Genomic DNA, 56,664 nt, shown 5'->3' with positions numbered 1-56,664 from the left:
GCGTTCAGGCAAAAATATCAGCGTTCAGGCAAAAGAATCAGCGTTCAAGCAAAATTATCAGCGCTCAGACAAAAGAATCAGCGTTCATTCTTTACGACCTATTCTCGGTTCGTTACGAGTATGGGAGTTAAATCAGATCTTGCACGAAATTCGTGATCCAATGCACGAAAAAAGTGGCTCAATGCACGAAAATCAGAGTTCTATGCACGTAACTCACTCCTGATACGGGCCCACGCACGAAATCCGTGATCCAATGCACGAAAAAAGTGATTCAATGCACAAAAACCAGAGTTCTATGCACGAACCCACTCCTGATCCGGGCACACGCACGAAATTCGTGATCTGCTGTGCAACTCACATCTACTCTTTCGTAAGAAGACACAAAAAAAGCATGCTTTTATACATGCCTCAAAAAATTGTTAGTTTAATCAGAATAGCGTATTCCATGTCTTCGGACCGATGATTCCATCTGCCGTCAGCCCGTGACGTTTTTGATAGGCTTTAACAGCTGCCTCTGTCTTCGGGCCGAAGATCCCATCGGCAGTAATCGAAAGAGCGCGTTGAATTCGCTCCACATTTTTCCCTTTGCTGCCTTGTTTGATCATTGATCCTGGATATGGAACCACCACCGTTCCGGATGATGCATTTGATTGTTTTTCGGTAGCCTTTTTCTCAATAGCCTTGGACAACGCCGAACGTGTCTTTGAACCGACGATCCCGTCAACAGTAATTTTATAATTAGTTTGAAGTATTCGAACTGCTTTATCAGTCGCCGCCCCAAAAATGCCATCTGCACCTGCCTTACCAACACTATAACCTGCTTTGATTAAATCCTGCTGCAGCTTCGTCACTGCTGATCCTTTATCACCTTTTTTAAGTAATTGATCTAGTTGTGATCCTCCTGCTGGTTTTGCCGCGACAGGTTTGGACGCTTGATTTGGCACGTTCTCTATATTAATCTCCTTGCCGAGTATACCTTCAGCAATCGCTTTGCCAATGGCATCTGTTTTTCCGGCAACAATTTCCGCATCCGCCTTTGTATCCACAAATCCGCATTCAACAAGAATAGCATGCGACTTAGTATTCCGAAGTACGTAAAGGCTGCTGTTCTTCTTGATCCCGCGACTGCGCAACCCTGTGACCGCGCATACGTTAGTTAAAACACGAGCCGCAATCGCATCGGTTTTGTTGTCGTATTGATACACTTCAATGCCGGTTCCGCCGCCTGCATTGAGATGAATAGCTACCGCTAAAGTGAGCCCACTATGCGCATTCACCTTCTGTACGATCGCAGCTAGATTTTCGTTCTGCGTTTTCCCTTGATCATCCGTGTCGTCATACACAGTCTGACCTGCCGCGCGTAAATACTTGATCGTCGCGTCTTTAATCTGGCGATCCACCACTTCTTCCTTGATGTATCCCCGTGCTCCTGGAACGAATGCATTATGTCCCGCATGAATACTGTACTTCGCCATGATTCGACAACTCCTTTTCTATATTTCTATGTCCGTCCTTCTATTTTGAAAAAGACAGTTCACTAGATAGATAGAAAAGACACGTACGCCTGGTGAGGTTCTGGAAAATATCATTTGGAACGCGTAAAAAAACCACCCACGAGACAAAAGTCTCACGAATGGCTTTTTCATTCGATCGTTTACTAATCACGAACTCAATCAAGCAAAAATTCGAGCAATTGCTTCATAATCTGAATCATTTAGCTGAACGCTCTCACTCTGCACATTCACAAGCAATTGCTCCGGCGTACGTGCGCCTGGAATTACCGGCCCAATCAACGGATTTTTCATGTACCAAGCAAGAACTAGCTGAGCCACTGTTGCTTCGTATTTTGCAGCGATTGGCTTCAGCTGTTCAACTTTTGCAACATTTGCTTTTAGCTGATCCGGTTTATAGAGATCAATGGTTAAGCGATGATCCCCTTCTTCAAAATGCGGCAGGTTGTCCGGAGCATAACGTCCAGTCAGAAGAGCGGCAGCGAACGGCTCATACGGAACAAATGAGATGTGCTGTTCATTTAAATAGGGTACCAATTCCTTAACCGCATCCTGTTGAAGCAGATTGTATTGATTCTCCACCAAGTCGACATAACCATCCGCGTCTGCCTCTTTCACCTGATCCAAACTAAAGTTAGATACGCCGATTGCACGAAGCTTTCCCGCTTCTCTTAGCCGTTGCAGTGCGCCGACTGCTTCAGCTTTCGGTGTGTCCTGATCGGGAAAATGAATATAAAAGATGTCCAAATAATCGGTATGCAGACGTTGCAGGCTTTCGTCCACGGATTTAGTCAAGAAATCCGGGGTATTGTTCAACGTCACCTTTCCATCGGCAGTCACCTGTTGTGCACCCTTCGTCGCCAAAACCACCTTGTGACGATCATTCTTTTGCAGCACTTCGCCGATCAGCTCTTCAGAATGGCCGAGGCCGTACATAAATGCTGTATCAATCATTTCAACGTCATGATCTATCGCCGTCTGGACAACCTTTTTTCCGGTTTCATCATCTAGATTCGGAAACAAATTGTACCCGCCGATCTTGTTGGTTCCAAGGCCAAGAGGATTAACGTTTAATTCTGTTCGTCCGATTTGAATCTTTTCCATCAAATCACCAGCTTCACTAAAGGTTACTTTTATCATAAAAAAGAAGTGATAACGTTGTCAAAAGGTATGCCTGTCAGCCAAAGAAAGAATAAAGACCGCCTTTCCTTTTTTATTCCATATTAGAATTCCATAATTAAGTAGTTTTCACTGATACCATAATAAATACTTGAAAAAAATATCGTTTTGTCGTAAACTACAAATCAATCAAATAATTAACTACAATTCTTATCTAGAGAAGTCGAGGGACTGGCCCGATGACGCTTCAGCAACCGTCGTTTCACGACAAGGTGCTAATCCCAGCTGACACAATCATGTGCGGAGGGATAAGAAGAGACTCGAACATGCAGCCTTCTTCTTCCTGAAGAGGGCTTTTTTCATTAAAACGGATTGAGTCACGCACAAATCTGCCGCGGTCATCTAAAATCTATTAAGCAGATAAATGACGGCAAAAGCCGGCGGTTGTACGAGAAGAAATAGAGTTGAGGAGGAAACAGAAATGACAGTAACCCTAGCAAAAAAAGCGCCATTCAGATCTGATCAAGTAGGAAGTCTCTTACGCCCGGCTGAATTGAAAAAAGCTCGTGAACAGTTTGACGCCGGTGAGATTGACAAAGCAGCTCTGACTCAAGTTGAAGACGAAGAGATAAAGAAAATTGTTGAGAAGCAAATCAAGTCGGGATTAAAGGCTGTTACTGACGGAGAATTCCGTCGAAGCTGGTGGCATTTGGATTTTCTTGCCGAACTAAACGGTGTTGAATCCTATTCACAAAATGAAAGTTACAAATTTAAAGGTGCAAAGACCCGCGATACGAATGTACGATTCATTGACAGGGTATCTTATAATCCTGATCATTCATTTTTTGATGCTTTTAAATTCATGCAGAGCATCGTTCCGGAAGGCATTCTTGTAAAACAGACAATCCCTAGCCCTACCCTTTATTTCCGTGATCATCGCAGCGATCAAGCGGTCAACTTTTATCCGACTCGTGAAGACTTCTTGGATGATTTGGCAGCTGCGTATCACAAAACCATCCGGCATTTCTATGATCTAGGCTGTCGCTACCTTCAACTCGACGACACGACCTGGGCGTTCCTGATCAACCAGATTATCTTCACAAGGTCAGCCGAAGAAAAGGAAAAATACGAGCAACTCGCAAAAGACAGCGTGACGGTCATTAACAAAGCATTAAACGACCTGCCTGAAGATTTGACGATAACGACACATATTTGCCGTGGGAATTTCCAATCCACGTTCCTATTTTCCGGCGGTTACGGACCGGTAGCAAAATACCTTGCCCAGCTTAATCTTGACGGCTATTTTCTGGAATATGACAATGAACGATCCGGCGATTTTGCTCCGCTCGGTGAGATTTTTACGGAAGGTTCAGACAAAAAAGTTGTCTTAGGACTTGTGACATCCAAATTTCCAGAACTTGAATCTGAAGACGCATTGCAAAAAAGAATCGAAGAAGCAGCAAACTATGTCCCATTGAAGAATCTTTGCCTGTCAACCCAATGCGGATTCGCTTCAACTGAAGAAGGCAATAAACTTACTGAAGCACAGCAGTGGGCAAAACTAGGGTTAGTAGTTGATGTTGCGAAAAAAGTTTGGGAGGAATAAAGGCCTCCTCACTTAAAAAGGAAAAGCTCAGCCGTATAGGGACTAAGCTTTTCCTTTTTAATTTTTCAAATTCACCCCAAATGCATCCGCTCTTTAAATTCCTTAATATTGCTTCTGCTGACAGGAATTTCTGCCTTAAGGTCATGCAATCGGACGACATAGGTTTGATTAAACCACGGAACAATCTCTCGAATTTTAGACAGATTGACTGTGTACGAACGATGACAGCGAAAGAAAAGCTTTTGCGGCAGCATCGCTTGAAATTCAGATAAGCTCATTGGCATCGTATACTTTGCATCGTTGGTATAGACGAGCGTCACCTTCTCGCTGGCTTCTGCATAGTAAATGTCATCAACTTTTTTAACAATAATTTTTTCGTTATTTCGTAGATTGATGCGTTGCGTCCTGCTTGTGGTGTCATTATGAACGTCAGTCGTTTCATCAGACCGTTCCGAAATTCCGTGATCACGTAAAAAGGTCGCCTCAAGCTTTGCGAGCATCGGCGCAATCCGCTTTTCATCATAGGGTTTTAAAATATAATCGAAAGCCTCCAGTTCGAAAGCTTTTGCCGCATGCTCCTTATAAGCCGTAGTAAAAATAATATACGGCTTCCGCTTGAACTTGCTGATGTTGCTAGCCAGAAGTATACCGTCAAGCGATGGAATATTGATATCCAAAAAAATCGCATCAGTCTCGTTTTCTTGTAAAAATTTCAACACATCAAGGCCATCTTCGAAGCAGTTTGTAATCTCAATTGAGCTATAGGTGTGAATTAAGAATTCAAGTTCCTCACGTGCTAACTGTTCATCTTCAACGATAATTGCTTTCATCAATCCACCTTCTTTATGTCGAAGTAAACGTCGGTACCAGGTGACAGATGATGAATGATCAGACCGTTCCCATAAATTAATTTTACGCGCTGATGAACATTTAGCAAACCGATTTTCTTTGCCGGCATTTGATCTTGGTACAAGCGATCAATCGTTCCCTGATCAATGCCCGGCCCATTATCCCTCACATGAATGCGAACACAATGGCTCAATGCCTCGACGCTTATTGTGACCTTGCCCTGCCCGCCTGCTTTCAGCGCGCCATGCTTGATCGCATTTTCAACGAGCGGCTGCACCAGAAGGCTGGGAATTTTTAAATCAACCGGATCCAGATCATAGTCCACTTCCAACCGGTGGCCAAATCTCGCAAGCTCAATTTCGACATAGTCCTTTACTTGCTGAATGGCCTCATCCATATCGATCAGTTCATCCGTTCGCTCGATATTCGACCGCATATATCCGGATAAATGGATAATCAGTTCCCGTGCCTTCCCCGGATCTCTGCGCGTCAGAGAGGCAATCGTGTTCAGTGCGTTAAAGAGAAAATGCGGATTGATCTTTGACTGAAGTGCCCGCAGTTCCGCCTTGCTCGCCGCTTCCTTTATTTGTTCCATTCGGGAGATTTCCAATAAGGTAGAAATCATCTGTGACAGCCCGATCGCCAGCGTCTGCTGGGAGTAGGTCATTTTCGTCGCTTTGCGGTAGTAGGTCTTGAGCGTTCCTGTAACTTCATCCTTTTCCTTTAACGGAATAATGAGTACCGATTGAATTTGCGGCAGATGATGCTCCGATGAATGGTTGGAGAACGTAATATTGCCTTGGCTGATCACCTTTTTCGTCAAATCGCTGACGATATTTTTGCCGACCGTGTAGCGTTCCTCACCAAAACCAACGTATGCGAGAACGGTCTCTTTATCCGTCATCGCCACAGCATCCGCATGAATTTCTTCTCTAATGATGCTGCAGATTTTTGCCAGGGAATCCTTATTAACCGAACGAAAATAAGGAAGTGTTTTATTGGCGATATCCAGAGAAAGCTTCGCCTGCATCGCGGCAATTTTTTCCTTTTCTCCTTCGACACTCATGACAAGCAGGACGATAAAACCGATGTTGACCTCGCCTAAAATCATGGGCAGGGCAATTTGCGAAACAATACTCCAGCCGAGTTGAAACGAATCGGCCATCAAAAGGATGAGCACCATCGTTAACAGCTCGCAGAACATCCCGCCGGCAATTCCGTATATCCAGCGCTGCGATTTTTTTACCTTTTTATGAATCCATACCGAAACCACTCCGGCAAACGAACTTGTAATAAAACATGGAAGTGCCGATACTCCACCGATATCAATCAGATAGCGATGTGTACCGGAAACGATACCGGTAATCATGCCGACCGCCGGGCCAAATAAAATCCCGCTCGATACAATCGTTGCGATACGGACATTCACAAGTGATCCTTCCACATGAATTCCTGAATAGGTACTTAGAATAGCAAACAGGCAAAAAATTGCCGTCAAGATCGCAAGCTCGGATGCCGAGTGCTTTTCGCGTTGCAAGATCTCTTTAAAACGCGGAATTCGTGTAATTAAAAAGAGAAACACAATCAGCAATGCCGCCCGTTCAAATAATTGAAACAGCATCGTCACAAACGATGTCATGATAATCTTCATCTGCTTTCATTTCATAATGGCAACGATTTCATTTTTAGTGTACCAAACTTTTCAAACCCTGTGTTGAACCACTTTTCGAAACAGCAAAAAGTTCTGCTCAAACACCGTCTGTTGTCCGATGCTTGAACAGAAGCCTTCGCAAATCTCACGAGCCATCTATTTATAGTAATCGCTCATTTTTCATCCTCTAGTCCCATTATCTTCTCTCTTCCTGCACTTTGCGGCCTGCAAACAAAGGCGCGCGTTTCGTGCCCGGGACGTGAAGCAGCAAGGCGACAACCGATGCAACAGCGCATATTAGCGCAATAAAGTTGAATGTTGGCGCGAATCCGCCAAGAAATCCGGAGATGAACGATACGCTTAACCCGCCAATACCAAAGCCCTGATAAATAATCCCATAATTTCGGCTCTGATTTTTCAATCCGAAGAATTCGGAAACAATGGTTGGGAAGATTGTGATATTCCCGCCAAAGCAGAAGGCCACACTTGAGACACAGATGAAGAACAAGGCAAAGTTCAATCTCAATTCACTGAGCACAAGTGCCGCAGCCGCTGTAATGAATAGTGATACGGCGATGACTTTCAACCGCTCAAAATGATCCGACGCAGTTCCAAGCACGATACGTCCCGTTGTGTTGAAAATTGCGACCAGTGCCACCGCATTAGCAGCCGTAGCCATATCCAAGCCGGCAAGACTGACACCGATATTTGCCACACTGCCGATCAAATACAAGCCGCTCATGCAAGCTGTGAATAGCACAAAGAACAAGAGGTACGCTTCCTTCGTGTGCAGCATTTGCTTCAAAGAGTAATCATTTTGGACTTTTATACCTCCTGTTTTCGGTTTCGCCGCGACTTTCGCTTCTTTAATTAAGAACGCGCCCGCGATAAGCAACAGCATAATGATGATGCCCCAATAGAGGAACGCTTGCACAACACCGACAGAGTCGATAAAAAAGCCAAGTACGTACTTGAACAGCAGACTTCCCGTTCCATATGCGCCTACTGCGATTCCTGAAATCAGACCTTTTTTCTCAGGGAAATACTGAATCGCATTCGAGAGTGTTGTCATATAGCCGATACCGTTTGACGCGCCCACAAGAATTCCAGCGAAAATATAAAGCATCCACAGCGATGAAGAAATCGATGTGATCATCAATCCCGCGCCCATGCCCACACCGCTAAGAATGAGCAGACCACGAATACCTAATTTCTTCTGAATACTGCTCGCGGATAAAGTCGAGAAGGACAGGGCAAAACTCATGATCGAAAAAGTCGTCGCCACCGCGCCCACGCTCCAACCATACGCATCGGCAAGCGGTTGATTAAACAAACTCCATGTATAAATGGTACCTAAACCAATCATTGCAATAACCGTTCCAATCAGCACAGACAGACGGGATTGTTTTGAGCTCTTCATTACATTTGCTGTCATTTTAATGACCTCTTTTCGCTCCAATTAGTTATAGAAAATGTTTAGATTAGCTTTTCTAAAGGATTATTTCCTTTCCACACACTAATTGTAGCAACAAAAAGGCTTGTGAAAGCGTTAACAGAATGAGATGACGGATATCCGGAGTGAATGACTAGAATCGAGGAACGACTTTCTTGAGGCATGAAAAAATGCATTTTATCGATGAGTCCAGAATAGATGAGACACTGATTTTAACGTTACTTGAGATAAATCATTTGCAATCTCAAACGCAAAAAGTCTGCCCTCATTTTGTCCTTAAACATCTCAAAAGTGATTAAAGGCATTTAGAAAAACCGGGCAAAGTTCGGTCCTTACTTCCGCAGGATACTTTGGCTTTCGCGTTGCCTACAGGACGTACTTCCGCAGGATGTGGTGGCTTTCGCGTTGCGTGCAGGACATATGCGTAATTAGCGAAAGCTCCTTACATACGAAAGTTCCCTTGCTTCAAATACGGTTTTGAATCATCAAGCTTGTCTTGAACAGATATTTCTATTTCACACTGGTAGGAAAGTCTAAGAAAACATTTAAAGGAAACGAGTGTAAGCGGTCCGAAAAAACGCCGCGTCCTGCGGCTCACCGGACACTAGGCCGTCCATGGCCGTCGCAACTAAGTCTTCACCTTCGCCAGAGGCTTGGCGAAGCCAAGTTTTCTAACACTGATAAAAAAGTATAAAAAAATTAAAGATTCAAGGAAACGAGTGTAAGCGCAACTAAGTCTTCACCTTCGCCAGAGGCTTGGCGAAGCCAAGTTTTCTAATAAATCATTTGGGTTCCTTAATTAAGTAACAAGTGAAATAAGCGGAGATTTTCCGGTTATATGCACCATGACGCTTGTTTCACAGGTAAATAAGGGTAATTTTTCCGCTTATGCACAGAAAAAACCTCCATTTTCACGTTTTTCGATTCGATAAGCGGAACTTCTCCGTCTATTTAAGCAATTTTTTCTTTAATTTTCTAATTAAGCGGAATTTTTCCGCCTATTTCTCAGATTGGGCGCTTACCTGATCGCCAAATCGAATCTTATGACCTTATCGTCGTACCTGCAAGGCAAAACACTATACTTTCTTGTAAAAAAAAAAAAATCCCTCTGTAAAGGGATCTTTTATCTCCATCCGACTTATCGGATTATGCTTATGGAGACGGTGGGAGTCGAACCCACGTCCAGAAGCATCGTGATTTAAGTTTCTACGAGCGTAGTCGGCATATTAGCATTTCGCCCCAGCGTCGGCCCACCGACAGGCTTTCGCGAGGCTATCCCGATTGTTCTCTTCCTTGGCCCTCAGGATGCGGGCGTCCGGCGTATCCCACTAGAGTGAGTCCCTGATCCTACCACATGGGCGATGGAGGGAGGGACCGCAAAAGCTACTTAGGCAGCTAAAGCGAGGTTGTTATTCGTTTTGCCAGTTATGGCTTTGGCGTTTTAACGAGGCCGACCCCCTCGGCTCGCCGCTTAAACCCGACCTACCCCTGTCGAATCCGTAACGTCCCCGTTTAAAAAACAACGGGACTTGCGGTGAATCATCCATAACTGTAACTGTGATTAACACAGTAAGGTCATTATAGCAAAACAACAGACGCATTTCAACTTACATTTTCTGGTGATCACGAAAAGCGCGTGCCATTTCACGCTGTGCGGTCTGCTTTTTCAACGATTCACGTTTGTCGTACATTTTCTTGCCTCGTCCAAGGCCGACAAGTACCTTTGCGAATCCGTTCTTGATATAGATCTTCAGCGGAATCAGAGCATAGCCTGTTTTGTCCGCAAGCGGCCCAAGCTTATTGATTTCTTTCTGATGCATCAGCAACTTGCGCGTGCGAAGCGGATCATGATTGTACCGATTGCCTTGCTCATATTGACTAATATGCATATTGTAAACGAATGCTTCTCCGTTCTCCACACGAGCGAAGGCGTCCTGAATATTGACTTTTCCGCGGCGAATGGCCTTGATCTCTGTGCCTTGCAGCACAATTCCCGCTTCCACCGTTTCTTCAATAAAATATTCGTGACTCGCTTTTTTATTTTGCGCGAGCACGCGGCTCTCACCTTTTCCCATACCTAACACCTGCCAGACGTTCATTCATTATCTCATTATAGGTCATATGGACCTCGCCGAGCAAGCGCTTTACCCAACTGACACGCGATTCCTTTACTTTCGTGTTCGTTTTTTTGATAAAAAATCGAGCAGAAAGACGATGACAGCAAAGACAACTGAGGTGAGCAGCATATCCAATAGTGACTTGTTTGAGTTCGTCTTAATTTGCGCATACCAGAACCATTGAATGACGAAACACGCAACAAACAGTCCGGCATAATAGAGAAGCTTTTTCATGGATTCACACCCTTTTCACCATCAGGATAACCTAGTTCTTCGTAAATGGCGTGGGCGACGCCGTCCTCTTCACAACGAGTGGTCACACGATCACAAATCGCCTTGATTTCATCGTCCGCATTGCCCATAGCGACGGATACACCAGCAACCTCAAACATTGAAATATCATTGTAATTGTCGCCAATCGCCATAACTTGACTGATCGGAATGCCTAAATGATTCGCCAAATGATCAAGTGCATTCCCTTTTGAGACATTCTGAGGCATGATCTCGAAGTTGCCCGTTCCACTCGAAACAATACTGTACTTATGCTTCGCTTCATAGATATCGCGCGCCTTCTTCAGCTTCACATCATCATAGGAGAAGATAATAATCTTGGAGAATTCAGTACTTCGTTTTTCAAACATGCCCCAGTCTTCCACAAAACGATAGAAATCATCGCGTGTCGCGCCTTGAAATCCAACGGAACGGTCTTCATGAATCCCAAGCTGTTTCAGTTCCTCACGAAGCCATTCAGTGCCTTGATCAGGCACATAGATGTGGTGCTCCGAATAGACACCGATATAATACTTCTGTTCGACAAGCTCATTTATAATTTGGAGCGCTTCAGCGCGGTCGAGAAAATCCGCACCGAGCAGCCGACCGTCTGAGGTATGAATCGTCGCGCCATTGGTTCCAATCAGATGCGTTTCCATATCAACTTCATTCATTTTGCTCTCAATGTCGAAGAATGCGCGTCCTGATGCGATTGCCAGTGTCACACCTTTGGAGCGAGCATAGCGCAGCGCTTTCAAATTTCCCCAACCAATGTCTCGATGCTTGTTCAACAGCGTTCCGTCCATATCCATTGCGATTAACTTAATCATGAGATCCTCCTACTTTTCATTGATGTCCGCGACGTGCAAAGTCGACAAATCGAAATTTATCAGCACGATGTCTTGATTCTGTGTATTGAAAGAGTTCGGCACTTTCCAAGTAAACCAAGCTGCGCACGACCACCACATGGGAATCCTCGTGCATCGTCAAATAACGATTGTCCTCATCAGTCGCGCGCTCAACAGTAATTTCCTTTTTGGCAAATCCGATCTTCAGTCCGAGATCATTCTCAATATAATCATACAGAGAACGCTCGCAAATGTCTGCTGTCAGCATCGGAACAATGCTTTGGATCAGGTAATCTCGATCTAAAATGACTGCTTCGCCATTGACCGAACGCGACCGGATCACGTTCCAAACCGTTTGATCATTTTGGAGATTCATCAACATTTTCAGGTGATTATCAGGTTTGAGCAAAACAAGCTGGTGAACCTCGGTCTTCCAGTGATCTTTCGAATGACTGGCCAGTTCTCGAAAACTGGTTAGCCCTGATATCGGAAAGGTCTGGCGACTGACATCCAGTACGATTGAACCTTTGCCTTGAATCTTCTGAATGTAGCCGTTACGTGACAGCATGGCCAACGCCTTCCGGATTGTTTCCCGTGATGCACGGTACTGCGCACTGAGTTCATTCTCCGTCGGAAGGAGCGATCCGGATTCAATCCGCTGTTTGTGTATCTTTTCACTGAGGTCGTTATAAATTGAGACAAATTTACTCTTTCCCATTGTGATCGTTCTCCTCCAAAAACAGAACGTCTGTCCAAAGCCATCAATAATTCTTTAATCTGTAATTGATTAACTTGTTCAGATAGTAAAAATAAAAGGGCAGCCCTCCGCCCTCTTATCTGTATTTCCACTATTAGTATAACAAAATGTTGATTTGAAAACCCTCACAAAACAGGCAAATTCATGAACTTACTCATTGATTGATCAAATGATAGGCTACCGACTCATACGGACGAAGCTGCAGATTCTGCACGTGCCCCGGTGAGTCTGCATAATTACTAATTAACAAGTCACTTTGATCATGCACTATTTCTTCAGGCACAGAGAAGGATACAGATTGGTCGGTAAAATTGCTTACAACAAGCAATTGTTCTCCTATACCGGTGCGCACATAGGCAAAAACATTCGGATCGTACGGTTCAATCAGCTCGAAACCACCATTCACGATGACATCGTACGTTTTGCGCAATGCAATCAATTTTTGATAATGATAGAAAATTGAATCTGATTGACGGAGCGCTGCATTCACATTCACCGTATCATAATTATTAGCGATTGAAATCCATGGTGTGCCATTTGAAAAACCACCGTTTACACTCTCGTCCCACTGCATCGGTGTGCGGCCATTATCTCGAGATTTTTGCCGAAGAATCGCCAGAATCTCCTTTTCAGGCTTGCCCTCTTCATGAAGAAGCTTATACGCGTTGAGCGATTCAATATCCCGATAGTCTTCGATGCGTTTGAAGTTCGGGTTGGTCATCCCGATCTCTTCACCTTGATAGACATAGGGTGTGCCTTGCAGCATATGCAGCGTCGTTGCCAGCATCTTCGCTGATTCAACTCGATACTTGCCTTCATCACCAAATCGGGAAACGATACGCGGCTGGTCATGGTTGCACCAAAACAGCGCGTTCCAACCGCCTCCGTCATGCATGCCTTTTTGCCATGTTGACAGAACCTTTTTCAAATCGACGAGATTCAGCGCACCGAGTGCCCATTTCTGACCGTGTGGGTAATCAACCTTTAGATGATGGAAATTGAATACCATGCTTAGTTCTTTGTACTTCGGATTCGTGTACCGGATGCAGTTGTCAATCGTTGTCGACGACATTTCGCCAACGGTAATGGTCCCGGAACGCCTACTGAACACACGCTGATTCATCTCATGCAGAAACTCATGGATTCGCGGTCCGTCCGTATAAAACGCACGACCGTCTCCCGGTGAGTTCGGATCATGATCATCTGGAAAGCGCTGATCTTTCGAGATGTTATTAATCACATCAAGCCGGAAACCGTCCACACCCTGATCAATCCAAAAATTCATCATTTTGTAAACGTCATCTCGAACAGCTTCGTTTTCCCAGTTCAAATCCGCCTGGCTTATATCATACAGATGCAAATAGTATTGTCCGCTCTTTTCATCGAGTTCCCATGCGGATCCTCCGAACTTTGACTGCCAGTTGTTCGGCGCGCCGCCATCTTTTCCCGGATCCCGCCAAATATAATAATTACGATACGGACTGTCACTGCTGCTGAGCGCTTCCTTGAACCAGCGATGCTCTGTCGAGGTGTGATTAACTACGCTATCCATGACAATCTTCAAGTCTCGTCGGTGTGCTTCAAAAAACAGACGCTTCAGTTCCTCCATCGTTCCGTATTCAGGCTGCAGATTATAATAATCGCTAATATCATAGCCGTTGTCATTTTGCGGCGACTGATACATCGGTGTCAGCCAAAGGACATCGACACCAAGTTTTTTCAGATAATCCAATTTCTCAATGATTCCATTAATATCACCGATGCCGTCACCGTTTGTATCCTTAAAACTTTTCGGATAGATCTGATAGACCGTTGCTTTTTTCCACCAATCTTCTTGCATGCGTGTCACACCCTATCTTTTTATACTTTGCGCCCTTGTCTCTAGTTCATTACCCTTCATCAATGGATTTCTTGCTGAACTTCGAAAATACATAAGTCAGGACAAACGGCAGGATCAAAACGATCAGCATACCGATAAAGAACGGTCCCCAATATTTTGGAATGATGGACAGGAAGCCCGGCAATCCGCCAATACCGATTGAGGTTGCCTTAACACTGCACAACGTGATAAATGCTCCGGCAATGCCTGAACTGATGATTGCCGCAAGGAATGGATAGCGGAATCTCAGATTCACGCCGAACATCGCCGGTTCGGTAATTCCAAGCCATGCGGAAACGGAAGACGTCATTGCGAGCCCCTTAAGCTTGGCATCGCGAGCCATTAAGAAAATGGCAAAAGCTGCCGCTCCTTGTGCAATATTTGACAGCGCGAGCATCGGCCATAGGAATGTGGAACCGGTACTCCCGATTAACTGGAGGTCAACAGCAAGGAAAATCTGGTGCATGCCTGTGATGACCAGAACACCATAGAAGAAGCCGTAAACCAAACCGCCGAGAATCGGAACATAGTGGAACAAACCAACGATGCCGGCTGTAATCCAATTGGCTAATTGAAGGGTCACAGGTCCAATGATCGTGAACGAAAGTAATCCGGTTACAAGCAGTGCCACAGGTGCGACAACAAGCAGTTGAATGGAATCAGTCACATGCTTCTTCAAGTAAATTTCAATTTTCGCAAGCACATAGGAAGCAACAAGTACAGGGAGCACTTGGCCCTGATAGCCGACCTTATCAATGTGCAGCCCGAACAGATCCCAAATCGGAACGGTCCCCTTTGTCTGTGCCTCGGCCAGACTGTAAGCGTTCAGCAGTGACGGATGAACGAGGACGAGTCCAAGGACAATACCGAGAAGCGGGTTACCACCGAACTTTTTAACAGCAGACCAACCAATCAATGCCGGCAAGAAGACGAAGGAAGTGTTGGCAATAACCAAAATAATATCGGCAAAATCTTTCCACTGCGGATAGGCTTGCACCACTGATTCTTTAAAGAAAATTCCCGGATTTGCAAGTACGTTGTTAATACCCATTAGCAAGCCGGCAGTTACGATTGCGGGAAGAATAGGAATGAAAATATCCGCCAGCGTTTTAATGCCCTTCTGCAGCGGATTCATTTTTTCCGCTGCCGCATCTTTTACTTCCTGTTTTGATGATTCACCGATGCCAGTCAATCGAACAAACACATCATATACCTTGTCAACAGTACCATTTCCAATCACAATCTGAAACTGACCGTTTGCTGAGAAAAAGCCTTTGACCAGATCAATCGTATCAAGTTTCTCTTTGTCTACTTTATTTTCATCTTTTAAAATTAACCGCAGCCGAGTCACACAATGTGTCGCGGCGTTAATATTATCACGACCACCGACTGTATCAATGATCTGCTTTACGGATTCTTCAGTTATGACTGCCATTCGATTCACTCCCACTTTATATTATCTCAAATAAGTGCGTGACATTAATTGTTCATTATAAACGGGTACAACTAATGCAAGCGACAATAATCGAAACGTCTTTTCAGTGGTGCACGGCCGTTGCGCCACCGAGATAAGATGATCATCAATGAACTTCATTAACAAATTAAAGTATAGCGCTTACATTTATATTTGTATAGTCAAATTACTTATTTTAATTAATTTGTATATATAAATGCTTGTCCAATTGCGGATAAGTTCCTGAATTCATTCGCGCACGCAAAAACGCCCCGGCTGTCGGATCTGAATCCGATCGCCGAGGCGTTTGTATATCATTCGTTAGTTACTTTTGCTGTTATTTCGGTAAGAATTGCTTTGACCGGATCCTCGGCTGTTTCCACCTCGACCTCCGCTGTTGCGGTTGCCGCCTCGTGAGTCGGGACGTTTTCCGCCGTTTTTATCTCCGAAACGTTTCTTGCCTGGGCCATTGCTTGGTCCTGTTTTCCCTTGAATAATCGTCGGTCTTGATTTTTTCTGGCGCGGCTTCTGCGGTTTCATACCTACAACTTCAAAGTCGACCGCGTGCTCGTCTAGATTTACGGCGAGTACACGCACTTCGATTTCGTCTCCGATCCGGTATAAATGACCGGTTCGTTCACCGACGAGCGCCATGTTTTCTTCGCTGTAGTGATAGTAGTCATCGGTTAGATAGCTGATGTGTACAAGTCCTTCAATCGTATTCGGTAATTCGACGAATAGACCGAAGTTCGTAACGCCGCTGACCACACCATTAAATGTCTCGCCAACTTTGTCTTGCATGTACTCAGCTTTTTTCAGATCATCCGTATCACGTTCCGCTTCAACCGCATGCTGTTCACATTCGGACGTATGCTTTGCGATTTCCGGCATTTCAGCTTTCCAATAAGCAATCGTCTTCGGGTCTGTCTTCTTCTCGAACACGTATTTGCGCAGCAGACGGTGCACCGTCAAATCCGGATAGCGACGGATTGGTGACGTAAAGTGGGTATAGTACTCCGTTGACAAGCCGAAGTGTCCCAAGCATTTGTCATCATATTTTGCCTTTGCCATTGAACGCAGCATCACCGTACTGATGACTGCTTCTTCCGGTTGTCCTTTAGCCTTTTCAAGCAGAGACTGCAACGTACGCGGATGTACGTTATCCGGTTTGCCATGCAGGACATAGCCGAAGTTAACCACAAAGTCGAAAAACTTCTCTAACTTTTCCGGATTTGGTTCTTCATGAACACGGTAAATGAACGGTAGACGCAGTTTTTCAACATGTTCGGCAACCGTTTCATTCGCGGCCAACATGAACGATTCAATCAGGCGCTCGGCAACTGTACGTTCACGGACAACGACATCGACCGGCTTGCCCTGTTCATCGACAATGATCTTCGCTTCGGTAAAATCAAAGTCAATCGCGCCGCGCTCTTGACGATGTTTTTCAAGAATATCTGCCAGCTCGGCCATCAGATCAAAAAACGGGATCATATCATGATAGCGTTCGAGCACTTCTTCATCTTCACGCTTGAGGATTTTGCGCACGTTGTTGTACGTCATCCGTTCCGTCGAGCGAATCACGCTAGGGAAGATTTCATGCGCAACGACAACCCCCTGCGAATTAATCTCCATCTCACAACTGAGTGTCAAACGATCAACATGCGGGTTCAAACTGCAAATTCCGTTTGAGAGACGATGCGGGATCATCGGGATGACGCGATCAACAAGATAAACACTCGTGCCGCGTTCATACGCCTCGGCGTCAAGTGCCGACCCTTCTGTGACATAGTTGCTGACATCGGCGATATGTACACCTAATTTATAGTTTCCATTATCCAATTTGGAAACGGTAACGGCATCATCCAAGTCCTTGGAATCCTCGCCGTCGATGGTCACAATGGTTTGACCGCGCAGATCCCGGCGTCCTTCATAATCTTTATCCGACAGTTCATCCGGAATTGCTTCAGCTTCCGATAATACTTCAGGAGGATATTCAAGCGGTAAATCATGCTTGTAAATAATCGATAAAATGTCGATACCCGGATCGTTTTTGTGACCGAGAATCTGAGTCACCATACCCTCCGCATTCTTGCGGCCTTCCGGGTATTTTGTGATTTCAGCAACAACTTTATGGCCTTCCATTGCGCCATGTTCCGCATTTTCAGGAATAAAAATGTCACCGGTGATTTTATTGTCATCCGGGATGACAAACCCAAAATGACGTCCCGCGTTAAAGGTACCGACGACTTTGGTAATCGCCCGTTCGAGAATACGAATCACAGTGCCTTCCGGACGTTCCCCTGCTGATTTGTGGGACACGCGAATCACGACCGTATCACCGTTCATTGCTCCGGCAAGATCGTTCGGGCTGACAAATACATCATCGAACTTATCATCTTCAGGAATAATAAAAGCGAAGCCCTTGGCATGCGCTTGGACTCTTCCCGTCATTAAGTTCATCTTTTCAGGCAGACCATAACGATCCGCACGTGTCCGGATCACAAGTCCCTGTTCTTCCAATTCATTCATAGCTTTCACTAAATCAGTGAACGCTTCCGCCTCATTTGCTTCAAAGACAGCTTCAAGTTCTTTTAATGTCATCGGTCGGTAAGTTTCTTCCCGCATATAGTTCAGGATTTTCTGAATGCGCTCTTCCGCCATGTCGTATACCTCCCTGTCCTTAGGAAACAGACCAATCTAGGCTTTCAAGAAACGCATAGATATCCTGGTGCAGCTGCACTTTTTCTGTTCCTAACGTAATTACATGAGTTGAATTTTCATACCATTTTAAATGCTTATCCGCAGACTGAATGGTTTCATAAAAGTACTGCGCACTATTCATTGGAATCATTTCATCCTGACGTGCCTGAACGATTAAAGCGGGGGTGGAGATTCTTCGGCTATTCTCCCTCACTTCGTCAATCAGTTCGCCTAATGGATCAAGAACAGTCGGAATTTTCGTTTTAAAATCCGCCAATTCCGCGGCAATCGCCGCTTCGGTTTTCCCCTGATATTGCTTGTATGTTCGCGCAAAGGAGATGGTACCGTTAAGAAGTCGATCTCTATTATCGGAATAAGCCGGCGCGCACATCGGAACAATACCCTTCACTGAAAAAGTGTAACCACTTTTGAGTGAAAATACCCCACCAAGTGAAAGACCGCAAACTGCAATCTCGGGATGACCGTGCCGCCGTAAAAAAGCGACGGCATTTTGGACATCGCGCCACCAATCATCGGGACCGGTCTGAAGCAATTCCTCAGGGGCGCCGCCATGACCGGAATAAATCGGGCCATAGCATGTGTATCCGCGCTGATGCAAGTAGCGTCCCAAATGTCGGACATCAATTGAATTACCCGTAAACCCATGGAGAAGCAGTACGGCGCGTGGTCCGGAGTCTAGAAAAAAAGGTTTTGGACGCCTTAGTTCCATTCTTCCCTCATCCCCTAATCGAAAATCCAAACAGTAGATACCGCAATTAGGTAAAAAGGCATCTTCTTCCAAATACATTATACGCTATATCTTGGGTTTGGTCTAAAGGAAACAGAAAGTTTCGCTCGATCGTTGGCGCGCTGCTGAATTTCAAGCTATCTTTGCAGAGTAAATCAAAAACCGGAGTTTTCGCTCCGGTTTCATCCTCATGGCATTTATTTAAAATAATAGCCAATCAAAAATGCGCAAGCAAAGAAGACGACTGAGAAAAATATGGTCAGCCTTTTAATGCCGACTTCGATACCTCTCGCCTTTTGTTTGCTGAATAATTGCTCCGCACCGCCGGTAATTGCCTCGGACAATCCGTCACCCTGGCTCCTTTGAACTAATACGAGACCAATAACAATGACAGCCGAGATAATCATTACCGTTAACAAAAATGTATGCATCGTCGTGTACCCCAATCTTCTAATCAACGTTCATTCAGTCATTAGTTTTAATGTACCATACCGTGGCGTCAAGAGCAACAAACCGAAAATGATTTTTCTAATGAAGGCGACAAATCAATCACTTATCTGCTCTTCGGCTGTTCGCTTGCGATGCATCTTCCGTCTGTAAGTGATTGACGCGACGGTCACACAAATCTCATACAGGAGAAGCAGCGGAATAGACATGACCGTGTCGGATACGAAATCGGGTGGTGATAAAACAACGCCAATCACGATAAGTACAAAATAAGCGATTCGACGCATTTTCTTCATACGTATCGGAGTCAGAATACCAAGATTCGTCAGAAACACAACGATCACCGGCAATTCAAAAAGGATTCCGAATGGCAAAACGACATTAATCATAAAGCGAAAATAACGATCCGTTGTAAAGAGAACATCAAACATACCGTCGTTCATCCCAAGCAGGAAATGAAGGATATTAGGAAAGACAACTTCATACCCAAAGACAATGCCTGCGATAAACAGTAAAAAAATCGCTGGAATATATGAAAGCGTCACTTTGCGTTCTTTTACGGACAACGCCGGGGCAATAAACAGCCATAGCTGCCATGCGGCAAAAGGAATCGTCACAGCGATCGCAACAACGCCCGCGATCAGGAAATAAACGCTAACAATCTCCGTCGGTCCGAGTACAGCCAGTTTGTTCGTAACACCCAAATCAGACACGAGCCAAAGATAGACCTGCTTAGTGAAAAAAAGCATCACGGCGGCACTTGTAACAAAGACGATAAAAATGGAAATGAGTCGTTTTCGCAGCTCATTAAAGTGCTCAATTAGCGACATCTTTTTTTCAGTCATCCATCACCAATTCCTTAGCCCTTTTTCTCGATGCTTGTCTTCTCTGCTTCCACAGTTGTCTTATTATTTTCCGAATCCGAATCATCACCCAAACCTTGCGTCGCCTTTTTAAACTCCTTCAGCGTCTTTCCAAACGCCTTTCCGATTTCCGGAAGCTTGGACGGTCCGAAGATCACGAGTGCAATAACAAGGATTAATATGAGTCCTGGAAGCCCAATACCTGCCCATCCCATGGCAAACACCTCTTTATTCTATGTATATCAATTAAGTTCGCACGAATGAATGTATGAATCATACTGTATCCGTTTTGATCATCGCATTATTGCCGGCTTGGGTCAACTATTTTGACGCAAACCGGCAACAATTAGTTCGATTTTTGTGATTTATGACATTGACACAAAAAAAGAAAAGAACATTTGTCCTTTTCCAGAATTATTTCCATTCAATTTACTCATAGATTATTGATTTTGCTCCCTTTTCAGCTTGCCAAGTACACTGTGCCTAAATCCAAAAAGCACATAGATAACCAGTCCGATAGCGAACCAAATTAAGAAGCGAATCCAGGTCTGTCCCGACAGATTGATCATTAGAAAACCGCATGAGAGAACAGCGAGGAATGGCGTCACATAGATGAAGGGCACTTTAAAATTCCTTTTGACATCCGGACGTTTGACACGGAGCACGACAACGCCAATCGAAACGACGATAAACGCGAACAGTGTGCCGATGTTAACAAGCTCAGCAAGTTCATCAAGCGGTATCAGCGCAGAAAATACCGTCGCCATCCCCCAAGTCAAGAGAATGCTGAATACCGGTGTTTTCGATTTCTTCGTTAGTTTGGCAATTGATTTCGGCAGCAAACCATCACGGCTGATCGCAAAGAAAAGTCGCGTCTGTCCATACATCATAACGAAGAGCACTGTTGTGATACCAAGAATTGCCCCGAGTGACACAAAACCGGCAACCCAATTTTGATGAACAAAGCGAAGTGCAAAGGCAACCGGATCACCAACATTCAATTCGGTGTACGGAACCATGCCTGTTAAGACAACGGAAACCGCAATATAGAGAACCATACATACGCCGAGCGATGAGAGAATACCGATTGGCATGTCACGCTGAGGCCTACGTACCTCTTCGGAAGCAGACGACACGGCATCGAAACCAATGTAAGCAAGAAACGCTGTTGCCGCTCCTTTAATCACACCGTTAAAACCAAATGGCATAAAAGGTGTCCAGTTCGAAGGCTTCACGTAAAACGCACCGACAACGATGAACAGTAAAACGACACCAATTTTTATAAGAACGACAATATCGTTAATTCGAGTAGATTGCTTCACGCCGGTAAGAAGGACTACTGAGAGCAGCAGAACAATTACCGTCGCCATTACATCAACGTACGTCCCATTGCCGGGATTAAAAGCGGCGCTGATGGCGGTTGGCAAATTAAGACCGAATCCTCTCATCAATTCCTGAAAATACGCGGACCATCCACTTGCGACAACCGAGCACGCAAGACCATACTCCAAAATTAGATCCCAACCGAGAATCCATGCAAAAACTTCACCGAATACGGTATAGCTATAGGTATAAGCACTACCCGATGCAGGTATCATCGACGCAAATTCTGCGTAACATAATGCGGCAAACGCGCAGGCAATTCCTGATAAAACAAAGGACAACATAATAGCAGGTCCCGCATTATTGGCTGCGACAATACCGGTCATAACGAAAATACCGGTACCGATGACGGCCCCAACACCAAGCATCGTCAAGTCGAAAGCGCCCATCGCTTTCTGAAGCCCACTCTCACCCCTTGCCTGATTGATCGTGTACTCCATCGACTTCTTTCTGAATAACCTTCTAAATAAACTCATCCTTAAAATCTCCTTCTGTGCATCCTTAATAACACAACGCAAAGGGTATTATTTTTCTCTGTTTTCAGAATTTTATACTCCGATTTTCTCTATTTACCTTTATGTTGTAGAGATTATTTTACATGTTACCTGCTCCTATGTAAAGGTACTAATTTAATATTTTCACTATGAAAAATGGCAGCAAAACCCAACAAGTCGGTTCGCTGCCACAGTAAAACAAAAACCCCCGCTGAGTTATTCAGCGGGGGCAATTGATTAAATAAAATTATTTAATGTTGTAGAACGAGTCGTCGCCAAGGTATTCAGCAGAAGTAGCGAGATCGTCTTCGATTCTGATCAATTGGTTGTACTTAGCAATGCGGTCTGTTCTTGCAAGAGAACCGGTCTTGATTTCGCCGGCATTCGTTGCAACAACGATGTCAGAAATTGACGTATCTTCCGTTTCACCGGAACGGTGAGAAACGACTGCAGTGTAACCTGCTTTTTGCGCCATTTGGATCGCGTTCAGTGTTTCTGTGAGCGTACCGATCTGGTTAACCTTGATAAGTATCGAGTTGGCAACGCCAAGGTCGATACCTTTCTTCAGGTAGTCAGTGTTCGTAACGAACAGGTCGTCACCAACGAGCTGAACTTTGTCGCCGATTGCTTTGGTCAGTTTAGCCCAGCCTTCCCAATCGTTTTCGTCGAGGCCGTCTTCGATCGAGATAATCGGATATTTTTCAACCAATGCGGTGTAGTATTCGATCATTTCGTCAGTTGTTCTTACAACGCCTTCACCTTTGAAGTTGTACTTGCCGTCTTCGAACAATTCAGAGGAAGCAGGGTCGATTGCGAGCTTAACGTCAACGCCCGGTTTGTAACCTGCTTTTTCGATTGCTTCAAGAATCGTGTCAAGAACTTCTTCGTTGTTCTTCAGGTTCGGAGCAAAACCGCCTTCGTCACCAACAGCCGTCAGATGGCCCTTAGCAGAAAGAACGGATTTCAGAGCGTGATATACTTCAGCACCGATACGTACAGCTTCCTTGATGGAATCTGCGCCTACAGGCATGATCATGAATTCTTGGAAGTCTACACTGTTGTCAGCATGCTTGCCACCGTTAAGAATGTTCATCATTGGTGTAGGAAGAACTTTTGCGTTTACACCGCCGAGGTAACGATACAACGGAACACCGAGTTCATCTGCAGCAGCGTTAGCAGCAGCAAGAGAAACACCAAGAATTGCGTTAGCGCCTAATTTGCCTTTGTTTTCTGTTCCGTCAAGATCGATCATTGCTTGGTCAAGAGCCACTTGGTCTTGAACTTCCATGCCGATTACTTCAGGAGCGATTAATTCATTAACGTTCTTTACAGCTTTCAGAACGCCTTTGCCGCCGTAACGGCTCTTGTCACCGTCACGTAATTCAACAGCTTCGTGTTCACCAGTAGAAGCACCACTTGGAACAAGTGCGCGGCCTTTGCCGCCGTCTTCTGTATAAACTTCAACTTCAACAGTTGGGTTACCGCGAGAGTCGAGGACTTCACGACCGTAAACTTCAACGATTTGAGACATTCATTATCTCTCCTTATTATCATATAAATTTTATATGGTGTACTGAAAACCGAGCGCTATGTCCGGACGATAACGGACGGTCTCACACCAATTCATTTCATGTATTAACTGCAAACCTCAGCCTTTTACTGCGTCAAGCAGAGCAAGGAAAGATTCTGGTTGCAGGCTGGCACCGCCGACAAGCGCGCCGTCGATATCCGATTGAGTGAGCAGTCCGGCGATTGTTGCCGGTTTTACGCTGCCGCCGTATTGAATACGAACTTTTGCAGCCGTTGCTTCATCATAAAGATCAGCAATCGTTGCACGGATATACGCACAAACTTCGTTCGCATCTTCGTCGGAAGCAGATTTGCCAGTACCAATTGCCCAGATTGGTTCATAAGCAACAACAACATCAGATGCCTGATCACTCGGAACACCTGCAAATGCTTTTGTTACTTGGTTCTTGACAACGGATTGCCATTTGCCGCCTTCACGTTCGTCCAGCGTTTCACCAACGCAAACGATTGGAGTCAGTTTATGAGCGAATGATGCAAGTACCTTTTTATTAACTGTTTCGTCCGTTTCAGCAAACATCGCTCTTCTTTCAGAGTGGCCGATGATTACATACTGAACGCCTAGATCTTCGAGCATAACCGGGCTTACTTCACCCGTGAATGCACCGGATTCTTCAAAGTGAACATTCTCAGCGCTGATTTTCAGATCTGAGCCTTTTGCGTCCGCAACAATGCGGTCCAAGGCGAGAAAAGGAGCAGCGACAACGGAATCAACGAGGTCGGCAGCCGGAACTTTATTCTTAACTGCTTCAACGAATTCGCTTGCTTCCTTAACTGTTTTGTTCATTTTCCAGTTTCCGGCAATAATCGGTTTACGTGACATGAATGGACACCTACCCTTTCTTGCGGTTATTTCTTAAATTATCTTGTCCAGATTTACTCAGCGTCATCAAGTGCGGCAACGCCAGGAAGTACTTTGCCTTCCATCAGTTCAAGAGAAGCGCCGCCACCGGTCGAGATGTGCGTCATTTTGTCTGCAAGATGGAACTTCTCAACAGCTGCCGCGGAATCGCCGCCGCCGATGATTGTTGTTGCGTCGGTTGCATCAGCAAGTGCTTGTGCAATCGCTTCTGTACCTTTCGCATAAGGTTCCATTTCGAAGATACCCATTGGTCCGTTCCAAACAACAACTTTGGATTTTTTGATTGCTTCGGAATAGAGAGCAATCGTCTTCGGTCCGATGTCAACGCCGAGCCAGCCTTCAGGCATTTTGTCGATATCGACAACGTCTTTGTTTGCTGTTTCAGAGAATTCATCAGCAATGACCGTATCAACAGGTGTTAAGAAATTAACGCCTTTTTCTTTAGCCAAAGCAAGGAATTTCTTAGCGAGATCCAGCTTATCTTTGTCAAGCAAAGATTTGCCGATTTCGTAGCCCTGAGCCTTTACGAACGTGTAGGAAAGTCCGCCGCCGACGATCAGCGTATCTACTTTATCAAGCAGGTTTTCGATAACGCCGATTTTGTCAGTAACTTTCGCACCGCCGATGATAGCTGTGAACGGGTGTTTCGGATTTTCAAGAGAAGCACCGAGAATTTTCAATTCCTTTTCGAGAAGGAAGCCTGCAACTGCAGGAAGATAGTCAGCGATGCCTGCTGTTGACGCATGCGCGCGGTGAGCAGAACCGAATGCGTCGTTTACATAAACATCTGCAAGCGCAGCAAATGCTTTTGCAAGTTCCGGATCGTTTTTCTTTTCGCCTTTTTCAAAACGAACGTTTTCAAGAAGAAGAACGTCGCCTGCGTTTAATTTCGCAACAGCTGCGTCAACTTCCGGTCCGACAACTTGGTCAGTCTTTGCGACAGGTTTGCCGAGCAATTCGCTCAAGCGTTTCGCTACAGGATCCATTTTGAAGGAATCCTTGTCTTCTGCTGTCGGGCGTCCGAGGTGAGACGCAAGAATGACTTTCGCGCCGTTTTCGATCAAATAGTTAATGGTTGGGAGCGCCGCACGAATACGTGTGTCGTCCGTAACCGTCGTACCACTAAGCGGAACATTGAAGTCAACGCGGCAGAATACTTTCTTGCCTTTAACATCAATGTCTTTAATGGTTTTCTTTGCCATGCCTAGACCCTCTTTCACTTTATTTCATCACCTGGAGGAAAGGCTGCAGTCCAAACCTCCATTGATAAGAACAGTATTCGTAAAAAAAGCGGAAACAACTAAGGTTTCCGCTATTCAAGTTCTATTCAAAAAGTTAGGCAATCCTTATTTTGCAAGTTTTGCGAAGTATTCGAGCGTACGTACAAGTTGTGAAGTATAAGACATTTCATTGTCATACCATGCAACAACCTGAACGAGTTGCTTGCCGTCTACATCAAGAATCTTTGTTTGAGTTGCGTCAAACAGAGAGCCGTAAGTAATGCCGATTACGTCAGAAGAAACGATCGGATCTTCGTTGTAGCCAAGCGTTTCGTTAGCTGCGGCTTTGATCGATTCGTTGATTTCTTCTACACTCGTGTTCTTAGCAAGCGTTGCGTAAAGCAGCGTTACAGAACCAGATTTAACTGGAACACGTTGAGCAGATCCGTCGAATTTGCCTTTCAATTCAGGAATAACAAGAGCAACGGCTGCAGCAGCACCTGAAGAAGCAGGTACGATGTTTTCAGCAGCGGCACGTGCACGACGAAGGTCGCCGCCTCTGTGCGGGCCGTCAAGAGTCATTTGGTCGCCTGTGTAAGCGTGAACCGTTGTCATCAAGCCTTTTTCGATGCCGAATTTGTCGTTCAATACTTTAGCTACAGGAGCCAAGGAGTTCGTTGTGCAAGAAGCACCGGAAATAACGGTTTCTGAACCATCGAGTGAATCATTGTTTACGTTAAATACAATCGTCTTCAAGTCGCCCTTAGCAGGAGCAGAGATAACGACCTTCTTAGCGCCGCCCTTGATGTGTGCTTCAGCCTTGTCTTTCGATGTGAAGAAGCCTGTGCATTCAAGAACGATGTCAACGCCGAGTTCGCCCCAAGGCAATTCAGCTGGGTCGCGTTGTGAGAGAACTTTAACTTTCTTGCCGTTAACTACGAAGTAGCCGTCTTCAACTTTAACTTCGCCATTGAAACGGCCTTGAGTTGTATCATATTTGAGCAGGTTTGCGAGCATTGCTGGGTCTGTCAGGTCGTTAACCGCAACAACTTCCAATTCAGGAACATCCTGAATTCTTCTAAAAGCAAGACGACCGATACGTCCGAAACCGTTAATACCAACTTTAACTGTCATGTTAATAATGACCTCCTAAATGGTTTAGAAATTTTTTAAAATCTCTTGCGCTGCTCCTTCATCCGTGATAAGCACAGAATCCGGACCTTTCTTGCAGTAAGCCTGAATTGCCTCAGCCTTAGACTTGCCCCCGGCCACGGCAATCACTGAGTGCGCGCCGAACAGGTCTTCCCATTGCAAACCAATGGTCTGAACCTTATGAATGACGCGGCCCGTCTGATCAAAGAAATAGCCAAAAGCCTCGGCCACAGCATGTTCCGTGTCGACCCTTTTGAGAATTTCTTCTCCGGAATGCCGGCGAATTGCCATCGTTTTCGCATCACCAATGCCGTGTACGATGATGGTTGCGCGATGGACATGCTGTAACACCCGATGAATGCTGGGCTCTTCCATCAAGCTGTGATAGGACTCATCACTGAGCTGATCGGGAACGTGGAGCAGATGATAGCGCCCTTCAGCTTTTTCAGCCATTTTGGCGCAGATCGTATTCGCTTGATTTTCGACCCGCTCGCCAAGACCGCCTCTCGCCGACACAAACAGGAGATCCTGATGCGCTTTTCTGAGCGGATGCATCATTTCAGCAACGGCTGCGAGCGTTGAGCCCCCGGTCACCGCGATGATGTTGATCGCGCCCAGTGCGCGTTCGATTTCCTTGACGCAGGCCAGCCCCATCTCATTCTTGACTGTCGCGTACTGATCACTGTCGCCAGAGACAATGACAACTTTGGAAACGCCGAGAACTTCTTCCAATTGCTTTTCCATGTTCCTCAATCCTGAAATGTTCTTCATCACTGTTCCAAGAGCCTTGACAATGGCTTCTCCGTTTTCCGTCAGATACATGCCGCTTGACGCCATTTGGATTAGCCCTTGCTGGCTGAGGAACGTGACCTCACCGCGCAGCACACGTTCCGTCATGCCCAAATGGGATGACAAGCTTCGTCTGCCGATTGGCTGAAGAAAATGAAGGGATTGAAGAATACGGTAGCGACTGGACATTATGTCTAAGACATCGGGGATCAGCCTTTTCTGAAGATCAAGCAAATGTTCCACAGCGTCCCCCTCGATCGACCTATACAGGTCTCAAAATGTCCCACACAGTCATTTTATGTCCCATCTGCTCCATTTATCATGATAGCAACTTTCACCTATGTTTACAAGCATAATCATGTAAATGTTTTGTATGGACATTTTAATGACGCAGATTTGTCACATTATGAAAAGTGTTGATATAATGCGGTTTATCGATTTTGAAGAATCTGCATATTTTGAAAAATGTCACATTTCCATGACCGGCTTCCACGCTTCCGAATCCCCTCTTGTGATTTTGGTCCATGTGAAGTATACCCTGTTTCGACAAAAGGAAACAAAGAAAGCGTTGTTAACTTTTACAACGCTTATCCGTATGGGACTCATATCGTCCCGACATATAGTTCAGTTAATTGTACGCAGCCCTGCGTTCAATGGTTGAGCCAATTCCGCAGGCTTGTCGGTATTTGGTTACCACTCTTCTCGAACAGCCCATTCCGGCCTGAGCAAGCAATTGTGCAAGCATCTGGTCAGACAGCGGTTTTCTGCGATCTTCATTCTCGACTAGTTGTTTGATCTCGAACTGAATTCGAAAAGCGGAGAGCGTTCCTTGCTTCGCACGAACCGCTCGAATAAAGAAAGCTTTTAAAGGAGAGAGTCCGTAATTCGTTTGGACATATTTACCTGCCACGGCCCGACTAATCGTCGATTCATGAACGTCCAACTGATCGGCCGCCTGCTTCATAGTGAGTGGGCACAGATGTTCACGATTTCCAGTTAGAAAATAGGCTTCCTGTCGCTTCATCACCATTTGTGCCAGCTTCATCAGTGTTTGTTTTCGCCTTGAAACGCCTGAGAGTAGCCAATCCGCCTCCTCGAATTTCTCACGCAGATAGCGCTTCGTCTCACGATCCGCGGCCTTCATGTAGCGTTCATAGTCATCCATATTCACGGAGATAGTGGGCAGATATTGATCCTCAAGCTCACAAACAAGTCCGCCGTCCTTTTTTGAAATGACAACATCCGGAACAATATATTGTGGCGGTTCATCCTGAATCGTTGCGACAGGATTCGGATTCAGTTTGCGAATACGCGCGACCGCCTCATTGATCTCATCCTCGTTCGTTCCTAACGAGGAAGCCAGTTCTGCCCAGTCTCCGGTCATAAAACAGTCGCGATAATCAGTCAGAATCGTCTCCGCCAGTGGGCAGCGGAGTTCCGAACGCTGCAATTGCAAACATAAACATTCGATGAGCGAGCGCGCACCGACACCGGCAGGCTCCAATGACTGAACAACGGCTAGTGCCTGATCCGGATCTGCTTCGAGCTTGCCAAGTCGATCCAGAATCGTGTTCGGTTCCTCATCAAGGAACCCATTGTCATTCAGTGAATCAATCAGCAGATCCGCCGCTTCCAAGCATATCCGATCAAGACGCGTCTGATGAAGATCGCGGTGCAGCAGTTCACGAAAATCAACCATATCTGCTGCCGTCTCTTCGATTACATCCGACGTATATTTGCCTTCTCCTCTCATTGAGGAATAATCGCGGTGATAATCGCGATCCTCAACACGTAGCAGCGGATTTTCCATCGCCTTTTCGTGGAGGAGTCGCGAAAGCTCCTCATTATTACATTGGAGTACCGTCACAGACTGATATAAGGCCGGTGCCATTTTCAATTTCAACGATTGACTTTGAACTAGTGCTAACCCCATCTCGCTCACCCCCTTTCTTATTATTATAGCAATAGGTCCATAAAATGACTACGCTTTCAATAATGTTTTTTGTCGAATTTTATCCTATTTAGTACCATTATAGAAAAACCGGGCAAAGAGCGTCCGGTTCTTACTTCCGCAGGATGCGGTGGCTTTCGCGTTGCATACAGGCCATATGCGTGCTTAGCGAAAGCTCCTTTGCTCCAAATACCGTTTTGAATCATCACCCTTGGCTTGAACAGACATTTCTATTTCATAAATCATTTGGATTCTTAATTAAGTAACACGGCCGGAATAAAATAAGCGGAGATTTTCCGGTTATATGCATCCTGACGCTTGTTTCACAGGTAAATAAGGGTAATTTTTCCGCTTATGCACAGAAAAACTCTCCATTTTTGCGTTTTTCGATTCGATAAGCGGAATTTCTCCGTCTATTTAAGCAACTTTTTCATTAATTTTCTAATTAAGCGGAATTTTTCAGTTTATTTCTCAGATTGGGCGCTTACCTGACCGCCCAGCCCAACCGAATCTTATGACCTTATCGTCGTACCAGCAAGGCAAACACTTAGTTGCACTTAAACACTCGTTTCCTTGAATCTTTAATTTTTTTATACTTTCTTATCAGTGTGAGAAAATGTGTTCACATGCTTATAAATCAAAATAAGTTCTCGAACCAATGATGCAATAAAAAAAGGCACCGATGAGTAGATTGCACTCACCGTACCTTTTATTCTTTCCTTATCAAAAATATTTCTTTTTCCAGAAGAACAGTGCCGTAATTCCGGCCAACCCGATCGCGATGCTGATCGGAATCCAAAATGCGTGCGGCGCGTGTTCCCAGGGAATTGAGCCTACATTCATCCCCCAGAAGCTCGCCACCATGGTTGGAATGGAGAGCACGATCGTGACCGTAGTCAAAAATTTCATGACCAAGTTCACATTATTTGAAATTACGGAAGCATACGCGTCCATCATGCCACTTAAGATATTGCTGTGCACTTCCGACATTTCAATCGCCTGCTTAATTTCGATAATGACATCCTCAAGCAAGTCTTGATCGTCCTCGTACATGCGCAGGAAGCGCTGTTTAGTCATTTTTTCTATAACAATATTATTTGATTTCAATGATGTCGTGAAATAAACTAATGTCTTCTCGAGACTCAGCAAATTAAAAAGCTCTTCATTCCGCATCGATTCATGCAGCTCGCGCTCAATCAATGAAGTTCTACGATCTATTGTTTTTAAGTATCTGAGATAATAGCGGGCAATCGCATAAAGAAGTTGCAATGTAAACCTTGTTTTCTTATAGGTGAAAAAGTTGCGAATTCTATTATTGATGAAATCATCGATAATCGGATTGCTCTGCAAGCATACAGTCACGAAATAAAAAGGTGTGACAATAATACCAAGCGGGATAGTATCATACGGCGCAGAATCGGATTCATCTTGTACGAGCACAGGAAAATCGACGATAATGAGCACCGAATCGTCTTCTTTTTCGATACGGGAGCGTTCGTCGTCATCCAACGAATCGCGAATAAAGTCTGATGGGATGCCGGTTCCTTCAACGACTTTCTGAACTTCAAATTCAGAAGGCCTTGTCAGATTAATCCAGCACCCCTTTGCCAATTCATCTTTTTTAACCAAACGATCTTGTTCATCCGTTAAGTAAATGTCAATCATGGTGCACCTCCTCTTAATTCAGAGGAAGCCTACACAGATATACGCTCTCTGAAGGGAGTTTAATCGTCCAAGAGCGTTTGATGCCATATAAACTTCCCCTTGCCAATGACTGGGATCCGGTTTTTGACTCGAACCGTCAGAACTCATTGAACGATCACTTCCTTCAGCAGACAATATATTTGATGCGCAGCGATAAATGCAGGCGCAGCCGTGCCACCAAGTACTATATTACATGGTGTTCCGGTAGAACACAAATGAATGATGAACGTTAATTTGTAAATTATTTGGCAAAAAATTGTTACAGTTAGTGTCTATTGGGTTAAGCCAAGCCCTTAACACGGTCTGAACTTCAGCGCAAAGTCGCTGATTCTTTTCCGGTTAAAAGCGAAAAAAGAGCCTTTGTTTTTTAAACAAAGGGCTCTCGGTATTACATTCATGATGCAGCTCGACTGTTTAGTCAGATCAGCAGTGCGGCTTTGGAAAGCACGGTTTGCCGCATTGTACGTTATAATGCGATTCATCACACGTCTCAGACAACGTATGCGGATAGTAGTGCTGATGTTCATAGATGTAATGAGTTTTTCTGATCGTATGCAGTTGATGAATATGTTTCACAATGACTGGCTTATAAATGTGCTGAACGTTGACCGTTTGCGGATCATAAACCGTCCCGCCTTGTGTCGGCGGACAATGAAGCGTATTTTCAGTTGTCTTGCCTGCAGCCGCACCGGCTCCGGTCTGAGGGCCGTATGGTGTTGGCATGGCGCCTTTTCCTTTTCCTTTGCCTGGCCCCATTGCTTTTGTGCTCGGACATTTGAAAGCAGGCTGGTATTCCGGTTTGAATTGTGGTTTCGGACTTGGCATCGGGCTAATTGCACCCACGTTGCCCATATTGCCGACATTGCTCACGTTACCCACATTGCCGACATTGCCCATATTTCCAGGATTAACCGGAATAGGATTGTTTGAATAAGGTGAAACCTCCATAGTTTTGCTCCTCCTCGTCAATTAAAGTACACTGATAACCTATGAGTCCTCGCGACCTATTGCACTAATGAGAATACCTAATTTTAGTCACACAGCCTAAATTTGGGCGGATTTCAAAGCCAAGTTTTCTAATAATGCTTGCAAAAGTGGGACAAATCACTTAGAATAGACAGATGTCAGCAAAGCATCGCGCGCTCGTAGCTCAGTGGATAGAGCAATGGTTTCCGGTACCATGTGTCGGGGGTTCGACTCCCTTCGAGCGCATAATAAGTAAGTTGTGGATCAGCCATCCGGGCTGGTCTTTCTTTTTTGTCCTTTAAATTTGACCTATATTGACCTTTAATGTATGATGAATGTGGTTAAGGGAAAAATAACTTTTTTCAATGGAAAAGGGGGTTCGTTCAATGCCTTTAATACCTACAGTCATTGAGCAGACAAACCGCGGTGAACGCGCGTACGACATCTACTCACGCTTATTGAAAGACCGCATCATTATGCTTGGAACAGCGATTGACGATAATGTTGCTAATGCCGTTGTCGCTCAGCTGCTTTTCTTGGCAGCCGAAGATTCGGAAAAAGATATTTCGCTTTATATTAATAGTCCCGGTGGATCAATTACAGCGGGAATGGCCATTTTTGATACGATGCAATTCATCAAACCGAAAGTTTCGACGATCTGCATCGGTATGGCCGCTTCGATGGGCAGCTTCCTTCTGACCGCCGGTGAAATCGGTAAGCGTTACGCACTTCCAAACAGTGAAATTATGATTCATCAACCGCTTGGCGGCATGCAAGGTCAGGCATCGGATATGGAAATTCACGCAAAACGCATCATCTCCATTCGCGAAAAATTAAACCACATCTATGCTGAAAGAACCGGACAGCCCTATGAGGTCATCGCCCGTGACACGGATCGTGACAACTTTATGTCCGCCGAAGAAGCCAAAAAATATGGTTTGATTGACGAGATTATGGTCGCAGCGAAATAAGCAAAAAAAATGTTGGACAATGTGTCCGACATTTTTTTTGCTTATCTGAGTAAGCGTTATCATTTTAATTCACAATGCTTTTGTTCAATAAAATCAGTGAGTGTTTCAAGTGCCGCGCGTTCATCCTCACCCTCAGCAGTAAAGAGAATGTGTTCACCACAGGCGAGCGCACAGCACATCACGCCCATAATGCTTTTCATGCTTGCCACATGTCCGTCTTTGACCAGTGTAAGGTTCGATCGAAACTCATTTGCGTTCTGCACAAACAATGCCGCTGAACGCGCCTGGAGCCCTTCCTCTAAACCAATAGTCACTTCTTTAGTCAGCAATTCAGTAATTGCCTCCTTTCAAGAGAATGACGGCGCTGCAAGTTATTGGCCTTGCCGGATCTGATTGGCGATCGCGTCAATTTTTCGGAAGCGGTGATTGATCCCGGACTTGCTGATCGGCTCACCGTTCACCAGCTCACCAAGTTCCTTCAAGGTAATGTCCGGATTCTTCAAACGAATCTCAGCGATTTCACGCAATTTATTGGGCAGTTCTTCCAACCCAATCGTTTTTTCAATAAGTCGGATGTTCTCCATCTGCCTCATTGCCGCGGAGACTGTTTTGTTGAGATTGGCTGTCTCACAGTTCACCAGACGGTTCACCGAGTTGCGCATATCTTTGACAATACGGATATCCTCAAAATAAAACAAGGCCTTGTTCGCGCCGATGATGCTTAGAAAATCGGTGATCTTTTCGCCTTCCTTCATATAGATGATGTACCCGTTCTTTCTCGGCAAGATTTTAACATTAAGATTGAACGTATTCATCAGTTTAGCCAAAGAATACGTATGTTCTTCATAATTCGAAAAAATTTCTAAGTGATAGGACGATTCCGGGTGATTCAGCGATCCCCCTGCTAGAAACGATCCGCGCAGATAGGAACGCTTGCAGCAGTCCTTTTCAATAAGACTCGTCGCTATTTCTCGGGTGAATTGCCCGTTATCATCAATTATTTTCAGATCTTCAAGGAACGGCCGCGCGGTGTCTTTTAATCGAACAATGTAGACATTATTCTTCTTCAGCCGCATCTTTCTGCGAACCAAAATCTCAATCTGATAGTGATAGACCTGTTTAATCAGTCGAAAAATGCGGCGAGAAATCGCCGCGTTCTCTGTCGCAATATCCAGTTCAATCCGTTTGTTGCGAATTGAGATGAAACCATTCATCCGCGTCAACGCAGCCAACTCGGCACGCGCGCAGCAGTCATCCACCTCAAGCATGGTTAATTCCTTTTTTGTTTCAGCGGCAAATGACATGGAAAATCCTCCAAACCTTACACTTTTTTCTGAGTAAATAAAGACAACAGCATACGACCGACAACCGCTTCATCATGGCGAACCATGCCTCTAGTTGTCTTAATCAGCGGCCCGTGAATCACATCGACCCCTAAATCATTCAGCCGTTCCCAGTCAATTCGTACTGGTTCTGATTCCTCGGCAGCATAGCGTTTCAACAAATCACGTTTAATGGGCTGACTGTTCACAACGATGGTGTCAATGAAGGGACGCGCAACATGACGATGGATCGCCTCGATATGTTGCGACGCTGTAAAGTGGTTGGTTTCCCCTTTTTGCGTCATGATATTGCATACATATACTTTTCTTGCTTTTGCCCGTTCAATTTCTTTGGCAAGCTCAGGAACCAGCAGATTCGGAATCACACTGGTATACAGACTGCCCGGTCCGAATGTAATCATGTCCGCTTCACGAATCGCGCGGATACTTTCCGGCAGTGGGCGAATATCCGCCGGCTTTAAGAAAACGTGTTCGATGCGTTTATTAACCTCAGTAATATGAGACTCACCCTCAATGATGCTGCCGTCACTCATAACTGCGCCAAGCATAATCATCTGATCTGCGGCAGGAAGTACTTGACCGTGAACATTAAGAATTCGACTTAGTTCACGCACACCTTTTACAAAATCGCCGGTGATTGACGCTAGAGCCGCAATAAGCAGATTACCCATGGAATGACCGTTTAATCCACTGTCTGACTTGAATCGGTGCTGAAGCAGCTTCTCAAACATAGGTTCAATATCCGATAACGAAACAAGAACATTACGAATGTCACCGGGAGGAGGGATCTGCAATTCATTTCTCAGCATCCCACTGCTGCCGCCATCGTCCGCCACAGTCACAATTGCGGTGATATCCACCGGATACTTCTTCAATCCCCGAAGCACCGCCGGAAGTCCTGTGCCACCGCCAATCGCGACTATTTTTTTTCGATCTGTCATTCGTTTAGTTTCCTCTCTCAATATCCCGGTGCGACACAGTTGTCGGGAAATCTCCGGAAAGTTTTTTGGCGATCCATTCTGTCAAAGCGACCGAACGGTGTTTGCCACCTGTACAGCCAATCGCAATGACCACCTGTCCCTTACCTTCACGTTTGTATTGAGGGATCATAAATTCGAGCAGATCCATCAATTTTTTCAGAAATTGCTGCGTTTCCGACCATTTCAGCACGTATTCGGAAATATCGGCGTCCAGCCCAGTCCGCTCGCGCATATGCTTCACGTAAAAAGGATTGGGCAAAAAGCGCACGTCAAATACGAGATCAGCGTCAATCGGCAGTCCGTTTTTAAATCCAAAGGAGAGTAAATTGACGCGGAAGGTCTCCGTTTCGCTGGCAAATTCCTGAACGATCTTATCGCGCAGCTGCCTTGGTTTCATATCTGTTGTGTCTATATAGAGTTGAGCGAGTCCTTTAACTTCTTCGAGTTTCTTTCGTTCAGCGCGAATGCCTTCGATCGGCCGGCCCTTTGGAGCCAGCGGATGTGAACGCCTCGTCTCCTTATAACGGTGAACCAGCGTTTCATCCTTAGCGTCGAGAAATAAGATTTTAGGTTTGATTTTCTCAGATTTGCTGAACGCGTCCAGCGAGGCAAAGAGCGAATTAAAGAACGTTCTGCCCCTTAGGTCCATCACCAGTGCCAGTTTGTTTAATTTGTCTGAATCTGAGTCCTCAATCAAATCAATAAACTTAGGCAGCAAGGTCGGCGGCAGGTTATCAATGCAGAAGTAACCCAAGTCCTCAAATATTCGGGTCGCAATGGTCTTCCCCGCACCCGACATTCCGGTTATAATCACTACTTGAATATCCTTCATCTTGCATCCATCCCCGCCGATCAATTTTTACGCAAGTTAGCGGTCACTTCCGCCAAGGTGCGCAACTGTCTCTCTGTATAGTATACTCGAAAAAAATTCATTCAGAAAGACAAACGATGATCAGGAATCTCGAAGATAAAGCCGTGTCGTCATTCTCGCTTCGTGCGCTCGTTTTTCAAAGGCAGTCTAGAAGTCCATTGAGACTGATTTTTTTAATCTCATGCGTTACCGATAAAAAAAGTGACACCGCAATTTGCGTGTGCCGCTCAATAAAGCCTATATAAAAAAGGGGGGTTAAATTCATAATTAATTTTACTTCTTCTTCATTTCATAAAGATTACACGATTATTAAACACTTATGAAGATAGCAGCGAATATTGGCTTAAGAATTACGACTTATGGCGCAAAACAGAATAAGCACTTATTTTACCGCAGAAGCATCCTTCAACGTCTCAACATATTTCTGAGCATTCTCTGCCGCAATACTGCCATCGCCGGTCGCCGTAACGATTTGGCGCAGTTCTTTCTGGCGCACATCCCCTGCCGCGAAGATTCCGGGGATGCTCGTTTCCATCTTTTCATTGGTGACAATGTAGCCTTGCTCGTCAACAATACCCAGATCTTTTACCGCGTTGGTCAGAGGATTCATGCCGACATAGATAAAAACACCGTCAACCGGGAAATCCGTTTCTTCACCGCTTTTTTTATTTTTCAAAGTCAGACTGGACACCTTGCCGTCCGTTCCGTTGATTTTGGTACAAACCGTATCCCAAATAAAGTCTACTTTTTCATTGGTGAATGCCCGCGTCTGAAGAATTTTTTGGGCGCGCAGCTGATCACGACGATGAACCACCGTCACATTGGAAGCGAACCGTGTCAAATAAGTGCCCTCTTCAACCGCCGAATCACCGCCGCCAATGACAGCTAATTTCTTTTCTTTAAAAAACGCGCCGTCACAAACCGCGCAGTAGGATACACCGCGTCCGGCGAGTTCTTTCTCGCCGGGCACACCGAGCTTCCGGTATTCCGCTCCTGTCGTCACGATAACCGTAGACGCCTTGTATTGCTTGCTGCCGCAGTCAACCGTTTTATAATCCGATCCATCAATGATCTTCTTGATGTCGCCGTACGCGTATTCAGCACCAAATTTTTTCGCATGTTCAAACATTTTGTTAGACAAATCCGGACCGAGAATTGATTCAAAACCCGGGTAGTTCTCAACAGCTTCCGTGTTCGCCATCTGCCCGCCGGGAATGCCTCGCTCAATCATTAAAACGGACATATTCGCTCTTGCCGCATATACGGCGGCTGTCATTCCAGCCGGACCCGCCCCCGCAATAATTACATCATAGATTTTCTGTTCTTCAGTCAATGTCAACCCATTCCTTCCTTAACTAGAATATCAGTCTTTTTATATTAATTATTATCTGCTCATCTGATAATTCTATGCTAAAGAATACGGCTTCTAAAGTCCAGAAAAGTGCTCACGCGCGGGGCAATGGCGAATCATTCAGAATAGTCCTCCCACTGGTTCTCAAGTGCAATTGATAATTCTTGGATATGTTTGCGCAATCGATACAGCGTCGTCCCAGCGTCCGATGCTATTTTTTTCTGAGCGACCGGTTCGCCAAACTCTTTCTTCCATAAATAGATCAGCGCGGCCGCCCATCCTTTGATGTCTTGCTCACTAACCCGTGCGAACGAATAAACAACCGACCAAAAGCTATAGAGCTCCGGGTGTTTCATTGTTTCTTTTCCTCCGCCTGCCAGACGCTCAACCTCACGCATGATCTGCATACTCGCGTTACGCTTGCCGTTCTCCATTTCCTCAAGCAGTCCGCGCGCAATTCGAATGATTTCGGGATTCATTCCATTTTTGACCACATTCTGAATCAAAGTTCGATAGTGGTGATGGGACGCATAGAAAAGGGAAAAAATTTGAAAAGCCTTCATCTCTTCCCAAATTTCTTTATGAATAAGGTCCTTGACCATAAAATTAGATCCCGCATTCGGTTCAAACATCATATCCTGAATCTTACTGTATTTGAACGGATGAAACGGCTTATCGCTGAAACAGTCCACACGTTTCCAATTCTGCCTGGCGCGCTCTAGATCGTTACAATGATAAGAGGAAAGCGCCATCCAAAAGTAAAACACTTGATCACGGCGCGCACCGCGTTTTTCAGCAATACGCAGCCAGTAGTACGCTTTTTCGTAATCCCCGATAAACAAGTAAGTCGAACCGAGCTTCCCGCAGTGCTCCGGATAAAGCGGATAGATGAGATCAAGACGCGCAACCACTGAGCTCAATCCATCCTTGTCGCTAATTTGATAATAAAAAGTCGTCAGATTGCAGAGCGCATGGATGTTTCCCGGATCCTTTTCCAAAACGAGATGCGCGCTGGCAATTGCCTGTTTGGTATCCCCCATTGAAAAGTAAGCAATCGAGAGATTATTTTGCGCCGCGAGAAAATCCGGCTCGTCCTCGATCACCTGTTTAAAAAAGTCAATCGCCTCACCGAAATGACCATGCTCCAGTGCCAATCGCCCACGCTCATGAACGGTGACATAAGTAGACTCCTCATCTTCCAACTCTTTCATTTCCATAGTCAGCATCTGAAACAAATCCTGAGCCTCACGCTTGTACGTCCCGTTCGGATCGAGCGTTAAATAGGTTTGCACTTCATCAATCGCCTCTTGGAATTCACCAAGATAGGCGTAATTATTCGCAATAAAAAAATAGCAGTCTGTCAGTTTTGAATCGAGTTCATAAACCACTTTCTTCAACAAACGAATCGATGACTCATATTCTTCCAGTTCAGCAAGAATCTCTGCCTGCTGACATAAGTAATCAACATCATTCGGTCTGAATTTAATTGCCCGCTCCATATTTTTGTTCGCGCGCTCAAGATCGCCTTTTTGAAAACAGGCCATCCCTTTCTGATAAAAAAAGTCACTGTCACAGCGAAAATCAATGACTTGAGCTTTTTTTGTACAGTTTCTCTCCTCCATAAAATCCTTTTGCCCCCGTGCTCTTATTTCATAATTCCTCAACAATTATAGCATAACTCCGGCCGCCAATTGTGAAATTAACAAGAGCGGTGCATTGCTTGTGCGCAAAAAAAATACCCAACCGCCACTCAAGCAGTCGGGTTGATTTCTGTTCTTTTATAGCGGGACATCGACGGCGTGCACAATACCAACCAAATCATTCATGGTGTTGAGCAAATAGTCAGGATTCAATCGTTCAAGCATTGTCCGTCCTTTAAGCGACCAGCCAACCGCAGCCGTGCGGACACACGCGTTTTCTCCGGCAAGTATGTCTGAAGGGCTGTCGCCGACCATAATCGTTGAATCACGCTCAGCAGACAACGCGTTCATCGCACGCTCTACCGGTTCCGGATCCGGCTTGAGGTGCTTGACATCGTCGCTGGTCACGACTGTTCCAAAAAAGTCCGCCATGTGCGTCAGATTAAGTCCGCGCTCCACCATGTCCCGTCTCTTGGTTGAAACAACACCAAGCGCGTATCCTTCCCGTTTCAACGTGCTCAGTGTCTCACGCACATAGGGAAACTCTTTCACCAGTTTATCATGATAACGACTGTTATGGTCGCGATAAACAGCCACCATCTCGTTTGTGAGTTTCGGACTGACCCGATTAAAACTCGTCTCAAGCGACTCGCCGATGAACGAAATCAAGTCTTCTCGCGTGAATTCACCGGGAAAATAGCGATCCAGTGTATATTGAAAAGAAGTCAGAATCAGCGTATTTGTATCAATTAGTGTTCCATCCAAGTCAAACAATACTGTTTTAATCAATGCACCCAACTCCCATCAAAAAAATAAAAGATCACCGCCATAGATCGATAGACTGCGGTGATGCATATAGTAATTGATTTTTTATTCCCCATAGCGCGGTCTGTTTTTCTGTGCCGCGCGCCAATAAACGATCAAACTGATGCCTACGATGACAAGAACCACTGACAACCATTGCGACACGCGGAGCGGCCCAAGCATCAGGCTGTCGGTCCGCAAACCTTCGATATAAAAACGACCAAGCGCGTACCAGGTCACGTACGTCATGAACAGTTCGCCGCGCTTCAAGCGAACCAAGCGCCTGATCGTGAGAAGCAGAATAAACCCGATTATATTCCAAAGCGATTCATACAGAAAGGTTGGAATATAATAAGTTCCATCAATATACATCTGGTTCACAATGAAATCCGGCAGATGCAGATGTTCCAAAGCGGCACGCGTCGTTGGACCGCCATGCGCTTCCTGATTCATGAAGTTTCCCCACCGGCCGATTGCCTGACCAAGAATAATACTTGGCGCGCATATATCGGCGACTTTCCAAAATGAAACGTGACGCAGGCGGCAGAAGACGATCGCAGTCAGAACCGCTCCGATCAATGCACCGTAAATGGCGATTCCGCCATTCCAAATAGCGATAATTTGACCGGGATGTTTTGAATAGTACCCCCATTCAAACGCCACATAGTAGATACGCGCGCTGATCACGGCAATCGGTGCCGCGTAGAGGAGCAGATCAGTGAACGTATCGGTAGGGAGATCGAAACGCTTGCCTTCACGCATCGCTAAAAGTAAGCCAAGAAGTGCGCCCGCCGCAATAATGATGCCATACCAGTAGATATGTAACGGCCCTAATTCAAAAGCCAGTCGATTAAGTGGTTCAATTGCTTGATTCATAAAATTGCCACCTCATATTTTCTTCGTACGTTGATTATCGGTCATGCAGACTGTCATTCAATCGATCAGCAAATTGCTGCGCTGCATGATAGCCCATATTCTTCAATCGAAAATTCATCGCCGCAACTTCAATGATCACGGCAAGATTTCGTCCCGGACGTACCGGCAGCACCAATCTCGGAACATCCGTATCAATCAACTTAATTTTTTCTTCATCCAATCCAAGCCGGTCATAAACCTTGTTCTGATCCCAAAGCTCCAAGTGGATCACTAACGAAACCGTTTTATAGTTGCGAACCGCGCCCGCGCCAAATAATGTCATCACATTAATAATGCCGAGTCCGCGAATTTCCAGCAGATGCTGAATCAGTTCCGGCGCGCTGCCGACTAGCTCAGCCTCGCCCTCCTGTCGGATCTCGACCGAATCATCCGCCACAAGGCGATGCCCGCGTTTCACCAGTTCGAGTGCCGTTTCACTCTTGCCGACACCACTGTCACCGGTGATAAGAACACCAACACCGTAAACATCGACAAGAACACCATGCACAGCTGTCATCGGCGCGAGGCGGGATTCCAAGTAGTTGGTGATCATACTGCTCAGCCTTGTCGTCTGCATTTTTGATTGCAGTACGGGCACATGACGTTTGTCCGACGAAATGATAAACTCTTCAGGCACGTCAATTCCGCGCGAAATCACAATGCAGGGTGTCTGCGCGGTGCACAGCTGCGAGGTTCGTTTATACCGTTCATCCATACTCAGCTCATTAAAAAAAGAAAGCTCGGTACGCCCAAGCAGTTGCAGACGTCTCCGTGGATAGTAAGTAAAATAGCCGGCGATTTCAAGTCCGGGACGAGAGATGTCGCTGACAATAATTTCGCGATCCAGTCCCTCTTTACCGCTAACCAGCTTCATATCAAAATGCTCAATAAGCTCATGTACACGCACTTTGTTCATAGGATCAGTTTGCCGCCGGAACCTGTCCGTTTTTCTTTCGTCATCACGCCTCTGATCACTCAGGTGACACGCGTTCGGAAAGCCTAAAGTCCGCCGGGCAAGGGCGTACATACCTGAAAGAGAAAAGGAACCTCCATTTCTTTCTGTCATTGCGCCGGTTTGTCATTCCGACGCTCTTTCAGGTTTATTAGAAAACTTGGCTTCGCCAAACCTCTGACGAAGGCAAAAAAAGCTTTGTTTTTTTTATGCTTTCCTACCAGTGTTCATAAAACCGGGCGAATCACCCGATCACCAGTCACATTTTCTTCATTTTACCACAGATTCATGGCTTGGAAAAATTTAGCGATGGGGCTGAATATCTCTTTAGCTCGAAACAAATTTTCATCTAACTTAACATGTCTTAACACACAAAAGCGGCGCAATTAGTCACGCCGCAAAGGTTTAATAATCAAGTTTTGAATGATCAGCTGGCAAATTGCCATGATAATCGCCACAATCAGCGCACTGCCGAATCCGTCCAGCTGAAACGCCGTCCCCATGATGGTTGATGTCAGCAGCAGCATCAACGCATTAATGACAAAAATAAAGAAGCCTAGGGTCAGCACAGTTGCTGGCAATGAGAGCAAAATAAGTATTGGTCGAATAAATAAATTAAGAAATGACAAAATGAGGCTGGCCGCAAAGGCAGCGCCGACTCCGGAAATCTGTACCATCGTATGAAGATAACCGGCAAGAGTCATTAAGATCACCATGTTAATGATGACGTTAAGCAAGGTCTTCGCAAACCAGTTTTTAAACAAATGCGTCACACTCTCTCTGGAATAATAAGGTAAGCAATAAAATAGCCCAAGATGCCAGGAAACCCAAAGGATACTAAGCATAGAATAACAAACACAAGACGGACAAGCGTCGGATCGATATTAAAATAGTCACCGATGCCTCCTAGTACTCCACCAAGGACCTTGTTGTCTGCAGATCGGTACAATCTTTTCGTCATTAATATCCCCCCCGCCTAATACATCCTATTCCACTATACCCTTTCATCATGCAGGGTAACAAGAAGTTTTTCCCATTTTATGGGGAAACTCTTGTTCACACACGCAGCTGATCGCTCTCTTCAGCCACGAGCTGTTGCGTTTGGAGATGCTTCTCCATCCGCTTATGATCGCGCTCCAGCACCGGTTTCAAATACTTGCCGGTATAGGATTCCTTGGTTTCCGCGACCTCTTCAGGTGTTCCGGTTACGACGATCGTTCCACCGCCGTTGCCGCCTTCCGGACCAAGGTCAATCAAATGATCCGCGCATTTAATCACATCAAGGTTGTGTTCAATAATCAGCACACTGTCGCCGCTGTCGACGAGCGCTTGAAGCACGACCAGCAGGCGAGAAATATCGTCCATATGCAAACCGGTCGTCGGTTCATCCAGAATATAAAGGGCGCGGCCTTTCGTTCTGCGGTAGAGTTGCGAAGCGAGCTTTACACGCTGAGCCTCACCGCCGGAAAGCGTGGTCGCCGGCTGGCCAAGCCGGATATAACCGAGACCGACATCAAACAACGGTTCCAGTCTGCGTTTAATCCGCGGCACATTTTTAAAGAACTCCAAACCTTCCTCAACGGTCATATCGAGTACATCAGCAATTGTTTTGCCTTTATAGGTAACATCAAGAGTCTCACGATTGTAACGTTTGCCATGGCATACCTCACAAGGCACATAGACATCCGGCAAAAAGTGCATTTCAATTTTAATAATGCCGTCGCCGCTGCATGCCTCGCATCGCCCGCCTTTGACGTTGAAGCTGAAGCGGCCTTTTTTATAGCCGCGTACTTTCGCTTCATTGGTCGCCGCGAACACTTCACGAATCATATCAAACACGCCGGTGTAGGTAGCCGGATTCGAACGCGGCGTGCGCCCGATTGGCGCTTGATCGATCTGAATGACGCGATCCAATTCTTTGATTCCTTTAATTTGTTTATATTCGCCGGGGGCGTCGCGGCGCCCATGAAGTTTCTGAGCGAGCGCTTTGAACAGTACCTCATTAACCAGTGTACTTTTTCCTGATCCGGAAACACCGGTTACAACCGTCATAACACCCAATGGGAAACTGACGCTGACATTTTTTAAGTTATTCGCTTTCGCCCCGATGACCTTGATCGCCCGCTTCGTCACTTTTCTGCGCGTCGCGGGAACCGGGATAAACTTGCGACCCGACAAGTATTGTCCGGTCAGCGAATTTTCATCACGCATAATCTCCTCAGGAGTACCCTGCGCTGTGATCCGTCCGCCATGTTCGCCGGCGCCGGGGCCAACATCAATGATGTAATCAGAGGCAAGCATGGTATCCTCATCATGCTCGACGACGATCAATGTGTTCCCGAGATCACGCATTCCAAGCAGCGAGTGGATCAGGCGGTCGTTGTCACGCTGATGAAGACCGATCGAAGGCTCGTCCAATATATAGAGTACACCCATAAGCTGCGATCCGATTTGTGTTGCGAGACGTATTCGCTGCGCCTCACCGCCTGACAGTGTTCCCGCTGCTCGGCCCAAAGTCAGATAATCAAGACCGACGTCAATCAAGAACTGTGTCCTTTGCGTGACTTCACGAAGAATCAATCGAGCAATCGTCTGCTCCTTCTCCGTGAGTTCTAGCCCGTTAAAGAACGAAAGCATTTCTCGAATCGGCATTTCGGTCACTTCACTGATGTGCTTGCCGCCGATTTTCACCGCCAGCGCTTCCGGGCGAAGCCGGTGGCCGTGACACGTCGGGCACGGCTTTTGCATCATATATTCGGACATCTGCTCGCGAATATAATCGGAACTGGTCTCCCTGTATCTACGTCCGATATTGTTGATCACGCCTTCGTAATACATATCTTTATCGCGGACATCGCCAAATTCATTCTCATAATGAAAATGAACCCGCTCCGTTCCCGATCCATATAAGACAAGGCGCAATTTATCCTTTGGCAGCTCGGACACCGGAATATTCATATCGATACCAAAGTGCGCACAGGCAGCCTTGAGCAACTGCGGGTAATATTGCGAGCTCGTCGGTTCCCATGCGAGGATCGCGCCTTCAGCCAGCGTTTTTGAATGGTCGGGGATGACCAGATCGGGATCAACCTCCATGCGTGAACCCAAACCATCACAGTCCGGGCAAGCGCCAAACGGACTGTTAAAGGAAAAAAGTCTCGGCTCAAGTTCACCAATTGAAAAGCCGCAATAGGGGCAGGAATGCTGTTCGGAAAAGAGCAGTTCTTCTCCGCCGATAATATCGACGACCACACGGCCATCGGTCAGTTTGGTCGCCGATTCTAGTGAATCAGCGAGCCGCCCCTCGATGTTCAGCTTCACCACGATACGGTCAATGACCACATCGATGGAATGCTTTTTATTTTTTTCAAGCTTAATTTCTTCAGCAACCTCGCGCATTTCGCCATCGACACGCACGCGTACGTAGCCTTTTTTCTTAATTTCCTCCAGCGTCTTAACATGCGTCCCCTTCCTGCCGGAAATGATTGGCGCAAGTATCTGCAGTTTTGTCCGTTCCGGAAAGGCCATGATTCGGTCGACCATTTGTTCAATCGTCTGTGACGTGATTTCAATGCCGTGCGTTGGACAGAACGGGTGGCCGATTCGCGCGAAAAGCAGGCGCATATAGTCGTAGATTTCCGTTACCGTTCCCACGGTCGAACGAGGATTGTGACTCGTCGTCTTCTGATCAATAGAAATCGCCGGTGACAAGCCTTCGATCGCGTCCACATCAGGTTTGTTCGACTGACCGAGAAATTGGCGCGCATAGGCAGACAGGGACTCAACATAGCGCCGCTGCCCTTCTGCATAGATCGTGTCGAACGCGAGTGACGACTTGCCGGAGCCCGACAACCCGGTAATGACGACCATTTTGTCACGTGGAATCGTGACATTGACATTTTTTAAGTTGTGTTCACGTGCACCTTTAACAACAATGTTTTCAAGTACCATCTGCGCGTTATCCCTCCGCCTTCAGTTCATAGAGTGCGTCTCTTAGCTCAGCCGCACGCTCGAAATCAAGCGACTTAGCCGCCTGCTTCATTTCCTTTTCAATACTTATAATCGCTTTATTGCGCTCATTCTTCGTCAATTTTTGCTTTTTCTTCTTGCCTGAACCATTCGATTTTTCCACATCATGGGTCGCCTTAATTAAATCCGGAATCGACTTTTGGATGGTTGTCGGCGTAATATGGTGTTCCTCATTGAACGCTTTTTGGATCGTACGGCGGCGGGCCGTTTCATCCATTGCCATACGCATTGAATCCGTAATCCGGTCCGCGTACATAATCACGCGCCCATTTGAATTTCGCGCCGCGCGGCCAATCGTTTGGATCAAAGAACGCTCCGAACGAAGGAAGCCTTCCTTATCGGCATCCAGAATCGTGACGAGCGAAACCTCCGGAATATCCAAGCCTTCACGAAGCAAGTTAATGCCGACCAAGACATCAAATTCGCCTCGCCTCAGATTACGAATGATTTCAATCCGATCAAGCGTCTTAACCTCCGAATGCAAGTAATTGACTTTAATGCCCATACCCTTCAGGTAATCCGTCAGGTTCTCCGCCATCTTCTTCGTCAGCGTTGTCACAAGAACACGTTCTTGTTTCTTAATTCGAATATTTATCTCGTCGTACAGGTCGTCAATCTGACCTTTGATCGGGCGAATTTCAATCTCAGGATCAAGCAGCCCTGTCGGCCGGATAATCTGTTCCACCGGTGTTCCCGAGTGCTCCAATTCATAGTCTGCAGGTGTTGCGGAGACATAGACAATTTGGTTGACACGTTCTTCGAATTCCTCGAATTTCAGCGGCCGGTTATCCTTTGCCGAAGGCAGGCGGAACCCATGGTCGACGAGCATATTCTTTCGGGCCTGGTCGCCGTTGTACATTGCGCGAATCTGTGGGAGTGTGGCGTGCGATTCATCAACCATAATTAAGAAATCCTTTGGAAAATAGTCCATGAGCGTGTACGGGGATTCTCCCGGTTTTCGGAACGTCAAATGTCTGGAATAGTTCTCAATGCCTGAGCAGAAACCAACCTCTTCCATCATTTCCAGATCATAGCGCGTGCGCTGTTCAAGCCGCTGCGCTTCCAGCAGCTTTCCGTTTTCGTTAAGTACCTTCAAACGGTCCTCAAGCTCTTTTTGAATATTCACGATCGCTCGTTTCATTTTTTCCTGGCCGGTAACGAAGTGAGAAGCCGGGTAAATGGCCACATGTTCGCGTTCACCGACAAGCTCTCCGGTCATCGGATCCATTTCCGTCAGGCGCTCAATTTCATCACCGAAAAATTCGACGCGAATACAGTGGTCGTCACGCGACGCCGGGAAGATTTCGACAACATCGCCGCGCACCCGAAACGTCCCGCGGGTAAAATTTATGTCGTTGCGCGCGTATTGGATATCGACGAGCTGACGCAGCATTGCGTCACGCTCCTTCACCATGCCCGGTCTGAGTGAGAGCACCATTGACCCGTACTCTTCAGGAGAACCCAAGCCGTAGATGCAGGACACACTGGCGACAATAATCACGTCACGCCGTTCGAATAATGAACTTGTGGCCGAGTGACGCAGCTTGTCAATCTCGTCGTTGATGCTTGAATCTTTTTCAATATAGGTATCTGTCTGCGGAATATAGGCTTCCGGCTGATAGTAATCATAATAGCTGACAAAGTATTCAACCGCATTATTCGGGAAAAATTCCTTGAATTCATTATAGAGCTGTCCGGCAAGCGTTTTATTGTGTGCGATGACCAAGGTCGGCTTATTCACCTGCGCAATGACATTCGACATTGTAAATGTTTTGCCTGTTCCGGTCGCTCCAAGCAAGGTCTGATGCTTTTCACCGCTCTCGATCCCTTTGACGAGCGACCGAATCGCTTCCGGCTGATCGCCTTGCGGTTGATAATGGGACGCAAGCTGAAAATCCATTGTAACGTCCTCCAATCTTTTCTCGTTTTTCTATGAATTACGTGCATTATTTGTCCAAAGTAGAAAAATTGTTTCTTAAATTATAGCATAACTATACAGCAAAAAGCGAACGGACATTCTCAATAGTTTTCATTGCTGCTTACTTGAAAAAAGTATAAACAGGATAACCAGTATGCACTTTTTCTATGATTGAGTGAACTAAAAAAACTCCCATGGCAAATTACCACAGAAGTTCTTTTCGGAATCACTTACGAATTAATATCTTCGCCAATATACTTTTCTATCTCATCGACAATTCCTTTTGCCGCCTTGCGACTCAGAATCAGTTTTCCATTCGCAAGTACCAAATTATCCGGTGACACCTCATTCGTAATCTGGCATGCCATATTAGGCACATATTTTTTGAAGATAATCCGTTCATCTTCAGTGAAGATTTCGAGCGGATCACCCTCCTTAATATTCAAAGTTCTCCTAAGCTCAATCGGAATCACGACACGTCCCAATTCATCAACTTTACGCACAATACCCGTCGATTTCAATTTATAGTTCCCTCCTCTCCATCATATTTAGGCCAAGTCCACAGATGTTATCTATTAATTATACTACCATGATGCATCATATGGCTGTGTAAACGGTTCAATAATGTTACAAAAGTTCACTTTTCTGTACTCGATTTCTAATTCAGTCACTTTTTGACAGGTGCAAGAACGCGCTAAAAGATGATCCGGCAATAAAGAAACTTCCGCGACTAGCAGCACGTGCGTCCTGTAGCGAATTTTCCTAATATTTAACAATCAGTCACAGATTCCGCGTATACTCTGCGGGCAAGTTTAGAGCCTTAGCTTCGTCTTTTTGATGATATACCGATAACTGGGTTCGGCTCTTTCCGTGCTAAATCTATCATACTATTCGAATTGACGTTCAACTATTTGTCTTTTGTTTTATATTCCATTGGTCATTTTCCAGAAAAAGCAAACCGATCTTATAATCGTCATCCTCATGAATCGGGCCTTTCACGAAACGCTGCTCGCCAAAGCGATCAATGACTTCAAGCTTGCAATAAGCCGCATGCTTTTGCAGCGCATCATAGAATTCGAAGACACTTCCGACTTCCTGATCGTTCACGCGCAAGATCTCCTCGCCCGGAATAATACCCAGCCGCGCGCCAAGTGAATGGGGGATCACGCCGATGAGCCGCAGCCCCCTGTTCGGCATGACATAATAAAACGGATGCGTCTCACGCAGGTGATGGTGATACCAAACAAGAACCAAGCGGCTTATGAGTGCAGCCGCACCGCCTATTACGACCAAAATCGGAAGCCTAAGCAGAAAAGCTGCCCCGACAAAAATGGCGCTTATTCCGGACGTCGCCATCATCCAACGTGCCGTTTGATGCACCGCCTGCTTTGGCAGCGAATGCGTGATTAACTGCGCGATCCCCACACCAAGCGGAAAAATTGCAAAGCTGAATGATGTTCCATCAGACACAAACGGCCATGGACCAATCGCCGGAATTACGCCGGTTACAGGGACAAGAAAAAACAGGGGAGCAATCCAAATCTGACAAGCTTCTTGCGCGCCGACCAATCCGCCTCGATTGCCGCTGATGAGACGCGGTGATGTCTGATTCGCCCCCCAAAAGAAGATCAACATTGTTTCGACAAGCAAACCAACAATGAGAAAAACGCCAAAGGAGAGGTAATCAAGCGCATGAATCTCTGCGATCCATCGATTAATCAGTGGATATGGAGTTTGGAATACCGGAATAAAATAAGCTGCGACAAGTGTCAATCCGCCAGCGATGGCAGGTGACAGAAAACGCTGCTGGCAAGTGAGCAGCACAACGAAATACGCGAGTGAAAACAGAACAATCACTCCCGGTGCGAGACTGACTCCGGCCACGATTAGCACCAGCGATCCGATCAGCCCGACAATCAAACTGGGCAAGATACTCGCGAAGATCGTATTAAACATTCCATACGCCTTGACCCGGAACGAACGCCGCTCCCTCCTCACCCGCTGCGCGCTGTAAAGAAACAAAGCCAGCACAAGCAGATACACTATTGGATTCACAAAAAATGTGGCAATGCCCGAAAAAACAAACCCTACGATGTCCGTCATTCTCAATTCCCCCACGACTGATTCCTAACCAAAGACTCCATTCCACCAAAGCCATTCGATCCAATCATCTTGATGTTTTCGACACTATATAGTGAAATTCCTGCTCTGTACTTCTCACTTTAATTATACATGAGGAATGCCGACATAAACCGACGATTCAGGAAATTTTTTACTGCAAAATGCGTCAATCTCGCTATCACAGGAAAAAAGAACTTTTCCATCCTGATCAATGGAAAAGTTCTTCAGCCTATAAAGCCATTTACATGTTATCGAGCGTTTTGCTCGGGTTATCGAGCGCTTTGAAAAGTTTTTCGAGCGTTTCGCCCTGGTTATCGAGCGCTTTGCTCGGGTTATCGAGCGCTTTGCTCGGGTTATCGAGCGCTTTGAAAAGTTTATCGAGCGTTTTGCCCGGGTTATCGAGCGCTTTGAAAAGTTTATCGAGCGTTTCGCTCGGGTTATCGAGCGTTTTGAAAAGTTTATCGAGCGTTTTGCTCGGGTTATCGAGCGCTTTGAAAAGTTTATCGAGCGTTTTGCCCGGGTTATCGAGCGCTTTGAAAAGTTTTTCGAGCGTTTCAGGTTCGGCACCTCATAGACAGAAAACAGGCACCGCCGAAGCAGTGCCTGTTCCCAATCTAGTTTACTTATTTTAGATCTTTCTCAATTACCTTGACTGCGGTGTTCAACTGACGATCATTTTTCTGATTCTTAATCGCCGTCAAGGTTGCCTGCTGCAATGCATCGGCTGTTTTCTGGTTGATCACACCGCTGCTCGGCAACTTTTTATCTTGTTGGAAAGCTTTAACTGCCTGCACAGTCCCGGCACTGTAGTAGCCATCGACGCGACCCGGATTGTGACCGGCCGCCTTCAGCATCTTCTGAGCGTCGGCAATAATCGCGCTTGTTTCATCTGCCTTGAGCGTCTTACCTTTTTTAAGCGTGATCGGTGCGACATAGAAGTAATCCGGCTGCTTCACGTTGATTGTCGGCTTGATGCCCTTTTTGTGAATCCAGTTGGCGTCCGGAGTCAGCCATTTATCCGTCGTCAGCTTCACTTCGCTTTTATCGGAAAGCTCAATGCCCTGCTGAACCGTCCCTTTGCCGAATGACTTGACACCAACCAGCGGATAACCCGCCGCTTCATGGAGCGCACCTGCGAGAATTTCAGACGCAGACGCCGATCCACCGTCAATCAGGGCAGTAATCGGATACTGTTTCTTCTTCTTAAGAGTTGAATAGAACGGCTGTTTCTTGCCGGCACGATCCTCGATTTGTACAATCGGTTTGTCCGACGGCACAAGCAGATTGCCTATTTTCTCAACCGCCTGGAGATAGCCGCCCGGATTGCCGCGCACATCAATGATCAAGCCTTTCATTTGGTCGCCTTCGAGCTTGCTCAGCGCCTTAGTGAATTCCTGATCTGTATTTTCGTTGAACTGCGTAATCGCAATATAACCAATCGATTGGCCATCGCGCTTCAACATCTTGCTCTCAACCGTTCGGATCGGAATCGTATCGCGCTTAATGGCGAACGCCAATTCATCGCTAACCCCCGGCCGTTTGATACCAAGACGGACAACGGTTCCCTTTTTCCCACGGATTTTATTGACCGCTTGATTGATATCAAGGCCATCCGTTGATTTGCCATTGATTTTCACAATCGCATCCTTCGGCTTAAGCCCTGCTCTTTCAGCTGGCGATCCTTTAATCGGAGATACAACAGTGACCTGCTTGCCAACCATCTGGACTTCGGCCCCAATTCCTTGGAAAGACGAAGAAAGTGATTGCGTGAAGTCCGATGCCGTCTTCGCATTCATGTAGCTTGAAAACGGATCGTTTAGCGCTTCAATCATGCCTTTGATTGCACCGTCATACAGATCCGAACTGCTGATCTTCTGAAAATATTTATTCTCAATCAGATCATGGATCGCTTTCACTTTCGCCGTAGCCTTATCCGCCGCAATCGTACCATTTGTAGCCGCAGCAGCGGATTCCTGGCTGCGATTCTGGACAAAGCCAAACACCGCGTAAGAGCCTGCCGCTCCAACGAGCAGTGAGATCGCCATGAGCAAAGCGACCACTTTGCCACTGAACTTTTTCATAAAGAATTGCCTCCTCAATAAACACCGTTTTGCCGCAATAAATCATCACTACGCAAACCGAACATTGCTCTTATCATACAACAATGTCCCATGCATGTCTTGCAGATATCCCTGCGAACCGCCTCACCATCAAGCAAGGTAAGAAAAAAAGCCACCATACGCAGCAGGCGGCTTATTAGACTTTCAAAAATTTTCGTACCGAACTCAGACTGCCCCAAACACCGATCAACGCACCGATACCAATCAGAAGAATGCTCAGGTTCATGGTCATCGTGTGGTATGGAATCAGTTTGATGAACATCTGCTGCAAATTGCCCCCAAGACTATAATAGGCAAAACGGTACACAACCATAACCAAAATGACAGGAATGATTGATCCAAGAACGCCCATGACCAATCCCTCAATGAAATAGGGCCAGCGGACAAATGCGTTTGTCGCACCGACAAGCTTCATAATTTCAATCTCGCGGCGACGCGCGACAATCGTCAGCTTAATCGTATTGGCAATCAAGAATACCGAGGTAAACAGCAAGCCGATAATTAATACAATACCCACGTTTCTCGCGATATTGATGAATTTGAACAGCTTCTCAACCGTCCCTTTTCCGTAGCGCACATCCGTGACATTCGGAAGATTTTTCACCACATTCGCGACATGTATCGTTTGTTCCGGTTTCTTCGTTTTTAAAATAAATGCGTTCGGAAGCGGATTCTCTTTCTGAAGATCCGAAAAGCTTTTTTTATCATTGCCAAGGCTTTCCATCAAACTGTTCAAGCCTTCCTTTTTTGACTGGAAGCGAACGGACTGAACATGCTTGATTCCCTTCAAATCATTCTTCAAAGCGGTTTGCTGCGGCTGCGTTATCGACTGATCAAGATAGACACGCACCTCGACGTCGCTTTCAATGTCGCCGGCGATCTTATTTAAGTTGAACATGACCATCAAGAATAGACCGACAAGCACGAGCGACACAGTAACCGCACTCACCGAAGCGAATGTCATCCACCCGTTTCGTCCGAGACTCTTAAAGCTTTCATTGATGTGTCTTCGCAAAGTTCTAATCTTCATAGCCGTAGTCACCTTCCTGCTGATCACGCACAATCATACCGCCTTCAAGTGCCAAAACTCTGTGCCTGATTTTGTTAACAATTTCCCTGTTGTGGGTCGCCATAACAATCGTCGTCCCCTGCTCGTTGATCCGTCTGAACACATCCATAATCTGCCAAGACGTCTCCGGATCAAGGTTCCCTGTCGGTTCATCGGCAATCAGCACAGGCGGGCGGTTGCAAATCGAGCGCGCGATCGACACACGCTGCTGCTCGCCGCCGGAGAGCTGATCGGGAAATGAGCGCATCTTATGCTTCAGCCCAACCAGATCAAGCACCTCCATCACGCGACGTTTAATCTGCCGCGGATGCTCCTCAATAACCTCCAACGCGAACGCGACGTTTTCATAGACCGTCAGCTTCGGAAGCAGCCGGAAATCCTGGAACACAATTCCAATTTTACGGCGGAAATACGGCACCTGCCGCTCTCTCAAATTCGCGATGTTCTTATTATTAATGAAAATCTTTCCACGCGTAGGCTTTAATTCTCTAATCACCATTTTTATAAAAGTCGACTTTCCCGCGCCACTTGGGCCGACGATGTAGACAAATTCACCTTGTTTAACAGACAGATCAATACCGTTCAGCGCCATAACCCCGTTCGGATAGGCCTTCCAGACATTTTGCATCAAAATAACGTCATCCATAAAGTTCCTTCCCCCAAAGTCCTTTTTCTCCACATTTTGTCGTAAAACCAAAAAATCTGTCCGATAATACATTTCTATGTAAACCATTCGCATCAAACGCAAGAATGAGAGGGTTGGCATGACCAGAAGCAAGTCCCGAATCAACCAATACCAAGAATCCCATCCCCACGCGCGCCGAATGATACTGCCAATCAATCATTCACCATTATACCATCCAAACCCAACGAACTACCTATGAAAATTATTACATTTCAATTTCAAAACAGACACGCAAATGCAAAAATCCCGTCGAAAAATGTTTGATTCTGTGATTGCACACTAATGGCGACGTTCGGTGCCGCTCAGCAAGGTTTCGTGCGAATCTCTTATTCTGCGAAGAAAAGCGGGCCTTCGCCCCGCTTCTCCTCACGTTCTTTGATAGAATCCTTTACCGAATACCTCAGTCGCATTGGTGATAATGAAGAAAGAATCGGAGTCAATCGATCGGACAAGCTGCTTCAGATGGGTCAGCTCGCCCTGCGACACGACCGTCATCAGCATCGGACGGTCGTCACCTGTGTAGCCGCCTTGGCTGGTGATACGCGTCACGCCGCGATCAATTTCGTCAAGAATTGCTTGGCGCATCGCCTCTTCCTTATCCGAAATGATCAGCGCCATCTTTTCCGTGTTGAAGCCGAGCTGCACCACATCAATCATTTTTGCAGTCAAATAGATACTGATCAGTGCATAAAGTGCCGCTTCAAGCGACATGAAGAACGCAGAGGTAATCACAATCAACCCGTCCAAAATTGAGACGCATATACCGATTGACAGACCGCTGAATTTCTGTATGATTTGCCCGGCGAGCGCGGTTCCCCCGGTTGATCCGCGGCCACGGAACACAATACCTAAACCGATTCCGGTGCCGATACCGCCGAACAGCGCGCCAAGCAGCGGACTGTCTGTCGCCGCCGGCATTCCGGCCGTAAGAAATATAGAGAGCGGCAGCATGACTGTGCCGAGCAAGGTTTTCATCGCATAATCCGCGTAACCGAAACTGCGGCCGAGAATGAGCAGCCCGATAATGAAAATCGGCACGTTCAATCCCCAAAGCACATAAGACGGCACCCAGCCAAGTGTCCAGTGAAGCACAATACTGATCCCGGCAACACCCCCAGAGGCGATATGCGTCGGCAGCATAAACACATTAAACGTGATTCCAACGATAAAAGATCCGATGATGACCAATATATAGTCCATAACTAACGCCGTCTTGCCACGGGACGGCGCAACATGCTTGTCTCTTTTTTTTATTAAATGCATCCATAAGCTCCTTTTTCTAAGTACAAACTAGTCGAATGCTCTTATTCTAATTCATCCGCAATAAAACGGTCAATTCACGACCGCGCAATTTTCCTCAAGAAATAAGAGAAACTGGACAAAAAGCGCACGGTCCTTTACTCCAAATGCCGTTTTGAAAAATCAACCTTGTGCTTGAACAGACATTTCGGCTGCGCGTTCTTTGAAAAAAGAATGCCGCTCGTCCGCCTTATTGGTCTTTAATTAAACCCGGCGAGAGTAAAAATAAGCGGAGATTTTCCGGTTAGTTACATCATGGCGCTTGTTTCACTGGTAAATAAGGGTAATTTTTCCGCTTATCCACGGAAAATCCCTCCATTTTCACGTTTTTCGATGCGATAAGCGGAATTTCTCCGTCTATTTAAGCTATTTTTTCGTTCATTTTGCAAATAAGCGGAATTTCTCCGTCTATTTCTCAGATTGGGCGTTAGCCTGAAGCTGATACTCTCTTAGCTTAAAATCAAAACCACCCGTGTGAACGGGTGGTTTGCTCTGCGGCTGAAAGCCTTTGTTACTGGCCAGCCCTTAAAAGGGCACCGAGGCGTCCGCCAACCGCACTACTTCCCCGGCACCCCTAAAGGGTGACTTCTACTTTTTCTTTTTTGAGCGTTTGACCTCTTCTCCGGTAAACGGATCAATATGTTCAAACATGCTTAGTTGCTCTGCGACTACATCCTCTTGTATCTGATTACGAATGTATTCTGCAATCACTTTCTTATTTCTTCCTACTGTATCCACATAATATCCCTTGCACCAAAATTTTCGATTTCCATATCGATATTTTAAGTTCGCATGTCGATCAAAGATCATTAAACTGCTTTTTCCTTTGAGATAGCCGATAAAAGATGCAACGCTTATCTTAGGCGGTATACTGACCATCATGTGAATGTGATCTTTACATGCTTGGGCTTCGATAATTTCTACACCTTTTCGTTCACTTAACTGTCTTAAAATCATGCCTATATCTTGTTTTAACTTTCCATAGATAATTTGTCTCCGATACTTTGGTGCAAAAACAACATGATACTTACAATTCCATTTTGTATGTGCTAAACTGTTAACATCAGATGGCATAAAAGAGTCTCCCTTTGGCTGATAAATTTGGTTGGCGAACCAAAATTTATCTTAACACGAAGTGAGGCTTTTTTTGATACATCGCTTGAAGCTCTCCGGAACCCTAGGCATAGCCTAGGGTTTTCAAAACATGAATAAAA

48 protein-coding genes, 1 tRNA gene, 1 other RNA gene and 1 riboswitch are annotated in these 56,664 nt (G+C 45.8%); of the genes, 3 read left to right on the top strand and 47 right to left on the bottom strand.

Features of this window, described 5'->3' with window-relative positions:
- Positions 1-428: 428 nt before the first annotated feature.
- Both BM003_RS09475 and BM003_RS09470 read right to left on the bottom strand, forming a co-directional pair.
- Entirely contained in the window at positions 429-1,475 is a 1,047-nt protein-coding gene (locus tag BM003_RS09475) for an N-acetylmuramoyl-L-alanine amidase (RefSeq protein ID WP_093672458.1), read from the bottom strand.
- Between the two features lie 198 nt (positions 1,476-1,673).
- The gene (locus tag BM003_RS09470) at positions 1,674-2,615 is read right to left on the bottom strand and encodes an aldo/keto reductase (protein ID WP_093672456.1); all 942 of its coding nucleotides are present in this window, start codon (positions 2,613-2,615) and stop codon (positions 1,674-1,676) included.
- Positions 2,616-2,837: 222 nt separating this feature from the next.
- Positions 2,838-2,945, top strand: a riboswitch (SAM riboswitch).
- Positions 2,946-3,111: 166 nt separating this feature from the next.
- Between BM003_RS09470 and BM003_RS09465 the strand changes: the two genes are divergently transcribed.
- Positions 3,112-4,236, top strand: a complete 1,125-nt coding sequence (locus BM003_RS09465; RefSeq protein WP_093672454.1) for a vitamin B12 independent methionine synthase — start codon at positions 3,112-3,114, stop codon at positions 4,234-4,236.
- Positions 4,237-4,307: 71 nt separating this feature from the next.
- Here BM003_RS09465 and BM003_RS09460 read toward each other — a convergent pair whose 3' ends face one another.
- The 24 genes from BM003_RS09460 to BM003_RS09345 form a co-directional block, all read right to left on the bottom strand.
- Positions 4,308-5,066 (bottom strand): LytR/AlgR family response regulator transcription factor, encoded by a 759-nt coding sequence (locus BM003_RS09460; protein ID WP_093672452.1) that lies wholly within the window; start codon positions 5,064-5,066, stop codon positions 4,308-4,310.
- Complete coding sequence (locus tag BM003_RS09455) at positions 5,066-6,724, bottom strand: sensor histidine kinase (RefSeq protein ID WP_093672561.1); 1,659 nt, start codon at positions 6,722-6,724, stop codon at positions 5,066-5,068. The genes BM003_RS09460 and BM003_RS09455 overlap by 1 nt, the downstream gene beginning before the upstream one ends.
- A gap of 208 nt (positions 6,725-6,932) precedes the next feature.
- Positions 6,933-8,156: an L-lactate MFS transporter gene (locus tag BM003_RS09450; protein WP_093672559.1), complete on the bottom strand. Its 1,224-nt coding sequence runs from the start codon at positions 8,154-8,156 to the stop codon at positions 6,933-6,935.
- 1,185 nt (positions 8,157-9,341) lie between these two features.
- Positions 9,342-9,699: a transfer-messenger RNA gene (gene ssrA / locus BM003_RS09445) on the bottom strand.
- 97 nt (positions 9,700-9,796) lie between these two features.
- Positions 9,797-10,264 carry an SsrA-binding protein SmpB gene (gene smpB / locus BM003_RS09440; RefSeq protein WP_093672557.1) on the bottom strand — a complete coding sequence of 156 codons (468 nt, stop codon included), beginning with the start codon at positions 10,262-10,264 and terminating at the stop codon, positions 9,797-9,799.
- A gap of 93 nt (positions 10,265-10,357) precedes the next feature.
- The gene (locus BM003_RS09435) at positions 10,358-10,540 is read right to left on the bottom strand and encodes a hypothetical protein (RefSeq protein WP_093672450.1); all 183 of its coding nucleotides are present in this window, start codon (positions 10,538-10,540) and stop codon (positions 10,358-10,360) included.
- Positions 10,537-11,406 carry a Cof-type HAD-IIB family hydrolase gene (locus tag BM003_RS09430; RefSeq protein ID WP_093672448.1) on the bottom strand — a complete coding sequence of 290 codons (870 nt, stop codon included), beginning with the start codon at positions 11,404-11,406 and terminating at the stop codon, positions 10,537-10,539. The genes BM003_RS09435 and BM003_RS09430 overlap by 4 nt, the downstream gene beginning before the upstream one ends.
- A 16-nt stretch (positions 11,407-11,422) precedes the next feature.
- Positions 11,423-12,142, bottom strand: coding sequence for a trehalose operon repressor (treR, locus tag BM003_RS09425; RefSeq protein WP_093672446.1), 720 nt, complete (start codon positions 12,140-12,142; stop codon positions 11,423-11,425).
- Between the two features lie 193 nt (positions 12,143-12,335).
- On the bottom strand, positions 12,336-14,021 hold the full coding sequence (gene treC, locus BM003_RS09420) for an alpha,alpha-phosphotrehalase (protein ID WP_093672444.1): 1,686 nt from the start codon (positions 14,019-14,021) through the stop codon (positions 12,336-12,338).
- Positions 14,022-14,070: 49 nt separating this feature from the next.
- Entirely contained in the window at positions 14,071-15,495 is a 1,425-nt protein-coding gene (treP, locus tag BM003_RS09415; protein ID WP_093672442.1) for a PTS system trehalose-specific EIIBC component, read from the bottom strand.
- A 339-nt stretch (positions 15,496-15,834) separates the two neighbouring features.
- Positions 15,835-18,177: a ribonuclease R gene (rnr, locus tag BM003_RS09410; protein ID WP_093672440.1), complete on the bottom strand. Its 2,343-nt coding sequence runs from the start codon at positions 18,175-18,177 to the stop codon at positions 15,835-15,837.
- Between the two features lie 19 nt (positions 18,178-18,196).
- Positions 18,197-18,946, bottom strand: a complete 750-nt coding sequence (locus BM003_RS09405) for an alpha/beta hydrolase (protein WP_093672438.1) — start codon at positions 18,944-18,946, stop codon at positions 18,197-18,199.
- A gap of 215 nt (positions 18,947-19,161) precedes the next feature.
- Positions 19,162-19,395, bottom strand: a complete 234-nt coding sequence (gene secG, locus BM003_RS09400; protein WP_093672436.1) for a preprotein translocase subunit SecG — start codon at positions 19,393-19,395, stop codon at positions 19,162-19,164.
- 114 nt (positions 19,396-19,509) lie between these two features.
- Positions 19,510-20,256, bottom strand: coding sequence for a twin-arginine translocase subunit TatC (tatC, locus tag BM003_RS09395; protein WP_093672434.1), 747 nt, complete (start codon positions 20,254-20,256; stop codon positions 19,510-19,512).
- 14 nt (positions 20,257-20,270) lie between these two features.
- A complete protein-coding gene (locus BM003_RS09390; protein WP_093672432.1) occupies positions 20,271-20,489 on the bottom strand; it encodes a twin-arginine translocase TatA/TatE family subunit in 219 nt (72 codons plus the stop codon).
- A gap of 225 nt (positions 20,490-20,714) precedes the next feature.
- A complete protein-coding gene (gene bcaP / locus BM003_RS09385) occupies positions 20,715-22,133 on the bottom strand; it encodes a branched-chain amino acid transporter BcaP (RefSeq protein ID WP_093672430.1) in 1,419 nt (472 codons plus the stop codon).
- Between the two features lie 265 nt (positions 22,134-22,398).
- Positions 22,399-23,682 carry a phosphopyruvate hydratase gene (eno, locus tag BM003_RS09380; protein WP_093672428.1) on the bottom strand — a complete coding sequence of 428 codons (1,284 nt, stop codon included), beginning with the start codon at positions 23,680-23,682 and terminating at the stop codon, positions 22,399-22,401.
- 117 nt (positions 23,683-23,799) lie between these two features.
- The gene (gene tpiA, locus BM003_RS09375) at positions 23,800-24,561 is read right to left on the bottom strand and encodes a triose-phosphate isomerase (protein WP_093672426.1); all 762 of its coding nucleotides are present in this window, start codon (positions 24,559-24,561) and stop codon (positions 23,800-23,802) included.
- A 53-nt stretch (positions 24,562-24,614) separates the two neighbouring features.
- Positions 24,615-25,802, bottom strand: coding sequence for a phosphoglycerate kinase (locus BM003_RS09370; protein ID WP_093672424.1), 1,188 nt, complete (start codon positions 25,800-25,802; stop codon positions 24,615-24,617).
- A gap of 144 nt (positions 25,803-25,946) precedes the next feature.
- Positions 25,947-26,954, bottom strand: a complete 1,008-nt coding sequence (gap, locus tag BM003_RS09365) for a type I glyceraldehyde-3-phosphate dehydrogenase (protein WP_093672422.1) — start codon at positions 26,952-26,954, stop codon at positions 25,947-25,949.
- Between the two features lie 24 nt (positions 26,955-26,978).
- Entirely contained in the window at positions 26,979-28,004 is a 1,026-nt protein-coding gene (locus BM003_RS09360) for a sugar-binding transcriptional regulator (protein WP_093672420.1), read from the bottom strand.
- A 385-nt stretch (positions 28,005-28,389) separates the two neighbouring features.
- A complete protein-coding gene (rpoN, locus tag BM003_RS09355; protein WP_093672418.1) occupies positions 28,390-29,694 on the bottom strand; it encodes an RNA polymerase factor sigma-54 in 1,305 nt (434 codons plus the stop codon).
- Positions 29,695-30,435: 741 nt separating this feature from the next.
- Positions 30,436-31,377, bottom strand: a complete 942-nt coding sequence (locus BM003_RS09350) for a magnesium transporter CorA family protein (protein ID WP_093672416.1) — start codon at positions 31,375-31,377, stop codon at positions 30,436-30,438.
- Between the two features lie 462 nt (positions 31,378-31,839).
- On the bottom strand, positions 31,840-32,364 hold the full coding sequence (locus tag BM003_RS09345) for a CotD family spore coat protein (protein WP_093672414.1): 525 nt from the start codon (positions 32,362-32,364) through the stop codon (positions 31,840-31,842).
- 191 nt (positions 32,365-32,555) lie between these two features.
- Between BM003_RS09345 and BM003_RS09340 the strand changes: the two genes are divergently transcribed.
- Positions 32,556-32,628 (top strand) — tRNA-Arg (locus BM003_RS09340).
- Positions 32,629-32,768: 140 nt separating this feature from the next.
- Positions 32,769-33,353 (top strand): ATP-dependent Clp endopeptidase proteolytic subunit ClpP, encoded by a 585-nt coding sequence (gene clpP, locus BM003_RS09335; protein ID WP_093672412.1) that lies wholly within the window; start codon positions 32,769-32,771, stop codon positions 33,351-33,353.
- Between the two features lie 59 nt (positions 33,354-33,412).
- Here clpP and BM003_RS09330 read toward each other — a convergent pair whose 3' ends face one another.
- The 21 genes from BM003_RS09330 to tnpA all read right to left on the bottom strand — a co-directional run bounded on the left by BM003_RS09330 (position 33,413) and on the right by tnpA (position 56,524).
- Positions 33,413-33,682 carry an HPr family phosphocarrier protein gene (locus BM003_RS09330; protein ID WP_093672410.1) on the bottom strand — a complete coding sequence of 90 codons (270 nt, stop codon included), beginning with the start codon at positions 33,680-33,682 and terminating at the stop codon, positions 33,413-33,415.
- A gap of 42 nt (positions 33,683-33,724) precedes the next feature.
- A complete protein-coding gene (gene whiA, locus BM003_RS09325) occupies positions 33,725-34,657 on the bottom strand; it encodes a DNA-binding protein WhiA (protein ID WP_093672408.1) in 933 nt (310 codons plus the stop codon).
- Between the two features lie 17 nt (positions 34,658-34,674).
- Positions 34,675-35,637: a gluconeogenesis factor YvcK family protein gene (locus tag BM003_RS09320; RefSeq protein ID WP_093672406.1), complete on the bottom strand. Its 963-nt coding sequence runs from the start codon at positions 35,635-35,637 to the stop codon at positions 34,675-34,677.
- A 4-nt stretch (positions 35,638-35,641) separates the two neighbouring features.
- Complete coding sequence (rapZ, locus tag BM003_RS09315; protein ID WP_093672404.1) at positions 35,642-36,508, bottom strand: RNase adapter RapZ; 867 nt, start codon at positions 36,506-36,508, stop codon at positions 35,642-35,644.
- Between the two features lie 421 nt (positions 36,509-36,929).
- Positions 36,930-37,886 (bottom strand): thioredoxin-disulfide reductase, encoded by a 957-nt coding sequence (gene trxB / locus BM003_RS09310; protein WP_425441045.1) that lies wholly within the window; start codon positions 37,884-37,886, stop codon positions 36,930-36,932.
- 128 nt (positions 37,887-38,014) lie between these two features.
- The gene (locus tag BM003_RS09305; protein WP_093672402.1) at positions 38,015-39,520 is read right to left on the bottom strand and encodes a tetratricopeptide repeat protein; all 1,506 of its coding nucleotides are present in this window, start codon (positions 39,518-39,520) and stop codon (positions 38,015-38,017) included.
- A gap of 156 nt (positions 39,521-39,676) precedes the next feature.
- Complete coding sequence (ppaX, locus tag BM003_RS09300; RefSeq protein ID WP_093672400.1) at positions 39,677-40,327, bottom strand: pyrophosphatase PpaX; 651 nt, start codon at positions 40,325-40,327, stop codon at positions 39,677-39,679.
- A gap of 81 nt (positions 40,328-40,408) precedes the next feature.
- Complete coding sequence (gene lgt / locus BM003_RS09295; protein WP_093672398.1) at positions 40,409-41,218, bottom strand: prolipoprotein diacylglyceryl transferase; 810 nt, start codon at positions 41,216-41,218, stop codon at positions 40,409-40,411.
- 34 nt (positions 41,219-41,252) lie between these two features.
- Positions 41,253-42,173 (bottom strand): HPr(Ser) kinase/phosphatase, encoded by a 921-nt coding sequence (gene hprK, locus BM003_RS09290; protein ID WP_093672553.1) that lies wholly within the window; start codon positions 42,171-42,173, stop codon positions 41,253-41,255.
- A gap of 422 nt (positions 42,174-42,595) precedes the next feature.
- Positions 42,596-42,973 carry a phage holin family protein gene (locus tag BM003_RS09285; RefSeq protein WP_093672396.1) on the bottom strand — a complete coding sequence of 126 codons (378 nt, stop codon included), beginning with the start codon at positions 42,971-42,973 and terminating at the stop codon, positions 42,596-42,598.
- Positions 42,974-42,978: 5 nt separating this feature from the next.
- Positions 42,979-43,170, bottom strand: coding sequence for a PspC domain-containing protein (locus BM003_RS09280; protein WP_093672394.1), 192 nt, complete (start codon positions 43,168-43,170; stop codon positions 42,979-42,981).
- A 95-nt stretch (positions 43,171-43,265) separates the two neighbouring features.
- On the bottom strand, positions 43,266-46,160 hold the full coding sequence (uvrA, locus tag BM003_RS09275) for an excinuclease ABC subunit UvrA (protein WP_093672392.1): 2,895 nt from the start codon (positions 46,158-46,160) through the stop codon (positions 43,266-43,268).
- A 7-nt stretch (positions 46,161-46,167) separates the two neighbouring features.
- Complete coding sequence (uvrB, locus tag BM003_RS09270) at positions 46,168-48,138, bottom strand: excinuclease ABC subunit UvrB (RefSeq protein WP_093672390.1); 1,971 nt, start codon at positions 48,136-48,138, stop codon at positions 46,168-46,170.
- A gap of 248 nt (positions 48,139-48,386) precedes the next feature.
- Complete coding sequence (locus tag BM003_RS09265) at positions 48,387-48,677, bottom strand: AbrB/MazE/SpoVT family DNA-binding domain-containing protein (protein ID WP_093672388.1); 291 nt, start codon at positions 48,675-48,677, stop codon at positions 48,387-48,389.
- A 382-nt stretch (positions 48,678-49,059) separates the two neighbouring features.
- Positions 49,060-50,259 carry a PDZ domain-containing protein gene (locus tag BM003_RS09260; protein ID WP_093672386.1) on the bottom strand — a complete coding sequence of 400 codons (1,200 nt, stop codon included), beginning with the start codon at positions 50,257-50,259 and terminating at the stop codon, positions 49,060-49,062.
- Between the two features lie 641 nt (positions 50,260-50,900).
- Positions 50,901-52,358 carry a S41 family peptidase gene (locus tag BM003_RS09250; RefSeq protein WP_093672382.1) on the bottom strand — a complete coding sequence of 486 codons (1,458 nt, stop codon included), beginning with the start codon at positions 52,356-52,358 and terminating at the stop codon, positions 50,901-50,903.
- A gap of 175 nt (positions 52,359-52,533) precedes the next feature.
- Complete coding sequence (gene ftsX, locus BM003_RS09245; protein WP_093672380.1) at positions 52,534-53,427, bottom strand: permease-like cell division protein FtsX; 894 nt, start codon at positions 53,425-53,427, stop codon at positions 52,534-52,536.
- A complete protein-coding gene (gene ftsE / locus BM003_RS09240) occupies positions 53,417-54,112 on the bottom strand; it encodes a cell division ATP-binding protein FtsE (RefSeq protein WP_093672378.1) in 696 nt (231 codons plus the stop codon). Before ftsE ends, ftsX begins: the two co-directional genes overlap by 11 nt.
- The gene (locus BM003_RS09235) at positions 54,105-54,311 is read right to left on the bottom strand and encodes a hypothetical protein (protein ID WP_093672376.1); all 207 of its coding nucleotides are present in this window, start codon (positions 54,309-54,311) and stop codon (positions 54,105-54,107) included. Before BM003_RS09235 ends, ftsE begins: the two co-directional genes overlap by 8 nt.
- Positions 54,312-54,517: 206 nt before the next feature.
- Complete coding sequence (locus tag BM003_RS09230) at positions 54,518-55,414, bottom strand: YitT family protein (protein WP_093672374.1); 897 nt, start codon at positions 55,412-55,414, stop codon at positions 54,518-54,520.
- Between the two features lie 624 nt (positions 55,415-56,038).
- Positions 56,039-56,524 (bottom strand): IS200/IS605 family transposase, encoded by a 486-nt coding sequence (tnpA, locus tag BM003_RS09225; RefSeq protein WP_093672372.1) that lies wholly within the window; start codon positions 56,522-56,524, stop codon positions 56,039-56,041.
- Positions 56,525-56,664: the final 140 nt, after the last annotated feature.

The sequence above is a fragment of the Sporolactobacillus nakayamae genome, from assembly GCF_900113325.1.
Lineage (GTDB): Bacteria > Bacillota > Bacilli > Bacillales > Sporolactobacillaceae > Sporolactobacillus > Sporolactobacillus nakayamae.
The sequence above is the reverse complement of the archived record's forward strand: the minus strand, read 5'-3'. Positions and strand labels throughout refer to the sequence as shown.

Excerpts from the sequence above, each read along its gene's own strand:
- eno (WP_093672428.1), bottom strand. The coding sequence starts at position 23,682 with ATGTCTCAAATCGTTGAAGTTTACGGTCGTGAAGTCCTCGACTCTCGC.
- BM003_RS09475 (WP_093672458.1), bottom strand. The coding sequence starts at position 1,475 with ATGGCGAAGTACAGTATTCATGCGGGACATAATGCATTCGTTCCAGGA.
- BM003_RS09235 (WP_093672376.1), bottom strand. The coding sequence starts at position 54,311 with ATGATTGATTGGCAGTATCATTCGGCGCGCGTGGGGATGGGATTCTTG.
- BM003_RS09430 (WP_093672448.1), bottom strand. The coding sequence starts at position 11,406 with ATGATTAAGTTAATCGCAATGGATATGGACGGAACGCTGTTGAACAAG.
- BM003_RS09350 (WP_093672416.1), bottom strand. The coding sequence starts at position 31,377 with ATGATTGACATTTACTTAACGGATGAACAAGATCGTTTGGTTAAAAAA.
- BM003_RS09465 (WP_093672454.1), top strand. The coding sequence starts at position 3,112 with ATGACAGTAACCCTAGCAAAAAAAGCGCCATTCAGATCTGATCAAGTA.
- treR (WP_093672446.1), bottom strand. The coding sequence starts at position 12,142 with ATGGGAAAGAGTAAATTTGTCTCAATTTATAACGACCTCAGTGAAAAG.
- ftsE (WP_093672378.1), bottom strand. The coding sequence starts at position 54,112 with ATGGATGACGTTATTTTGATGCAAAATGTCTGGAAGGCCTATCCGAAC.
- BM003_RS09390 (WP_093672432.1), bottom strand. The coding sequence starts at position 20,489 with ATGGGATGGGCAGGTATTGGGCTTCCAGGACTCATATTAATCCTTGTT.
- tnpA (WP_093672372.1), bottom strand. The coding sequence starts at position 56,524 with ATGCCATCTGATGTTAACAGTTTAGCACATACAAAATGGAATTGTAAG.
- BM003_RS09470 (WP_093672456.1), bottom strand. The coding sequence starts at position 2,615 with ATGGAAAAGATTCAAATCGGACGAACAGAATTAAACGTTAATCCTCTT.
- ftsX (WP_093672380.1), bottom strand. The coding sequence starts at position 53,427 with ATGAAGATTAGAACTTTGCGAAGACACATCAATGAAAGCTTTAAGAGT.
- bcaP (WP_093672430.1), bottom strand. The coding sequence starts at position 22,133 with ATGAGTTTATTTAGAAGGTTATTCAGAAAGAAGTCGATGGAGTACACG.
- BM003_RS09260 (WP_093672386.1), bottom strand. The coding sequence starts at position 50,259 with ATGACGGACATCGTAGGGTTTGTTTTTTCGGGCATTGCCACATTTTTT.
- rnr (WP_093672440.1), bottom strand. The coding sequence starts at position 18,177 with ATGGCGGAAGAGCGCATTCAGAAAATCCTGAACTATATGCGGGAAGAA.
- BM003_RS09405 (WP_093672438.1), bottom strand. The coding sequence starts at position 18,946 with ATGGAACTAAGGCGTCCAAAACCTTTTTTTCTAGACTCCGGACCACGC.
- smpB (WP_093672557.1), bottom strand. The coding sequence starts at position 10,264 with ATGGGAAAAGGTGAGAGCCGCGTGCTCGCGCAAAATAAAAAAGCGAGT.
- rapZ (WP_093672404.1), bottom strand. The coding sequence starts at position 36,508 with ATGAAGGATATTCAAGTAGTGATTATAACCGGAATGTCGGGTGCGGGG.
- whiA (WP_093672408.1), bottom strand. The coding sequence starts at position 34,657 with ATGTCATTTGCCGCTGAAACAAAAAAGGAATTAACCATGCTTGAGGTG.
- BM003_RS09250 (WP_093672382.1), bottom strand. The coding sequence starts at position 52,358 with ATGAAAAAGTTCAGTGGCAAAGTGGTCGCTTTGCTCATGGCGATCTCA.
- gap (WP_093672422.1), bottom strand. The coding sequence starts at position 26,954 with ATGACAGTTAAAGTTGGTATTAACGGTTTCGGACGTATCGGTCGTCTT.
- BM003_RS09370 (WP_093672424.1), bottom strand. The coding sequence starts at position 25,802 with ATGGCAAAGAAAACCATTAAAGACATTGATGTTAAAGGCAAGAAAGTA.
- BM003_RS09305 (WP_093672402.1), bottom strand. The coding sequence starts at position 39,520 with ATGGAGGAGAGAAACTGTACAAAAAAAGCTCAAGTCATTGATTTTCGC.
- uvrA (WP_093672392.1), bottom strand. The coding sequence starts at position 46,160 with ATGGTACTTGAAAACATTGTTGTTAAAGGTGCACGTGAACACAACTTA.
- BM003_RS09320 (WP_093672406.1), bottom strand. The coding sequence starts at position 35,637 with ATGACAGATCGAAAAAAAATAGTCGCGATTGGCGGTGGCACAGGACTT.
- secG (WP_093672436.1), bottom strand. The coding sequence starts at position 19,395 with ATGCATACATTTTTGTTAACGGTAATGATTATCTCGGCTGTCATTGTT.
- BM003_RS09455 (WP_093672561.1), bottom strand. The coding sequence starts at position 6,724 with ATGACATCGTTTGTGACGATGCTGTTTCAATTATTTGAACGGGCGGCA.
- treP (WP_093672442.1), bottom strand. The coding sequence starts at position 15,495 with ATGGCAGTCATAACTGAAGAATCCGTAAAGCAGATCATTGATACAGTC.
- BM003_RS09450 (WP_093672559.1), bottom strand. The coding sequence starts at position 8,156 with ATGAAGAGCTCAAAACAATCCCGTCTGTCTGTGCTGATTGGAACGGTT.
- BM003_RS09230 (WP_093672374.1), bottom strand. The coding sequence starts at position 55,414 with ATGCATTTAATAAAAAAAAGAGACAAGCATGTTGCGCCGTCCCGTGGC.
- BM003_RS09280 (WP_093672394.1), bottom strand. The coding sequence starts at position 43,170 with ATGACGAAAAGATTGTACCGATCTGCAGACAACAAGGTCCTTGGTGGA.
- treC (WP_093672444.1), bottom strand. The coding sequence starts at position 14,021 with ATGCAAGAAGATTGGTGGAAAAAAGCAACGGTCTATCAGATCTATCCG.
- tpiA (WP_093672426.1), bottom strand. The coding sequence starts at position 24,561 with ATGTCACGTAAACCGATTATTGCCGGAAACTGGAAAATGAACAAAACA.
- BM003_RS09435 (WP_093672450.1), bottom strand. The coding sequence starts at position 10,540 with ATGAAAAAGCTTCTCTATTATGCCGGACTGTTTGTTGCGTGTTTCGTC.
- BM003_RS09345 (WP_093672414.1), bottom strand. The coding sequence starts at position 32,364 with ATGGAGGTTTCACCTTATTCAAACAATCCTATTCCGGTTAATCCTGGA.
- lgt (WP_093672398.1), bottom strand. The coding sequence starts at position 41,218 with ATGAATCAAGCAATTGAACCACTTAATCGACTGGCTTTTGAATTAGGG.
- rpoN (WP_093672418.1), bottom strand. The coding sequence starts at position 29,694 with ATGGGGTTAGCACTAGTTCAAAGTCAATCGTTGAAATTGAAAATGGCA.
- tatC (WP_093672434.1), bottom strand. The coding sequence starts at position 20,256 with ATGACTGAAAAAAAGATGTCGCTAATTGAGCACTTTAATGAGCTGCGA.
- uvrB (WP_093672390.1), bottom strand. The coding sequence starts at position 48,138 with ATGGATTTTCAGCTTGCGTCCCATTATCAACCGCAAGGCGATCAGCCG.
- hprK (WP_093672553.1), bottom strand. The coding sequence starts at position 42,173 with ATGAACAAAGTGCGTGTACATGAGCTTATTGAGCATTTTGATATGAAG.
- clpP (WP_093672412.1), top strand. The coding sequence starts at position 32,769 with ATGCCTTTAATACCTACAGTCATTGAGCAGACAAACCGCGGTGAACGC.
- BM003_RS09460 (WP_093672452.1), bottom strand. The coding sequence starts at position 5,066 with ATGAAAGCAATTATCGTTGAAGATGAACAGTTAGCACGTGAGGAACTT.